Consider the following 56,627-nt stretch of genomic DNA (forward strand, 5'->3'; position numbering starts at 1 on the left):
GGTATGGAATCCCGCTACGTTCTGCACACACCTTTGATGTGGCTAGATAAGGCCGAAACATGGGAACTGGCAGAAGAACTTGGCGGACATCCTCTTGTTGAACTTATTAATAAAGAAAGCCACACCTGTTATTTAGGAGAGCGCGGCACATTGCATGCATGGGGGCATGGATGCGGCACCTGCCCTGCTTGTCAGTTGCGTAAATCTGGGTGGGATGACTACGTAGCCCATAAAAAAGGCACACAGACTCATGCCTGATCTTGTTTTTACCCGCCGTTTTTCTATGGGGCATCGGCTCATTCATGGTGCGAGCGAAAGCTGCGCCCTGCCCCACGGCCATAATGAGTTTGTGACTGTACGCTTAAAACCCACATCTTTTGCGCCTCTGGATGGCAAAAGCAATATGCCGGTATCCTTCCAGAAAGCCAAAAGCACGTGGCATCGCTTTGTGGATGAAAAGCTGGATCATGCCTTGCAGCTTGCAGAAGATGATCCGCTGCTGGCGTGGTTTCAAACCAACGAGCCCGCCCGTGCGGCCCGCATTGTCACGACACCGGGAGACCCCACCACAGAATTAATGGTTTGCCTACTTATGGCCAAGATAAACGCCTTTCTGGCAGCAGAAGGCGGCGTTTTGTGGTGTTCTGAACTGAGTATTCAGGAAACACCCACAAATACGGTCTCTTTTTCTGGCAATCCGGCGGAGTTTATCCCTACCCCACGCCCGCCAGAAAATTGTTGGTGGAACCGGGCGGATATGAGCATATCCGACACCGATAGCCCTGTTACCTTTATCTGATAAAACGCAACAAGAGCCTGCCTTATAACAAGCAGGCTCTCTGCGATATCAGGCTTCCTTCAGCCCCAGAACGCTGGTGGTTTTATCAAATAGCTGTGCACACAGTTCCGGATTATCCGCCAGTTTCTGGCCGTAAGATGGGATAATCTGCTTCAGCTTATCTTCCCACTCTGGCAGCTTACTGGCAAAGCACTTCTTCAGCACTGTCAGCATGATTGGGGCTGCGGTAGATGCCCCCGGAGAAGCCCCCAGAAGTGCGGCCACAGATCCATCTGCGCTGGAAATAACTTCCGTACCAAATTGCAGAACACCACCTTTTTTGGCGTCTTTCTTGATAATCTGCACACGCTGGCCGGCTACAACCAGTTCCCAATCCTTGGCTTGGGCATCGGGAATAAAGTCACGCAGCGCCTTTATCCGATCATTGTGAGACTGCATGACCTGTTCGATCAGATACTTGGTGAGCGGCCAGTTATCACGAGCGACCGCCAGCATGGCGCTGATATTGCCCGCCCGGATGGAACGCGGCAGATCCATCAGAGAACCATTTTTCAGGAACCGGGTGGAAAAGCCCGCATATGGGCCAAACAGCAGTGCTGGTGTGCCATCTATCATGCGTGTATCCAAATGCGGAACAGACATGGGCGGCGCGCCAACAGAAGCCTTGCCGTAAATTTTGGCATGGTGCTGGGCAATAATATCCGGGTTGGTACAACGCAGGAACTGGCCACTCACCGGAAAACCGCCAACACCGCGAGATTCTGGAATACCCGTTTTCTGCAACAGCGGCAGGGCTCCGCCACCCCCGCCAATAAAGACAAACCGCGCCTTAACCTCACGCTCGGTATTCAGGCGCGTGTCTTGCACCTTGATAACCCAGCGGCCATCTGAACCCCGGCGAATATCATGCACATCATGCTTTGTATGCAGTGTGCAAGCCGGGGTGCTTACCAGATAGGTAAACAGTAAGCGCGTTAATGCACCAAAGTTTACATCCGTACCACGCAGGCTGCGGGTAACGGCCAAATTCTGCCCTGCGGGCCGATTACGCATAATGAGTGGTGCCCACTGCGCAATCTGCGCCTGATCCTGCGTAAACTCCATGCCGGAAAACAGCGGATGCGCACTCAGCGCCTTGTAACGCGCTTGCAGGAAGGACACGTTTTTATCCCCCCATACAAAGCTCATATGCGGCACGGGGGTTAGGAAATCTCGCGCAGAAGCCAGAATGTTCTGCTCAACCAGATATGTCCAGAACTGGCGAGAAACCTGAAACTGCTCGTTTACGTTAATGGCTTTGCTAATATCAACGCTGCCATCGGCCTGCTGTGGTGTGTAGTTTAGCTCACACAAGGCGGAATGGCCTGTGCCAGCATTATTCCAGGCGTTGGAGCTTTCTTCCGCCACGCTATCCAGGCGTTCAAAAATACTGATGCTCCAGTCCGGCTGAAGCTGCCGCAGCAGGGTTCCCAGCGTGGCGCTCATGACGCCCCCACCGATCAGGACGACATCAACAGAAGAAGCGGTATCGGTCGTGGTGGAACTCATCGTGGTCTCCGCATTGTCAGCCGTATTTGCCTTTTGCACCTTACATGCTGGCAGGGCTGGATCCATACCTGCACATGCTCCCAACTTCTTTTGCATGCAAGAAAGAAGTATGCGCGCGCGGCAGGCCTTTAACTGAAAAGCATTATAGGCACATCGTTCCGCTCTCGCCTGCTCATCTCTGCGAGAGCATGGCAGCTTTTCCTGAACCATTCCCCCAGAAAGGCGTTTGGGCTGCTAACCGTTAGAATGGTTTTCTAGCATGCACACATAAATGGAAGGGTTTTTACATGAGCATTATCAAATACGGCACAGCCCATTGGGAAGGCGCTATTAAGGAAGGCAAAGGCACAATTTCTACCGAAAGCGGCGCCTTAAAAGATCAACCTTACGGCTTTAATACCCGGTTTGAAGGCAAACCCGGCTCCAACCCAGAAGAGCTTTTAGGCGCTGCCCATGCGGCCTGCTTTTCCATGGCTTTTTCGCTTATTTTAGGTGAAGCAGGGCTTACCGCCTCTGCCATTGATACACGGGCAGATGTCAGCTTGAACAAAAAGGATGGCGGGTTTGAAATAGATAAAGTTAACCTCACCCTTAAGGCGCGTATTCCGGGCGCCACGGCTGATCAGTTTGAAAAACTGGCCACAAAAGCTAAGGAAGGTTGCCCGGTTTCCAAACTGTTCAAAGGGGCCTCCATTACCTTGGAAGCCACTTTGCTGGACTAAAGGTAAGGTAGGCTTTTTAGCCCATCTGTGCCCGATGGCGCATAAGGTGGTCTGCCAACACGCAGGCCATCATGGCTTCCCCCACAGGCACGGCACGAATACCCACGCATGGATCATGCCGCCCTTTGGTGATCACTTCCGTTTCCTTGCCATCGGTGGTGATGGAAGGAACAGGCGTGAGCATAGAACTGGTGGGCTTAACAGCAAAACGCGCCACAATAGGCTGACCGCTGGAAATACCCCCCAAAATGCCGCCTGCATGGTTAGCACCAAAAATCAGCTTGCCATCTCGGATATATAATGGGTCTGCATTTTCCTGCCCGGTGAGGGATGCCGAAGCAAATCCATCGCCAATTTCTACACCTTTTACGGCGTTGATGCTCATAAGAGCAGCAGCCAGATCTGAATCCAGCTTGCCATAAACAGGGGCCCCCAAACCGGCAGGCACGCCTTCGGCTACAACTTCAATTACGGCACCAATAGAAGAACCCGCCTTACGAATGCCCGTAAGATATTCTTCCCATTCCGCCACCACACCGGCATCGGGGCAGAAAAAAGGGTTACGGTTTACCTCTTCCCAATCCCACCGCGTGCGGTCGATATCATGTGGGCCAAGCTGCACCAAAGCCGCGCGAATACGCACGCCTTCGCCCAGAATCTTACGCGCCACCGCACCAGCCGCCACACGGCAAGCCGTTTCACGCGCAGAGGAACGCCCGCCCCCACGATAATCACGAATGCCGTATTTAAGATCATACGTCAGATCAGCATGGCCGGGGCGATATGTGCGGGCAATATCACCATAATCGCGCGAGCGCTGATCTGTATTTTCGATCATCAAAGAGATAGGCGTGCCTGTTGTCTGCCCTTCGAACACGCCAGACAGAATACGCACCTGATCCGGCTCTTTACGCTGTGTGGTAAAGGCGGATTGCCCCGGCTTGCGCTTATCCAAAAACGGCTGAATATCCGCTTCTGTTAACGCCAGACGTGGCGGGCACCCATCTACAACACAGCCAATGGCTGGGCCGTGGCTTTCACCCCATGTGGTCACACGAAAAAGCTGTCCGAAGGTATTGTAAGACACGGTGCGCCCTCAGTCCCCAGCTACAGAAATATCAGGGGCAGTTGGGTTTTTCATGCCCACAACATGGTAACCGCAATCCACATGGTGCACTTCACCCGTTACGCCGGATGAAAGATCAGACACCATATACAGGCCAGCGCCACCCACTTCTTCCAACGCCACATTGCGTTCCAGCGGAGAGTTGTACTGGTTCCACTTCAGAATGTAGCGGAAATCCCCAATGCCATTGGCAGCAAGGGTTTTGATCGGGCCAGCAGAAATGGCGTTTACACGGATACCATCACGCCCCAGATCTGTTGCCATATAACGCACCGAGGCTTCCAGCGCAGCTTTTGCAACACCCATAACGTTATAATGCGGCATGACACGTTCTGCACCCAGATAGCTCAGGGTAAGCAAAGAACCGCCATTTTTCATCAGCTTGGAGGCGCGCTGCGCAACCGCCGTAAAGGAATAGCAGGAAATATCCAGCGCCTTCAAAAACGCTTCACGCGGGGTATCAACATACCGCCCACGCAGGAACTGCTTGTCTGCCCAGCCAATGGCGTGCACCACAAAGTCCAGTTCACCCCATTCTTTTTCAATGGTGGCAAAAGTAGCATCAATGGCGGCGTCATCTGTCACATCGCAGGGCAGAACCAGGCTGGAGCCTACGCTTTCTGCCAGAGGCTGCACGCGCTTGCCCAGAGCTTCGCCCTGATACGTAAATGCAAGCTCCCCACCCTGTGCCGCAACGGCGGAGGCAATGCCCCATGCAATGGAACGATCATTAGCGACACCCATTACCAGACCCTTCTTGCCCTTCATGAGCGTTCCCTGAGCAGGCAATGTGGCGTTGGGAGAAGACATGCGTGACCTCAACCTATTTCTGTTGTTCAAATATCCGAATGTTAGCTGGTTGGTCGCATACACACGCTATTGAAACAAGAGCAAAGCGACACGCATGCTTCAAACCCGGTGAACGTAGGAGTATGATAACAGGCACAAAGCTGCAATGCCGTAGCTTTACGTAAACGAACACGAATTGAGTCCGAGCATGACGGAAACCTCACCTTCTCCCGCGGCCCTCCCATTAGACAGTCAGCCTTTGATTGATCTGACAGCCAACCCGTTTACGCTGTTTGAGACATGGATGAAGGAGGCGGAAAAGACAGAGGTGAACGACCCCAACGCCATGGTGCTGGCCACCGCCACGCGAGATGGTAGACCATCGGCCCGCATTGTGCTGTTAAAAGGGGCAGACCATCGGGGGTTTGTTTTTTATACCAACATGCACAGCCGCAAAGGGCGTGAGCTGGAAGAAAACCCGCACGTCGCCCTGCTGTTCCATTGGAAAAGCCAGCGCCGCCAGATTCGGATTGAAGGGGCTGTTGCCCCTGTGACACCGGAAGAAGCCGATGCATATTTTGCGAGTCGGAGCCGTGTTTCCCGCCTTGGCGCCGTGGCCTCGGATCAATCCCGCCCGCTGGCAAACCGTGCCATCTTTGAAGAACGCCTCAAACAGGTGGAAGAAACATACCCGCAAGACCCAATCCCTCGTCCGGCTAACTGGTCTGGCTATCGGGTAAACCCAGAATATTTTGAGTTCTGGCAGGAACGGCGCTTCCGTTTGCATGATCGCGCTGTATGGGCACGCAATGGAAACGATTGGGATGTCACGCGTTTATATCCGTAAGCGCACAGCCACTTGAAACACATTATTTTAAAAGACAGCGGAGAAAAATAAGAATGAAAGACGTTCGTAAAATTCTGCTGCCGCTTCCCAGCACCTCTAATGCTGAAGCCGCACTTATCCGAGGCTACAACTTTGCCCGCCGCTTTGGCGCGCATTTGGCTGTACTGCACATTCGCCCAGATGGGCGAGAAATGGCGCCATTGGCTGGTGAAGGCCTTTCCGGCGCTATGGTGGAAGATCTGATGCGCTCTGCCGAGCATGAAGGCGCACGCCATGCGCATGAAGTGCATGCTCTGTTTGAACGCTTTGTGGCCGCGCATCCAGATATTCAGGTTGTGCCCCCACGCGGCCCCTTCCCTATGGATGCACCAACAATCAGCTTCAACATCATGCGCGGTGCGGAAAGTGAAATTGTGCCTGCACAGGCTCGCTTGTCTGACTTTACACTCGTGCCGCACCCGGATTCCGGTGATGCTGTCTCCTCTTCCGAAACCCTGCATGCCGTTCTGTTTGATAGCGGACGCCCAGTGGTAATTGCCCCACGCACACCGCCCAAAGGGCTTATTAAACGCGTTTGCATTGCCTGGAACGGCACGGCAGAAGCCTCATCCGCGCTACGCGGTGCTTTGGCATGGGCGCTTACGGCAGAGGCTGTACGTGTGCTGCATTGTGGAGATTATCAGCGCCGTGGCCCCACTGCGCGGGACGTAGTGGATTATCTAGCCATCCACGGCATTACGGCTGATTGTGTGGAATTCCCGCCCGTGGACCGCGATGTAGGCAAAGGGCTGGAAGCCGCGTGTAAGGACTTTGATGCAGACATGCTGGCAATGGGCGCTTACTCCCACTCCCGTCTGCGCCAGCTTATTCTGGGCGGTGTAACCCGTTATACGCTGGAACATGCAGACATTACGGTACTGATGAGCCGCTAAGACCCAAACACAAAACAGAGGGTTTTGCTTACACAGGCAAGCCCTCTGGTGCCTTTATTTCAGGGATCAGCCACTTCAAACACAGCGCCATCCCATGCGGGCTCTACACCTGCGGGAAGATGATCCTGCATCCACTGCCAATCCATATCCGGGCCCATATGGGTGAGTATCATGCGGCGTGGGTTGAAAGCTTGCTGCCATTCCAACACCCGCTCCAACCAAGCATGTGCACTATGAGGCTGCCGTTGGAAGCAATCCACCATCCACGTATCCACCCCACGCAGAATGTCTAGAGATGCTTCGGGAAACTCCACAACATCCGTGCTGTAAACAAAACCGCCACAACGCACGCCTGTTGACCCAACACGCCCGTGTACCTGATTGAAAAAAGTAAACTCCGTGCCGCTTATGGTAATAGGTTGCCCCATTTCTACCGGGCGCGCCTGCACCACAGCACGGAAGAAGTTTGGAGGTGTCCACGGTTTGAACACATAATCAAACCGCCGCTGAATATCTTCTAGCGTTTCCGCTGCACCGTAAGCATGTAGCGGCTTTTGAATTACGCGATTAATGGCGCGCACTTCATCCAGCCCAGAAATATGGTCTGCATGGGCATGGGTAAAGATAATGGACTGAAAATCCTTAATGCCATTTGCCAGAAGCTGGGCGCGCAAATCTGGCCCTGTATCCACCAATACGCCAGCACCGTTTTTTAACCGCAGTAAAATAGAAGAACGGGTGCGGGTATTCCGAGGCTCCTTCGGGTTACACGCGCCCCAGATTCCATGGCCATCGGCCCCGCCCACCATAGGCACACCGGCGGACCCACCACACCCCAGAACTGTAACTTTCATACCCGCTTACTCCGCTTTTTCTCGGCAACCATCACACGGCTTTGCGGAATAACCGGTAAAAATTTTCTGTAGTCATGCGGGTGAAATCAGGCAGTTCCATACCACGTTCCTGCGCAATCCGGGCTGCCGTGTGCCCCACAAAAGCAGGCTGATTGCGCTTACCCCGCTTTGGCACGGGCGCGAGATAGGGAGAATCCGTTTCCACCACAATGCGGTCTGCCGGAATATCCCGCGCAACGGCCCGTATCTCATCACATTTCGGAAATGTGGCGATACCGGAAAAACTAACATATCCGCCCAGATCGACCACGCGCTGCGCCAGCTCTGGGCCTGAGGCAAAACAATGCAACAAAATGGGAAAAGCCCCTTTTGCATGTTCTTCCTCTAAGATACTGGCCACATCCTCGTCTGCCTGACGGGCATGGATGATAACCGGCACATTCAGTTCCCGCGCAGCGCGAATATGCTGGCGAAAATACTCATGCTGGAGCGGGCGCACATCTTCCTTGCCGTGGAAGTAATCCAGCCCGGTTTCACCAATGCCTATCACTTCGGGCACATCTGCAATAGCCACAATATCCGCAACGGTAGGAAGAGGTTCTTCCTCCACATGGTCCGGATGTGTGCCAACGGTGCACCATACGCGCATGCCTGGCGTATCCAGCTTGGCCAGCGCCTTTTGTTCTGGCGCACGGGCCAAGCGAGTACCAATAGTGACCATACCACCCAAGCCCGCATCCTTAGCGGCCTCAAGCAGTTCTGGCATTTCCTCGACTGAGAAATGATCAAGATGACAGTGAGAATCTATCAACCCTGCCAGCTTTGTACTGTCCTCTGTCATCATTATGCCTGTTCTGGCTCAACATAACGGGGGAAAATGCCCTGTGGTGCCGGAAGCTGACGCCCACCGGGCAACGGTGTTTCCAGCGCGGCAAAGCTGCGTTCTTCTGCCGTAACAGCAAGCTGGTCCAACATGCGTTCCATGCTCTGCGGCATGAACGGCTGGAGCATGGTGGCAATACCGCGCAGGGCATCTACCAACACACGCAACACGTCCTTCATGCGTTCTGGGTCTGTCTTGCGCAACGCCCACGGGGCCTGATGGTCGATATACGCGTTGCAGGCGCGGATCACCTTCCACACATCTTCCAGCGCATCTGTAAGCGCACACCGCTCGATCTGAGATTTCAGCAGATCGGGCAGCACCATCACCTGCCCTAGCAGATGGGTATCTTCTTCCGTTAGCGTACGGCGTTCTGGCAGAACACCACCGCAGTTACGCGCTACAAGGGAAAGCGTACGCTGGGCCAGATTGCCCAGATCATTCGCCAATTCCACATTATTGCGCATAATCAGCGCCTTGCGGGAAAGATCACTATCCCCGCCAAAAGGCACTTCGCGCAGCAGGAAGAAGCGCACAGCATCTAGCCCGAATTCTTTAACCAGATCACGCGGATCCACCACATTGCCCAGAGATTTGCTCATCTTCTGGCCTTCAATGGTCCACCAGCCGTTGGCAAACACCTTGCGTGGCAGCTCAATACCAGCAGCCATAAGGAAGGCAGGCCAATAAACGGCATGGAAGCGTGCAATATCCTTGCCAACCAGGTGCAGATTGGCAGGCCAGAACGCCATACGCGGGGCAGAGGTATCCGGATAGCCCAGCGCGCTCAGATAATTGGCGAGCGCATCAAACCACACATACATAACGTGCTTATCATCACCCGGAACAGGAATGCCCCACTTAAAGCTGGTACGGCTGATGGAAAGATCACGCAGGCCCTGCTTAACAAAGCTTACAATCTCATTCCGCGCACCATGAGGGCCCAGAAAATCCGGATTATTTTCATACAGATCCAACAGCCGATCCTGATATTCAGACAGCTTGAAGAAGTAAGAGGGTTCCTTCACCCATTCTACCGGTGCGCCTGTGGGAGCAACTTTTTTGCCATCCGGGCCGGGCACCAGTTCATCTTCACCGTAGAAGCATTCATCACGCAGAGCATACCAGCCCTCATACGCGCCCAGGTAAATGGCCCCGTTATCCGCCACTTTTTTCCACAATGCCTGCGTGCTGGTAATATGGCGCGGCTCTGTCGTGCGGATGAAATCATCATACGAGATGTTCATGGCATCGGCCATATTGCGGAAATCGGCCGAAACCTTATCCGCAAAGCTTTTGGCATCTATGCCATTGGCCTGTGCAGCCTGCTCTACCTTCTGGCCGTGCTCATCCGTGCCTGTCAGAAAGAAGACCTCATCCCCTGCCAGACGATGAAAGCGGGCCATCACATCCGCAGCAATAGACGTGTAAGCGTGGCCAATATGGGGCGCTCCGTTCACGTAATAGATGGGCGTAGTTACATAGAAACGACGGGTCATTCTCGGCTCGCAATCGTCATAGCTTCAAGCAGGGCTTCCTGTTTATCCAGATTAAAGCGTTCCGTCTCGGTGTGCTTGCGCATGGTGGCTTCCCACGCATTGGCCAAGGCCACACATTGCGGGTTTCCCTGCCGCGCCGCCTGACGAGCTTGCATCTGGAGTGTGTCTGATAACAGGCTGAAAAACAGACTGAAACCATAATCCCTGCGTAAAATGGTTTCTGCAACCTCATAGCTGCGTAATGGCGTAATGCCCTGCACCACTTCGTGCACAAGGCTGGCAATTTCACCACCCTTATCTGCCAGCAACGCCAGAGCACGCCCCGGCGCACCATGGGCTTCTGCCATAACGCGCTGTATTTCTGTATCCGAAGCTTCTGGAGCCTGCGCATGCAGCACGACAGACATATCTGCCGCAGCCAGCGGTGCGAGTTCCAGTTTACGGCACCGGCTACGAATAGTGGGCAAAAGCCGCCCTGGAGCGGAACAGGTTAACAACAATACCGTAGCTGGCGGCGGTTCTTCCAGAATTTTCAGCACAGCATTGGCTGCGCTACGGTTCATCCATTCCGCGCCATCTACAATGACAACACGCCACCCACCTTCTGCCGCCGTACGCCGCAAAAAGGAGTTAATAGGCCGCACATCATCCGCTACAATCTCGCTGCGGTATTTCTGGCGTTTTTCATCAAACCCGCGGGCAACAACCAGCAAATCTGCATGCGTGGCGGCAGAAACACGGCGCCCAGCGGGGCTTAGTTCATCCTCCCCGCCCAGCAATATACGCGCCAGCCGGAACGCAAATGTGGCCTTACCAATACCCGGTGGGCCTGTAATCAACCACGCATGGGGCAAGCGCCCACCCTGCATGGCCTGCCGAAATGCCTGCAAAGCGGCCTGATGCCCACGCAACTGCAAAGATGCCAGACGTGGCTCCTGCACGTTCTCAGCCCTCGGCATGGGCCAGACGGGTCTGGATATCTTTCAGAATCTGAGCGTTTACCTGCTCTGCTGAATAAACGGAGGTATCCACCACTACCACCCGTTGCGGTTCTGCCTGAGCAATATGCGCAAACCCATCTGCCAAACGCGCATGAAAAGCCTCATCCGCCTGCTCATACCTGTCTGTTGGCGCACCACGCGCTGCCAAACGTTGGCGGGAAACGGCGCGCGGCGCTTGCAACAGAAAGGTTATATCTGGCTGCAAACCAAGCTGCTTTTGCAGTATTGCAATCAGGCTTAAAATAGCCGGGTCACCATTGGCGCGCCCGTATCCCTGATACGCCAAAGTGGAATCGGTAAAGCGATCACACAGCACAATCTGCCCAGCCTTAAGAGCGGGCAGAATAACCTGATCAACGTGATCATACCGTGCGGCAAAATGTGTCAGAATTTCCGCCCGGGCAGAAAGCGGATTTTTACCAAACAACAAAAGCTGGCGCAGATCTTCCGCACCGGCAGAACCACCCGGTTCACGCGTGGCCAAAACCTTCTGGCCTTGCGCTTCCAGCTTTTCCTTCAAAAGCCGCAGCTGGGTGGATTTTCCCACCCCTTCTGCGCCTTCCAGCGTTATAAACATGCCACAAGCCATGAATCAGAGGTGCAGCCGACGTGCAGCCCGCCCCAAAAAGCTGAGTGCAGGCACGCTCTGCCCGGCTTGCACCGGAATACTGGCCTGCCGCCCACCGGGCAAAGACACTGTAAGTTGGCCTACAACCTGCCCGGCCTGCACTGGCGCAATAATCGGGCCATTGTAGTCCAACGCCAGATGTGTGCCATTGCGCCAGCCATGTGGCAGCAAAATCTTGAAATCCTGCGCAGCCACCAGCGGCACTGTCTGGGTTACACCCATCCATACAGGAGCCTGTTCCAGCACATCGCCTTTGCTGACAATTTGCGCGGTTTCAAAATTGGCGAAAGCCCAGCCCATCAGACGTTCAGCTTCCCGCCCACGTGCTGCGGATGAAGGCAGCCCGTTCACAGCCAGCACAACACGCCGCCCTTCGCGCTCAGAAGAAGCGCATAGGCCAAACCCACCTGCATCTGTGTGGCCGGTTTTTAAACCATCGGCCAAACCTTTAACCACCAGAGAGTTCCGGTTTTCCTGCCTGATTTTGTTAAACAGGAACTCTTTTTCCGAGAAGAAATGATAATATTCCGGAAAATCATGAATCAAACGCAGCGCCAGATAGGCCACATCTCGCGCAGACATGTAATGATTTTCTGCGGGCCAGCCAGTTGCGTTCATGAAGTGCGAATTGGTGAGCCCCAGTTTGGTGGCTGTGTCGTTCATCAACGCAACAAACTGTTCTTCCGAGCCGGAAATGCCTTCTGCAATCACAATACAGGCATCGTTACCGGACTGGATAACCATGCCCTGAATAAGATCCTGCACGCTTACGCTTTGCCCCAAGGGCACAAACATGCGTGAACCCTGCATACGCCATGCGCGTTCACTCACAGGCAGCATCTGATCCAGCTTCAGGCGGCCAGATTTGAGCATGCCAAATGTAACATACGCCGTCATCATCTTGGTCAGGGATGATGGGGGCATGCGCTCATCTGCATTTTTCTCAAGCAGTGTAGCACCGCTATTGTAATCCAGAATGCAGGCCCAGCGTGCCTGTGTATCCACCGGCCCCACGGGCGTAGTGGCGGGTGTATCCGCCCCCGGCACAGCAGGCTGGGCCGCCGCAGGTGTTGCACCTTTGGCCGCCGCGCCGTGGTGGCGAGGCCGTGCCATGGCATCAAGCGCATAGGCACCAGAGAAAAGGGCAGCGCCCCCTGCGAGTAAGAACCGTCGAGTCTGCAACATTTTTCCCTATTCGACGACGATATGAGATCCGGTTAAACCAGTAGCAAGTGCTCGCTTAAGGGCGGCATCTGCTTCGCTTATAGTCGTAAAAGGCCCGTAGCGCACAGCCCACATTGTGCCATGCCCCAAAAACACAGGCCGAACGCTGGCACCTTGTGCCGCCGCCTGCCGCATGGCGGCCAAGCGAGATGTAAAATCCATGGTTTCCACCCACAGCATGCTGGACACAGGCGCGCCCTGCATAACAGTGGCTGGCAGATCTACCAGCACTACCTTGCCCGGCGCAGGCGTTTCCTGCGTGGTGTTATCTGCCAGAACTGTAAGGCCCTGCCTATCCACTGCCGCGTTACCTAATGCTGTTTGCTGCACTTTTTCCAGCGGGGCTGCACTAATCTGCAACATGGGGCCACCGGGCAGTACTTCGGCAAACTGCCTGCTGGCCATTTCATCTTCCACCACCTGCACACGCGCAGGCTCCTTGCCCACACCCAGCAAATCTGCGGCTCGCGGGGAAAGACCGATCATACGCCCCGGATCATTCGGGCCACGATCATTCAAGCGGATCACAATTTGCCGCCCGTTATCCAGATTGGTCACCCGCACCACGGCGGGTAGTTGCAAGGTTTGATGGCTACCTGTCATGCTGGCGGCGCCCCAGACCTCACCATCTGCTGTCAGGTGGCCTTCTGCCTGTGGGGGTTCCCTTACAGCCAAGCCTGTGCCTTGCCACGCAAAGTCTTCCCGCGGGTAAAACCACTTGTTGCCTGCCTGCCATGCCGGCCCAACTGTATAATGCAGATCCTGCGGTGCCACAGGCTGCTGGCGCGAACAGGCCAGCACCGCCAGGCACCCTACAAGGGCGAGTTTTTTCACGTTATTGCATCACCAAGAAGCCCTACACCCAGCGCGTAGAAATCGGAGGGGTTGTAGCGGCGGATCACGTTGAAATTATGATAGACGATAAAGGCTTCGCCCCCCACCCCATCTGGGCGGATAATAGCGCCTTCCTGCACAGCACTTGAAAACTGCCCTGCACGTGGCCGCACGCCCTGCTGCGCCCACCATGAAATAGGGTGCACAGCCGTACGGCCAATTTGTGCCTGCGTTATGGTGTCAGGCAGTAAGACTTCCTCTCCCCACGGCTGTCCGGGCAGCCAATGGCACTTGGCCAAATAATTGGCGATAGAGGCAAAAACATCGGCTTCATTATGCCAGATATCGCGCCGCCCACCTTCTGGGTAGCTGGCTGCATAACGCAGATAGGCGCTTGGCATAAACTGTGGCTGCCCCATAGCGCCTGCATAGCTGCCCAGCATACCTGCGGGCGTGATGTCCCCTTGGCCCAGAATGCTCAGCGCCTTCATCAATTCGGAGCGGAAAAAAGCCGAACGCCTACCATCGTAAGCCAGAGTCGCTAAAGCATCGATCACATGGAATGTGCCCATGCGTGTGCCGTAAGCAGATTCCAGCCCCCAAATACCCGCAATAGCGCCTTTATTAACGCCATATGTGGAACTGATACGGTTGAGCAGCGCTGTACGTTGGCTAACAGCAGCAAGCCCATCGGAAATTTTCTTTTCCGTCAGAACCCGATCTTTATATTGCGCCCATGTCAGGGTGAATTCTGGCTGATGCCGGTCTGCCTTAAGCACTTTGGCATTCGGTTGGGTGGTAAGAGCCAGCGCCTGATCCACCACAGAAGCAGAAATACCCTGCCCTATGGCCTCTCGCCGCACGCCAGCCAGAAAGGTGGCATAACTGGAAGATGCAGCAGAGTGCGGAGTAGTAGCCGCAGTTGTGCGGGCCAATACAGGTGTGGCGAACAGAGCAGAAGCCCCACCAACAAGAAGTTTTCTTCGTAGCATTAAGGCTTCACGCTTCTGATCTGTGTAACATTCAATGTCATAGAATATAGTGGAATAAGGCCTTTGTCAGGCCATCTTATTTATTCCTTCTTTTTGGTTCCGAACACGCAGCTCCATACCTGTCTCCGCCCCTTGACAATACTGTCACAAAAGAGCCTGTTGGAGCCCTGCTCACACCCTTAAAACCTTCAAGACCGTGCTGTTCTGGCCGGAGAGAGATTACCTTCTTTGCTGGATCAGTTTCTGGAACTTACCGCCGCTTACCCTCTTGCGCAGGTTATTATTGTTATTCTGGCCACGTTTGTGCTGGAAGATGCCGCCACGGTTATTACGGCCATTCAGGTTAACCTTCACACTCTTTCCCCCATTACAGCACTTGTTGCGTTATATATTGGCATTGTAACGGGCGATGTAGGGCTTTACGGGTTGGGCTACCTAGCCGCACGCTGGAAACCTGCCCAAAAGTGGGTGAACACATCACAGATGGAAAACCAAAAAGTCTGGCTTTCCAAAAACCTGTTCTGGGTTGTATTTGTCAGCCGCTTTATTCCGGGCACCCGGTTGCCGCTTTACACGGCAAGCGGTTTTTTTAACGCGGGCTTGCCTATATTTACTGCCGCCACATTTCTGGCCACGCTTATCTGGACAACTGCGCTTTTTGCGCTTTCGCTCCATGTTGGTGGGTTTATTCTGGATCATCTTGGCGCTTGGCGCTGGGCTGGCTTGGCTGGATTTGTGCTGGTTATTTTCTTTATGGGCCGTTTGATTGCCCGAGCACAGAAACAGAAGACATGACAACACAGGCCGAAAAACAGCCTTCTCCTCTCTCCCTTTTTGAATTCTGGCCTGGTTGGGTTTTTTACACGCCCGTTGTGGCTTACTGGATTCTGCTTGGCATACGCTATGGGGATGTGACCCTACCCACAGCCGCCAACCCGCGTATTGAAACAGGTGGCCTGTGCGGTGAAAGCAAAAGCAGCATTCTGGATATGGCAGGCAATTATGCCAAACGCTGGATTGCACCTTACGTAACGCTACCAACCGGCACGCATGATCTTGCCCGCGCCCACGCTGCCATGCAGGCCAAAGGGCTCACGCTGCCCGTAGTGGTTAAGCCCGATATTGGATGTAATGGCACCGGTGTAAAACTGGTGCGCACGGAAGATGAGCTGAAAGCAGCCCTCGCCTCCTTCCCGCGCAAGATCCGGCTGGTGATACAAAAACTCATTACATGGAAGCACGAAGCCGGGCTGTTTTATATTCGTCATCCTGACAGCCCTATGGGGGAAATTTCATCCCTCACTTACAAAGATATTCCGGCCCTGCGCGGAAATGGGCGCGATACCGTGCTGCAACTGCTGCAAAAAGATAGCCGCACCAGCAAAGTGCTACACATCTACACGCCACGCCTAACACACTGTCTGCACGAAGTTTTGCCAGATGGGGATGAACTGGAACTGGTATTCGCAGGCAACCATTGCAAAGGGGCCATTTTCCGCAACGGCAAGGCAGACATTACGCCAGAACTCACCCGACAGATTGACGCCATCATGCAGGATATTCCCGATTTTCACTTCGGACGTATTGATGTAAAATTCCGCTCTGCCGAAGCACTGCGTGAAGGCAAGGATTTTGAAATTATCGAAATCAATGGCGTAGGTTCAGAAGCTATACACATCTGGGATTCCCGCACAACGCTGCGCGAAGCCTATGCAGCCCAGTTCCACCATTACCGGGAAAGTTTCCGTATTGGCGCCAAAAAGAAAAAGGCTGGCTGGTCCCCCACCAATTTGTGGGAAGGTGTGCGCCTCTGGCAGCGCCAGAAGCGGCTTTTGGCATCCTATCCGTTGAACGACTGAATTATTTGGCTTTTTCGCGCTGTTCCCGCCCCAGGCGGGAATGGACGTGACCATAAAACCGATAGCTGGCCCACCCTATACCGGCATAAGTGAGCAGAAGCAGCAGAGGTATAGGGTCCCCTTTATACAGGGCCAGCATCATATCTACACAAAGGGGCGCCACCATAACTGCGCAAAAGAAAATCCCTAAAAGCGGCACATAGCCCAGCCAGATACCGCGTACGGTAAAGCCGCCCCACGGCACACTAAAACGACGCGGAATTTCGGGGGCCTTATTGCGCACCCAGATAACGGTAAAACACACAATGCCAAACGCTACAGCCGTGCCAAGGCTAACCAGATCACCAATAATATCAATCGGCAACGTGGCAGTTGCCAGCGCTACGCCAAGCCCCAGCACAATGCTGCCGATCCACGGTGTTTGAAAGCGCGGATGCAGCTTACTGAACATCGACATTAGCAAGCCATCTTCCGCCATGGCAAAAAAGATGCGGCTTTGGGCATATAACAGCCCCATCAACACGGAACACAGGCCGATAACGGCCCCCAGCTTTACAAACAAAGCCAGCCACGGCTGATGCATGGCGTTAACAGCTATTGCCAGCGGGTCTGCTACATCCAGCGTCTGCCACGGCACCACACCAATCAACACGGCAGCCACAATCATGTAAACAACCGTGCAGATAATGAGCGAAAGCACGATACCAACAGGCACATCCCGCCGAGGGTTTTGGGCTTCTCCCGCTGCGGTAGAAACAGCCTCAAACCCTACATATGCAAAAAAAATAACCGATGCTGCGCGGAAAATACCGGGGAAGCCAAAGCGGAAGCCTCCTTCATACTTCGGAATAAAGGGAGACCAGTAAGACGGATGCACCTCCCACACGCCCAGCACCACAAAGAGCGCCAGAACGCCCACTTTGAGAAAAACAATGAGCGCATTGATTTTGAAGGATTCCCGCACGCCCAAAACCAGCAACAAAGAAACGGCCAGAATAGAGAAAGCGCCCACCGCATCTATCCGCCACCCCGCAGCAACATGGCGGGATGCCCCTTCAAACGCGACTTGCAGCGTAGTGGTGGACAGCGCTGATGGCACATGCACGCCAAAATCTTGCAAAAGGCTGACCGCATAACCTGAAAAACCAGCAGCCACACCTGCGCAGGAAATACCGTATTCCAACAAAAGCAGCCACCCAACACCCCATGCCCAACGCTCCCCCATGGAAACATAGGCATACGTATAGGCAGAGCCTGAAACCGGCATGGAAGATGCCAGCTCACCATAAGAAAGGGCCGTAAAAAGGCAGGCAACCCCCGCCACAATAAAGGACAAAAGGATGGACGGCCCCGCATAGTTGGCGGCTGCCGTGCCTGTCATAACATAAATACCCGCGCCAATAGTGGAGCCCACGCCCAGCATGGTAAGCTGCAAAGGCCCCAGTGTTCTGCTTAGGCGTTGGGTGCTGTTTTCCTTTTCAATGCGCTGTAAAGATTTGCGCCGCGGCGAACCAGAAATATCTCCCATCAGACTATTTCTGGTTCAGTGCATAAAATGGAACAGAATGGTCGCAATACCGCCTACGCCCATGCAGTACCAAGCGAAGGGAGAAAGCGCCCATCTGTCGTGATCACGGAAATACCGCATCAGAAAAGCGGTGCTGAACAATGCCGTCAGGCCAGATACAAGAGCTGCCACCACGGCAATGCGCATCTGCCCCGGCTGTAGCTCCAGATGCCGCATTTTGAAGGCTTCACGCACCGTAGCGGCCAGAATAACGGGTTGCGCCATCAAAAAGGAAAAGCGTGCTGCCGTATCATGGTGCAGCCCCCGCAACAAACCACCACAAATGGTTGCACCAGAGCGAGAAAGCCCAGGAAAGAATGCAAGGCACTGGAACAGGCCAATAATGACCGCATCGCGCGATGTCATGCTGGCAACAGAATTAACGTTTTTCCGCACCACACTGCTGCGCAGCCGTTCTACCACCAGCAAAAGCAAACCATTTAAAAACAAGAAAATGGCAGCGGATGAGGCTGAGCCAAACAAATTGCGCAAGAAGTGCTCAAACAGGCCACCCACCACAACAGCGGGAATGGTGGCTACAATGAGCAGCCACAGAATATGCAGGCTTTCCATTTGCATGCGCTGGCCGCAACTGCCACTGGCCCCTCTGAATATGGCCAGCCAGTCTTTCCAGAAGAAAACTAGCAGCGCCACAGAAGTACCCAGATGCAGCATAACCAGAAACGGCAGAAATGCCGGGTCATGCAGATCGTACGACCAATGGAACAACGCCGGAAGGATAACAGCATGTCCAAGGCTACTTACGGGAAAGAGTTCTGTTGCTCCCTGAAGAAGAGCGATAATGATAGCCTGAAGAAACGACATATGCAGTTACAACCCACGCTGGCACAACTTTGCTGCCTGTCCTTGCACCATGCGCCACCATGCTGCAAGGATTCATGCTAATCTTATGCCACAACATTATTATTCGGGATGAAAACACACCTATGAGCAAGCAAAACCGTGCAGGCGCATGTCTTTTTAGCGGAGCAGTTCTGGCAGCCACGCTGGGTTTTGCTTTTTATGCACATGGCACTCAGAAATCTCCGGGCACAAATAACTACGCTCTCTCTGCCCGCTTTGTCTCGGCCAACGGGCTGGAACGTGGCGCAGATGTAGATATTGCCGGGGTAAAAGTGGGCCGCGTTTCATCCATCGTACTAGACCCAGCCACTCAGATGGCTTTTGTACACTTTACACTGGATGGCGCACTGCACTTGCCACAGGACAGCACGCTCACAATCAGCAGTGCCACGCTTTCATCTGAAAACGCTTTGATGATTGAACCCGGCACATCCTCCACCATAGCACCACCCAATGGAATGCTGACACATACGCTGGAGCCCACAAGCCTTGAGCAACAGGTCAGCAATTACATTTTTGGCGCCGGAAATCTGGGGCAGTAAGCTCTTATATTCTCTTATCTGATTATTTTTATAACAAAATACGCCAAACCGGGTTGACGGCATCCCGGAGAATCAGGTAGATGAGCGCCATCACATGATGGCGGCGTAGCTCAGTGGTAGAGCAGGGGAATCATAATCCCTTGGTCGGAGGTTCAAATCCTTCCGCCGCTACCAATTCCCTGAAAAATCAACACACTAAACCCACCACATCAAGCCAAGAACTTGCTGTGTTATTTTTGTGTTGCGCGCGTTTTATGGCTGCCTAAACACCTTACACGCAAACACAATTTATACCCCGCCCACCCCGCTCCAGATATCAGAAGCAGGGCAGCAAGGTATCAGAAGTTTTTTAGCCTCCGGAAAGTTCAGGCTGAGGTTCGGATTCTTCCTGAATATCAGGTTGAGGGGCATTTTCCTGCCGGTCTTCGCCATCTTCATTGGTCTGCGCAACGGCACGCTGCTGGCGGGCGGCAAGGCGTTCGGCGCGCTCTTGCTGGCTTTGCTGCGCAGCCTGCGCCATGGCGTTCATGATACGGAAGTAATGTTCGGCATGCTGGAAGTAACCTTCTGCTGCCACGCGGTCTCCGCTGCCTGTGGAATCACGACCAAGCTGGAGATATTTTTCAAAAAGCTGCTGGGCTGTGCCACGTACGCGCACATCCGGGCCATGACTATCAAAAACATGATTCCTGTTCATCGGAATCTGTCCATTCAGTTGTCGGGAACTCCCATTGCTCCCGTTGGAACGATGGTGTCTTGTCCGCATCCGTTTTACGTTCATGGGTTTATCACAGCGCTTTCCTGTTCAGGGCACTTTGGCATAAAGAAACAGTCCTGTATTAAAAAGGTATGCTTCCTGAGTGAAGGCCGAATTGTTTTTTCGGAATGGGCTTTATGTAAGGCAACACATAAATTGTTGCCAAATGAAAGGCCCCCTTGCTGCTTTAATTTCTGATGCAGTGATTTTAGGTTTTTACATCTGCTACAGAAGCAAGTTTGGGTAGTGTAGCAACCCAAGCCTATAAAGCCAAGTTATTTTTCACGCCTGTTTTTCTAGCACCACAGCGCGGGCAATACCTGCCAGATCTGCTTTTACATCTACCACGCGCAAGGCATTGGTAGCTGCCAAGGCGCGTAAAGCCTCTTCCTGCCCTATGCCAATTTCCAGCACAGCCAACCCGCCATCTGCCAACAAAAATGGCAGACGCCCGCAAAGATAGCGGTACGCGTTTAACCCATCACTCCCACCATCCAGTGCGCGCACAGGCTCATGCTCGCGCACTTCCCGCATAAGGTCTGCCAGATCTGAAGTCGGAATATAGGGAGGGTTGCTCAGCACCACATCAAACCGCGCATTTGGAGCCAACGCGGCATCCCACTCCGCCGCTATAAACAATGCGTGATCCTGCATGCCACAACGCTGGGCATTCGCATGCGCCAACATGGCGGCTTGTGGGTTGATATCCACCCCTACCCCACGCGCTTTAGGGTATTCCGCCAAAGCAGCCAGCAGCAAACAGCCCGTACCAGTACCTAAATCCAGAATATTCTGCACGGATGCCTGATCCGGTCGATATTCCAGAAGGCTTGTAATAAGTGTTTCTGTATCTCCGCGCGGCACCAAACTTGCTGGAGATACTGCCAAATCCAAGCTCCAAAACCCTTTACTGCCTGTAATATAGGCAAAAGGTTCGTGTGCAGCGCGACGTTTTACGTAAGAAAAAAAGGGCTCACTGGGCACATTCTCTGTTGGAGAGCGGGCTAGCAGTTGCTCTGGTGTAAGGGAAAGCGCATGAATAAGTAGTAATCGCGCTTCCCGCCGCGGGCCTTCAATACCGGCCTGTGCCAAAAGTTGTGTACCCTCACGCAACAGTTGCGCTATTGGCTGGCAGGGAATTGTTTTTTCTGCTGTACTCACACGCGCAACCTTGATGGATTGATCTGGTTAGACATCAATGCCCCAATTTTTCCGCCGTATCCAGAACACAACTTTTTGCCTGCTTGGCCTTATGGCCGCATTGCCCCTTTCTTACGCCTATGCGGGCGAATTTACGGTAACAGACGGCAAGGCAGATACGGAAATTTCTGAAGTTTCACGCATCTATCTGGATGGCAAACTTGTAAGCGTGATCCGGCTGGATGATAAAAATCAGGAAAAAACGGTTAAAGTCACCACCCCTATGGGGCGGTTAGACCACACCTATACCTTATGCGGTGAAATCACCATCCGCTCTCCCGAAGGACGGGTAGAAACTCATGAGGTAGATAGTGATGGCACGCTCCACAACCCCGATGGGCACCATTTTTATGCCTTGGGGTCTGATAACTTTACTGAATTCTTTCTAACTGATCCAAACGCGCCAGAAGCAGCGGAGCATCACCCCGGCCATTCTGGCGTGTGTGCAGCACCTATCAGTTAAAAACCTTCAGCCGCCAGCAGAGCCGCCTGTTCTTCCTGCGTAAGGGCATCTACAAACTCATCCAGTTCCCCCAACATGACACGATCAATTTTATAGAGTGTCAGGTTGATACGATGATCCGTGACACGCCCCTGCGGGAAGTTATAGGTGCGAATACGCTCTGATCTATCCCCCGTACCTACCTGAGAGCGCCTATCTGCCGCACGGTTGGCATGGGCCTGCGCTCTTTCACGCTCATACAAACGTGCTCGTAGGATTTTCATGGCCTTGGCGCGGTTTTTATGCTGGCTTTTTTCTTCCTGCATAGAAACCACAATGCCGCTGGGCATATGGGTAAGGCGTACGGCACTTTCCGTCTTATTCACATGCTGCCCACCAGCCCCAGAGGCTCGAAACACATCTACCCTCAGATCTGTTTCGTTAACCTCTACATCAACATCTTCGGCTTCTGGCAGCACAGCCACCGTAACTGTGGAGGTATGGATACGGCCCTGACTTTCCGTAGCGGGCACGCGTTGCACCCGATGCACACCGGATTCATACTTCAACCGCGCAAACACGCCTTTGCCGTTAATTTCGGCAATACCTTCGCGCAGGCCGCCTAACTCGCTTTCGTCATAATCCATAACGGTAAAGCGCCAGCCGTTTAGGTCTGCATAACGGCGGTACATGTCAAACAGTTCGGCCGCGAACAGAGCGGCTTCATCGCCCCCAGCCGCAGGCCGCACTTCCAGAATAGCACTGCGGGCGTCTGCCACATCTTTTGGTAACAAAGACAGACGCACATCTTTTTGCAGATGTGGAAGTTGCTCACGCAGCTCAGCCAGCTCTGCTTCTGCCAGTTCCTTCATTTCTGGATCTGCTAAAAGCTGCTCAGCTTGCCGGATACCGTCTTCCACCCCGCGCAGGGCGTTGATACGCGCCACAACGGGTTCGATTTCAGCATATTCTCGTGATGCCTGCGTAAAGGCTTCACCATTTAGCCCGCTTGCTAGCTGCGCTTCCAACTCCAGAGCGCGGCTGACAATCTGGTCTAGTCGTTCGTCAAACTTCATGCTGCAAATACGTCTTGCGCTTTGGAAAGCAACGTATCACGAGAGACTTCCTGTTCGGCCCCTGTTTCCATATTTTTTACACGAAACAGACCCTTGGCCAGTTCATCTTCCCCAAGGAAAAGCACATGGCTGGCGTTCTGCTTGCCTGCACGTTCCATACGCTTACGCAGTGAACCCTTGTAGCCAATTTCTGTTCTTACACCCTGCCCGCGCAAACCCTGCAAAATCTGCACAACTGCGCTTTCATCAGGCGCGCCAACAGGTACCAACACAACAGAGCGCGGCGCCGCAGGCACTTGTTCTAGCAGCATAGACAGGCGCTCAATACCTGCAGCCCAGCCAATAGCGGGCACTTCTGGCCCACCCATCTGTTTTACCAAACCATCATACCGGCCACCAGCCAGCACTGTGCCCTGAGAACCCAGACGATTGGTGACGAACTCAAACGTGGTGTGGTTGTAGTAATCCAGCCCACGCACAATGCTGGGGTTTACAGTGTAGGCAATGCCGAACACATCCAGCTTATTGCGCAAATCATCCCAAAACGTACGGGCTTCTGGTGTTAGAAACTCTGCCATCATGGGCGCATCAGCCACCAGAACCTTATCACCTGCATCCTTGCTATCCAGAATGCGCAGCGGGTTCTTTTCCAAACGGGTTAGACTGTCTTCAGACAATTTATCCTTATGGGCCGAAAAATACGCTACCAAAGCATCTCGCCATGCATCACGGCTGGCAGCATCACCCAGCGTATTCAGTTCCAGCGTCACGTAATCTGCAATGCCCAACGCCTTGAGCACTTCGTACCCCATGGCAATGGCTTCTGCATCTGCCAGGGGTTCGGCTGCCCCCAGAAGCTCTGCACCAATTTGGTGAAACTGGCGATATCGCCCTTTCTGGGGCCGTTCATGCCGGAACATGGGGCCTGCATAAAATACTTTCTGCGGCAGGGACTGCGTAAGCGCATTGGTAACCAAGGCCCGGCAAATGGCTGCCGTACCTTCTGGCCGCAATGTTAGGCTTTCACCATCCCGATCACTAAAGGAATACATTTCTTTAGAAACAACATCGGACGTATCCCCCAAAGAGCGAGAGAAAACCCGTGTATCTTCAAAAATCGGGGTTGCCCATTCATCAAACCCGTAAACACCTGCAATCCGGCGCGCTGTGTCTACCACATGCGCATGACGGCGCTGGTCTTCTCCAATAAGGTCGTGCGTTCCTCTTACGGGCTGAATGCTGCTCACGAATATATATTCCCACACCACGGCACCCGTCACCTTGGCTGGCGTGGTGTTTTTTGCTGTTTAAAATGGCACGTCTGCCCCTGCCCGCGCCTTTTGGCGCAAAGCAGAGGAAGAAAGTTGAATGCTTAGTTGGCAGATGCCATGTCTGGCAGTTCCTGCGCTTTACCTTCCTGCTTTTCCTTGGCTTCTTCTGCCTGAATAGCAGCAACGCGCTCTTCTACCAATTCCACAACATGTTCGATCATGTCTGCCGCAGGCACGGTATGATCCTGCTTGCCACCGGCATACACCATGTGGCGGCCAGAGCCACCGCCGGTTACACCCAGATCGGTCAGCAGGGCTTCACCCGGGCCGTTCACCACACACCCGATAATGGACAGGGTAAGTGGGGTTTTAATATGTGCCAGCCGATCTTCCAGCGTCTGCACCGTTTCCACCACGTTAAAGCCCTGACGCGCGCAGGACGGGCAGGAAATAATCTTAACACCACGGTGGCGTAGGCCGAGGGACTTAAGAATATCCCAACCCACCAGCACTTCTTCTTCCGGCGCAGCGGAAAGAGAAACACGCATGGTATCACCCACACCGGCCCACAGCAGGTTGCCCAGACCAATAGAGGATTTTACGGTGCCAGCACGCTTGCTGCCTGCTTCTGTAATGCCAATGTGCAGCGGGTAATCGCAGGCATCTGCCAGTTGCTGATACGCGGCCACCGCCATGAACACATCTGATGCCTTCACGCTGATCTTGAATTCACGGAAATCATGATCTTCCAGAATTTTAGCGTGTTCCAGAGCGCTTTCCACCAGCGCATCTGGGTTAGGCTCACCATATTTTTCAAGCAGATGCTTTTCCAGTGATCCGGCATTCACACCAATACGGATGGAACAGCCGTAATCCTTAGCGGCCTTAACCACTTCACGCACACGCTCGGCGCTGCCGATGTTGCCTGGGTTGATACGCAGGCAGGCAGCACCTGCCTTTGCAGCTTCAATAGCGCGTTTGTAGTGGAAGTGAATATCGGCCACGATAGGCACGTTCACTTCCTTTACAATTTCTTCCAGCGCCTTGGTGCTTTCCTCATCCGGGCAGGACACACGCACAATATCCACACCCGCCATTTCTGCACGACGAATCTGCTCGATTGTTGCCTGTGCATCAGTCGTGAGGGTGTTGGTCATGGTCTGGACGGAAATCGGCGCATCACCACCGACGGCTACCTTGCCGACATGGATCTGCCGAGATTTCCGACGCTCGATATGCTGGTAAGGCCGGTAGCCGCTCATTTTACATCCTTTTGTCGAAAACGACAGTTGAGGGAAGCTGCCGTGTTCGGCCACACGGCGTTCTCCATTGCGTTTGGTGTTTTCCTGCCAAAATCAGGGCCATTTGGCTACACATAATACGCGCGAGGGTGCCATTCTAGTGTGAACCCATGCCCTGAAGCTGGCGCGCATTCAAATCATCAGCGCTTGGTTCTGCTTGCACAGGCGCGGCCCGATGGCGTGTGCGAGGTGCAGTTTCCTTGGGCTTAAGCGCCTGTTCCGAGGCTGCCAGATCTGTCTGCGCATCTGTTGGTATCTCTGATACCGTATTGGGCGTAGGGGCTGCAACATCTGCATGCATCGGCGGTGTGGCAACGTTATTTTGCACGGCAGGTGCGGCCAATATACCATCACGCACACTTTGCGGTGTTAGCAGCATTTTGCGGCGTACAGCACCGTTGCGCCCTAAAGGCGCTGTCAGCACATCCCCCATACGCAAAACAATGCCACCCGCATTGCCCACGGTCAGGCTATAGGGGCCACCCTCCACCGGCACATTCCATTCCTCATCGGGTTGTAAAATGTGATCGTAAACAACCTTGCCGTTGGCATCCTTTACCTGCACCCAACTGGCAGCAAGCGCCTTCAACACGATCTGATTATCAGCAACCGCCTTAGAAGGAGCCGCTGGCGTTGCAGCAGGTAGCATTTGCGCGTTGGGCTGTTGGGGATTTTGTGCAGATGTTGCACCAATATCACCAACTGGCTGCGTTGCTTCCGATGCTACGGTACCTTCAGGCAAAGCATTCCCCGCACCTTGCGCGTTCGATGCTGGTTCAGAGCCTGATGGCTTAGGCTGTGCAAAGGGGGGCAAAGGTGCTGGAACAGCACTTTTATCCGGCAAAATGGAAGCCACTTGCGGAGAAGGCGCATTATGCGTCTGCTCACCAGGCAGAAGGCTTGCCACTGGCGGCACACGCTCCGGAGCAGGTGGCGTGTGCCCTGTAAAGTAATACCATCCTATATAGCTGGCCAGAATAACAGCAAGCCCAAGAGAAATGGACACAGCCGGAGGAATACGCCGATCTGGCGGCGGATCTGGAAACACAAGTTCTGGCTGCCGAATGGCGTTACGCGCTTCCTGCCTGTAACGCTCCACCATAGGGTTTGGATCAAACCCCAAAGCCTGCGCATAGGCCCGTAAAAAACCAAGCGTATATACTTCCGCCGGAAGCACATCCGCTTTTCCGGTTTCCAGCGCATCCAGATATGCATCTCGGATGCGCAGATACGCGGCAACATCATCCAAGGACCAGCCAAGCTGTTCGCGGCGTTTGCGCAGTGCGCCCCCTACCCCGTATGTACCAATATCGGGGAGCGGAGGCAGAGCAGCCGGCTGCTCCTGTTCAGAACTTGGGGCGTTTTCAGCCATCAGCATCCATGCGGCGTTGTTGACGGATCAGCGCTATCACGGCCTGATCTATCAGGTCAGCAATAATCTGGGCCACCGGCTGCACAGATTTTACCATGCCAACAGATTGCCCGGCCATAACAGAGCCTTCTTCTACATCTCCATCAATAACCGCGCGCCGCAAGGCACCCGCCCAGAAATGTTCGATTTCCAGTTGCGCATCTTCACGCGTAAGATCACCCGCCTGAAAGCGGCGGATAACATCGGCCTGATGCGCTACAAATTTACGCCCGCCCTCATTGCTGATGGCCCGCACCGGAATAACCGGAAAGCGTTCATCAAGCTGAACCGAGGTCGTAGCATCACGCGCATTGGCCCGCACAAAAGCTTTTTTAAAGTTTTCGTGGGCAATGCTTTCCTCTGCCGCAGCAAAACGTGTACCAAACTGGCCACCAGCAGCGCCCTGCTCCAAATAGGAAACAAGCGCATCACCACGGCCAAGGCCGCCAGCCACAAAAACCGGCACGTTCTGGATATGCGGCAGAATTTCCTGCGCCAGCACAGTCAGGGAAACGGGGCCGATATGGCCACCTGCTTCTGCACCTTCAATAACCAGCGCATCCACACCCATCTTGATCAGCCGCTTGGCCAACACCAATGCAGGGGCAAAGCCAATAACCTTGGCGCCGCCATCCTTGGCGGCCTTAATGGCGGCGCTGGGCGGAATACCACCTGCCAGCACAATATGGCCCACCTTGGCATCCAGACACACCTGCACCAGCTCATCCAACTGAGGGTGCATGGTAATCAGGTTTACGCCAAAAGGGCGATCTGTCAGTGCACGGGTGGCGGCAATTTCCTCAGCCAGACGGGCTGGTTCCATAGCACCACAGGCAATCACACCAAACCCACCTGCATTGGAAATGGCGGATACAAGGTGGCGTTCACTCACCCAAGACATTGCCCCAGCCAAAATGGCGTAAGGCGTACCCAGAAAATCCGTCCCCCTTTGCCACAACTTATCCAACCGCGTGCGGGCGCGCTGCCATTCTTCAGACGTTGGAGCGGGATTCAAGCTGCTTGCAATATCAGACATCATCAAGACCATAGGCCGTGTGCAGCGCACGCACTGCCAGTTCGGCATATTCTGCGGCTACCAGCACGGAAACCTTGATTTCGCTGGTAGATATGGCCTGAATGTTGATGGAGCGTTCAGATAGCGTGCGGAACATGGTGCTGGCAACACCTGCATGAGAACGCATGCCACTGCCCACCACACTCACCTTTACGATATCCGGGTCTGTTTGCAGTTCTTCATACTGCACAGCGCCGCGCACGCTTTCCAGAATGCTGATAGCGCGTGGCAGATCGGTCTTGCTGGTGGTGAAGGTCATGTTTGTGGTGCCATCTGCGCCGGTGCTCTGCACAATCATGTCCACATTCACATTGGCTTCGCTCAATGGGCCAAAAATTGCCGCCGCAATGCCCGGACGGTCAGGAATACGCCGAACCGACAGTTTGGCTTCATCACGGGAGTAGGCAATGCCGGTGACCAGTTTCTTTTCCACGATTTCGTCCTCATCCACCACCATAGAGCCGGGAAGGTGACCTTCCGTAACTGCGGGGCCATCTTCAAAGCTGGAAAGCACCTGCACACGCACACGCTCGCGCATGGCAAGGCCTACACTGCGTGTTTGCAGCACCTTGGCGCCAACAGATGCCAGCTCCAGCATTTCTTCGTACGTAATTTTGTCCAGCTTGCGCGCCTTGGGCACGATTCTGGGGTCTGTGGTGTAAATACCGTCCACATCCGTGTAGATATCGCACCGATCCGCCTTAATGGCAGCGGCAAGCGCCACGGCAGATGTATCTGAGCCACCGCGCCCCAGCGTGGTTACGCGGCCATCTGGCCCAACACCCTGAAAGCCGGCCACAACCGGCACCATACCATCGGCCATGCTGCCCAGCAGACGCGCGCCATCTATCGAATCGAGGCTGGCCTTGCCGTGCAGGGAATCCGTAAGAATGGGCACCTGCCACCCGGCAAAGGAGCGCGAAGGCACGCCAAGCTTTTGCAAGGCAATGGCCAGCAAACCACTGGTTACCTGCTCACCCGTTGCCACAACGGCATCGTATTCGCGCGCATCATACAAAGGAGAAAGAGACTGACAGAACCCAACCAGCCGGTTGGTTTCTCCTGCCATGGCTGAAACAACCGCCAGCACATCGCAGCCTGCGTCTTTCTGTTTTTTGACGCGCTCGGCCACGGCTCTGATACGGTCAAGATCCCCCACGGATGTCCCGCCGAATTTCATGACGATCCGGGGTGCGGAACCGGACATAGCTTTATTCTCCACCAAACAGGCCGTAAAACGCATTGCACCAGCCCTTCCCGCCACCTGCATAGCGGAAAAGACGCATGGGAACGGTTGCGCTGCTTCACAAGCCGCGTCACATACCTCTCCCGGCCCCCTTTCGTCCAGCGGGGAGACCAGCAGGAAAGGAATTTGTTGTATGCACGCCACCCGAGAGGAAGCGCCTTCCTCTGTTTCTTCCGAGGAAATTGCCCGCTTTAGTGCTCTGGCAGACAAGTGGTGGGATCCAACAGGCCCCATGCGCCCCCTGCATGCCATGAACGGCCTGCGGATTGAATGGGCCAGCCGCCACCTGCCCCTGCGTGGCCGCAAATCACGCAAGCCGCATGTGCTGGATATTGGCTGTGGCGCGGGGCTGGCTAGTGAAGCCCTGGCAAAAGCCGGATATAACGTATTGGGGCTGGATGCATCGGCCAATGGTATTGCCGCTGCACAGGCGCATCTGGAAGCCAACCCGCTTCCTGCCGGTTCTGGCACGCTCCATTATCGCCAAGGCAGCGCGGAAGAACTGGTGGCCGAACACGCCAAGTTTGATGCTGTAATGGCTTTAGAAATTATAGAGCATGTGACTGATCCTGAAGCATTTATGGTTATGCTGGCTCAGCTTGTAGATGCCAATGGCACAATCATTGTTTCTACCATGAACCGCACCCTGCGCTCCTTGGCTGTCGGCAAGATTGGGGCGGAATATTTGCTGCGCCTGCTACCTGTTGGCACACACGAATGGCGCAAGTTTATCCAGCCTTCCGAACTGGGGCGCTATGCCCGCGCCGCTGGCCTGCGGATGGTTGCCATTTCTGGCATGGCCCCCGGCATTGGCAGCTGGAAAGAAACGCAGGACTTGGGCATTAACTACATCGCCGCCTTCAAAAAAGACTGATATAGAATTTACTTTTAATATCAGTGTGTTTCTGACGCTTTCTTACACAGCATGTTAAGCAGGAAGCGTCAGAAACTCAAAGCAGGTTGGGCTGCCAATGGGTGTAAAATCCCACGTAAAGCCAATCTTGCCGGTGGTTTTATCCACCCGGAAAGATGTGATGGAATCACTCCGCTGGTTGGCCACGTATAAATAGCTGCCAGTAGGATCAAATTTGAGCGCCCGCCCGTAATCGGCATGCGTCCAGATTTCATCCACCAATGTTAGGCCACCATCCTGCGCCACCTGAAACACAGCTAGAGAATCGCCCAAGCGGTTAGAGACGTAAAGAAAATGCTCATCGGGTGAGAACAGAATGCCCGCAGCCAGCGTGCTCCCCCGGAAGTGTGCGGTTAAGCTACTTACGGCCTGTTGCGGTGCAATATCTCCTGTTTTGGCATCAAAATTTGCCACCACAACTTTGGAATCCTGTTCGCACAGAATGTACAGCCGCGCGCCATCCGCAGAAAACTGAAAATGCCGCGGGGCGGAACCCGCTGTCATGGTGGTAAACGGCTTTTTGGCCGGGAACAGACGCCCCGTATCCAGATTGATCCTATACACATACATTCTATCCAACCCGGCATCTGCCACCGCCACAAAGCGGCCGGATGGGTCTGCATGGATCATATGTGGGTGAGAGCCTGAGTGGTCACTTATTGCAAAGTTACCCGGCGGATTATCCGAAGCCCGATCTGGCATACGTGGGCCAGTATTGTGGATGAGAGTTGTCATCGGCCCCAAGGAACCATCTTTTTGCACACGCAACAGTGCAAAGTTCCCACCCGTATAGTTGGCTACCATAACGTATTTACCAGAGGGATGGACGCTCAGATGCGCCGGATCTGCCCCACCAGAAGAAACGGTATTCAGCTTTGTTAACGCGCCTGTGCCATGATCTACCGAAAAAGCCGTGACGGCTCCGGTGTTTTTTCCTTCAAAATCATTGATTTCGTTAACGGCGTAAAGAAAACGCTTATCCGGAGAAAATGCGATAAAAGAAGGGCTGGCAACATCTGTAAATGTATTCAGATGGTTGAGAGAACCTGTTTTACGGTTCATTTCAAAAACCGTAATGCCATCCCCATTGCCACCCGGCGGCCCGTGCTGCGTATAGCCGCCTACATAACATAAAATACGCTCTGGCGGTGGTGGCGTTGCGGCATCCTGTGTATCGGTTACAGGCGTGTTATCGTCCGCCCGCACATAGGCGCTTCCCAAAAAACCACACGCCAGACCACCCAGCCCGAAAGCACGACGCGAAAACGAGCCGCTCATAATCCTGTTTTTCTCCTTAATGCGCGTATGCTCAGGGCATCTTGCAGACAGGCCCCATTGGCGGGCCGGAATACCGTGTCCATGTCTGGGTTTCACCAAAAATGGGCAGGCCTAGATAACCGCGCAGTTTCAGCACACCAGACTGGGGAGACCAGATCCGAGCGTCATACTTATGGCCACTATCGGGATCCAGAATATTCCCTTCCCACTTGTTTTTTTCATCTTTCAGCGGACGAAAATCCGTTAGCATCAAGAGGTTACACTCGGTTTTTCCATCATGCCCCTTGGGAACATCCGTGCCATCGTAGCGTAAGCCAATCAATCGGCCACAAACAGTTTCCCCACATTTTTCTATCTTAAAAACGCCGTCATGGTCTTGGCTCAGCCAGTAACCCATCAGGCTGCTTTCATCCCCCAAGGCAACAGAATCTGCCATAGCAGGCTGAGAAATTGCAGGAAGCAGCGCGGCAGATATGCCTAATACGGACGAAAGAAAAAAAGCCCTAATTCCGGTTTGAGCGCCGCGCGCCATGAAGTTTTTCATGCTCTCTTTCTCCTTCGCCCAGCCCTGTTGCCAACATATAATTTTTACGTAACCGGCTGGTTTGCCCTGTTAATTTGGGCACCGTAACCCCTGCCTGCCACCCCCAACACTGTTCCGACAACCCAGAAAAATTAGCTGTCGGTCTTGCGTACCCACGGAAGCGGCAGCACATCAACCCCTTCATCTTCCAGCATTTCGCGCTCTGATGCCGTCATATCTCCATAGATACTGCGTTCTGGCGCTTCTCCATGATGAATACGCAGGGCTTCATCCGCAAAATTGGAACCCACGTTTTCGCAGTTTTCTTCCACCGCGGCTCTGATCTGGCGCAAAGCGCTTATCAGATTATCTGGCACTACGGGTTCTGACTGTTGCTGCGCAGGTGGCACTTCGGGTTGTTGTGGCATTGCTTCGGGTTTGGAAGGTTCCATTTGTTTCGGATGCGAGCGGCCCTTTACAATAGCGGGTGCCATAAGGGCCTGCTCTACCTTAGCCGTGCCACAAATGGCGCAGCTCAACAGGTTTTCCTGCTTCAGGCGTGCAAAAGCGGTGCTATCCCGATACCAGCCTTCAAACGTATGCCCATTTGCACAACAGAGCTGATAACAGATCATCCGCTTTTACCTCCTACCTTTCAGTTTTCACCCAAGCCCAGAGCTGCATCCAGCTTGCCTTGGCGCTCTAGTGACATCAGATCATCACATCCGCCCAAGCACCGATCTCCTACAAAAACCTGCGGTACAGTTGTGCTGCCACCAGAACGGCGGATGGCATCTTCACGTGCCTGCGTGCCACGAGGGGCGTTAATTTCCTTGAACGGCACCTTTTTGCGTTCCAGCAATGTAACGGCCCGCATGCAAAAAGGGCATCCCGGCTGCGTGTAAATTTCGATTTCAGGCATAAACATTTTCCTTCTGTGTTTTGGTAAGTCCGGTTTTTACACCGCACATCTATTCTGGAAGGTTTATATCAACTTCTGGCCGCGCAGGCACCAGCCCCGCCACTAAAAGACTGACATCCAGCACCCCGGCCTGCCTTAATGCCTGCACACAGGCCGTAGCTGTAGCGCCTGTTGTGAGCATATCATCCACCAACACAACAGAACGTCCGTGCAGTTTTTGCTGCCATTTGGGCCTAAATGTAATGGCGCTTTGCATTTCCTGCTGCCGTTCCTTGCGGGAAAATCCAGCTAATTTTGTTGTGGCGCGCGTACGCATAAGGACATCAGGCTGCACCTGTAAATGCTTTACGCGCGCCACTTCAGCCGCCAGCAGTGCCGCCTGATTGTAACGACGCCGGAGCAACCGCCACCTATGCACAGGCACGGGCACCAGCAACACATCTGGCCGCAGAATATCTTGCCCTATCTGCATCATACGTTGCGCCAGAAACCGAGCGTTTTCTGTTCTATCTGCATATTTTAGCTGTAAAATTAGATCTCTGGCGGCCGCCGTATAAACAAAAGCCGCCCGCGCATGTTGCCATGCAGGATGATGCTGCTCACACGCAGCGCACAACCCCGTATGCCCCAAACTTTCCTGCGAGGGCTGAGGCGCTGCACAAGCATCACAAAATGGGCGGCTAATTGATTGTAGGCGACCAAAGCAGGAAACGCAGCTTGCCCCCTGCTGCGCCACGTCTGCCCCACACAATATGCAACTTGGCGGATACAAAATATCCAACAAAACCGCGCCCAGTTTGCGTATTTTCACTTGCATTTCATGGGTTCACACAAAATTTCCCGGCCTCTATCCTTGGCAAACCGCAGGGAAGCACGCACATGTTCTAAAATGGATGTGCCCGTAATTTTTGATCGCAAAGCTGTAAGGCTGCACCGTGAACGTGCAGCCCGCACCCAGCACGCCACTGCCCCCATATTGGAAGCGGCAGCAGATATTCTGCTGGATCGGCTGGATGATGTCATGCGTTCATTTTCCAGCGCACTGGATATTGGGGGCCGGGGCATTATCTGCCAAGGGCTGAAACGCAGAAATATTCCAACCATTACCTGCGATCTTTCAGAAGCACAGGCACGTTGCGCATCCACCCCAAGCCTTTGCGCTGATGAAGAACGCCTCCCCTTTGCCCCCAGCAGTTTTGATCTGGTGATTGCCAGCCTGTCCCTCCATTGGGTGAATGATCTGCCGGGTTTATTCCACCAAATCCGCTCTATTCTGCGGCCTGATGGGCTCTTTTTGGCCAGTATTCCCATTTTACCTACGTTGCGACCTTTGCGGCAGGCGTTGGAAATGGCTGAACTGGCATTAAGCGATGGTGTTTCACCCCGCGTATCACCCTTACCCACGCAACAAAGCTGTGTCTCGTTACTTCAGCGGGCCGGGTTTGCGTTGCCAGTGGTGGATACAGAAACGCTGGAACTGCGTTACCGCTCCTTACGGGCATTGATGGCAGATTTACGCGCTGCGGGAGAAACCAATGCGCTTGCCCTACGCTCTCGCATCATTCCGCCACGCTTACTGTTTCCTGCCGCTGCGTATGAACTAGAGGATGAAAAAGCAGAAAGCTTCTGCATGCCATTGCATATGGCAATACTTGCTGCGTGGTCTCCCTCTGGCAATCAGCCGCAACCGCTTACACCGGGGCAATTTACACATTCGTTGCATGATGTGCTGCAACAGCAGCCCCATCCTTTAACCAAACCATAAGCAAACAGGTTTCTACCCGCCCGTAACGCTCATATGCCGTTGGGGGCCAGAAACATCAGCTTCCGATGCGCCAAGCAGGAAATCATGCCCTTTAGGTTTACGGGCGATAGCATCCTGAATAGCTTTTTCCAGTGCGACATCATTGGCGCCAGCCCGCATCAGACTGCGCAAATCTGCGCCATCCTCCTGCCCCAAGCAGGTATAAAGCCGACCTGTGCAGGACAACCGCACCCGGTTGCATGTTGCACAAAAATTATGGCTCATCGGGGTAATCAACCCCAACCTTCTGCCGGTTTCTCCCACTTGCAAGTAACGGGCCGGGCCGCCGGTAACATCCGGAATGGACGTAAGCGTCCAACGCTTGGATAAATCAGCTTTTACATCCAGCAATGGCAAATAGCGAGATGTGCGATCTTCCCCCGTATCTCCCATTGGCATGGTTTCAATCAGGCACAAATCTGCGCCTATTTCCCCACACCATGCCAGCAGCGTATCAAATTCATCATCATTCACACCGGCCATAGCAACGGTGTTGATACGCAGCGCCAGCCCGACATCTCGCGCTGCACGTATGCCTTCTAATGTAGCCGCCAATTTGCCCCGGCGGGTTATTTGCGCAAACCGGGCTTCATCCAATGTATCCAAACTTACATTCACACGCCGCACACCTGCATCAAACAAGGTTTGCGCATACTGGGCCAAGTGGCTGCCATTGGTTGTAAGAGTGAGCTCTTCCAACTGGCCCCGATTATCTGAATGCTTGAGCCATGTGCCCAGTTCCTGAAAAAACGGGCCAATATCACGGCGCACCAAAGGTTCTCCGCCTGTTATACGCAGGCGGCGCACACCGTGCCGCACAAACACACGGCATAGGCGCAACAGTTCATCGTAATCCAGAACATCTGAGCGCGGCAGAAATGTCATGCGTTCGGCCATGCAGTATGTGCACCGCATGTCGCACCGGTCTGTTACCGATACACGCAGGTAAGAAATCCGCCGCCCGGCAGGGTCCGTTAAAGAGGACAACATTGGTTCTCTATATCAGAAACCAACCCCACATAAAACGACAGTTTGAAGGTTGGTCACGGAAAAACACATTGCTTAGATAGCAAAGCGGGCAGCCCTGAAAGAACTGCCCGCTTTACATAACAACCTATACTAAAAACCTAGTGGCCAGAACTGTTGCCTGAAAAATCAGGGCGCGGCAGAGCAGAAAGCTCAAGTTGCTTCACCACAGCCTCCTTCAGACGCTCCAGACATGCTTCCGTCCGACCTTCTGCACGCGCAACCAGAACAGCCTGCGTATTGGAAGCTCGCAGCAGCCACCAGCCATCTGGAGTGTTTACGCGCACACCATCAATTTCGGAAATATCCGCACCTTGCTTACGCAGGCGTGCAGCGACTTCCTCCATCACCTTGAACTTGCGATGATCATCACACTCAAAACGCACTTCCGGAGTGGATGTGGTTTTGGGCAGAAACTCACGGAACACAGAAAGTGGTTCATCCATACGGGCAACAATATCCAGCACGCGCACACCGGCGTACAAGGCATCATCAAAGCCGTACCATTTATCTGCAAAGAAAATATGGCCAGACATTTCACCTGCCAGAGGTGAGCCCGTTTCCGCCATTTTGGATTTGATAAGCGAATGGCCGGTACGCCACATCAATGGCTTGCCACCAGCGCTTGCCACTTCATCAAACAGCACCTGGCTGGCCTTAACATCGGCAATAATGGTGGCCCCTGAATGAGCCTTCAGCACATCACGCGCCAGCAGAATAAGCAGTTGATCCCCCCACAGAATTCCGCCTGTGTTGTCCACCACGCCAATGCGGTCTGCATCACCATCAAATGCGATACCCAGATCAGCCTTATTTGCGCGCACAGTGGCAATAAGCTGTTCCAGATTTTTAACAACCGTTGGATCAGGATGATGCACGGGAAAAGTACCGTCAATTTTAGCGTTTAGCACAATGTGCTCGCCCGGCAGCTTTTTTACCAACATTTCCAGAACTTCACCGGCGGAGCTATTGCCGTTATCCCAGACAACTTTCAGCTTGCGCGGGCCGCCAACATAATCTTTTACAAGGCGCTCTACATATTCTTCACGAATATCTACATCGCCTACGGTGCCTTTTTCTTCTGGCACCACATCACCTTTGGCCGACAGATCACCCAGTTCCCGTATCTGGGCACCGAAGAATGGCTTGCCAGCCAAAGTTATTTTAAAGCCGTTGTGATCAGGCGGATTATGACTGCCTGTTACCATAACGGCGCCATCGGCCTTAAGAATAACAGACCCATAATACAACATGGGTGTGGGGCCTCGCCCCACACGCACCACATCCAGCCCGCATGCTACGGCACCGCGCACCAGCGCTTCTTCCAATAAAGGAGAAGACAGGCGACCATCATAGCCCACAACCAATGTTTTGCCGCCACTGCGGCGCACAACACTGCCAAAAGTGCGGCCAATGGCAAACGCATCATCGGTTGAAAGGGTTTTACCGACAATTCCGCGAATATCGTATTCACGCAGGCTGGTAGCTTCAAACCTATGTGTAAAAGACATTAGGCTCTATCTGTGTATTTTTTCAAAAACGCCTTTACGCCATCAGCGAGATCCGGTCGTTCCAGAGCAAAAGCAACCTGCGCTTCAAGGAAGCCAAGCTTATTGCCGCAATCAAAGCGGGTGCCTTCATACCGCAGGCCGTGGAAAGGCACCTGCCCAATGGTTTTTGCCATGGCATCTGTCAACTGCACTTCACCGCCAGCGCCTTTTTCCAGCTTAGCAAGATACGGCATAACTTCTGGGGTCAGCACATAGCGGCCAATGATGGACAAGTTGGAAGGCGCGTCTTCTGGCTTTGGTTTTTCAACCAAACCTTTTACTTCCACAAGGTGGCCATCATCCTTGCCGGTATCCAGAATACCGTAACGGTTTGTTTGTTCACGCGGTACTTCTGTAACCGCTACAACGCTACCGCCTGTTTCATTATACGCATCGGCCAACTGCTTTAGGCAGCCTTTGCCGGGTGCGGCCTGCACAACATCATCGGGCAGCAGGATAGCAAACGGGTCATCCCCAATAAAGGAGCGTGCACACCAGATAGCATGCCCAAGGCCCAGCGGTTCTTGCTGACGCACGGCAATAAGAGAACCTGCCTCAATAGAGCTGGGCTCCAATGCTTTCAGGCAGTCAAGCTTATGGCGCTCTCTCAGCGTATCTTCCAGCTCATAAGCAATATCGAAGTAATCAATAAGAGAGTCCTTACCACGGCCTGTAATCAGGCAGAACTCTTCAATCCCGGCTTCACGCGCTTCATCAATCGCATACTGGATCAGCGGCCTGTCAACAACAGGCAGCATTTCCTTTGGCATGGCCTTGGTTGCGGGCAGAAAGCGCGTTCCCAATCCCGCAACAGGCAGGACTGCTTTACGTAAAGGCTTGGGTTTGGACACGAATACAACACCTTAAAAAACGGGTTAAACCTCAACCACTAGAACCACCCTGCCCGCAGGAACCCCCTGCCAACAACACGGCTCTGAAGAATGCAGAAAAACCCACCCAACGCGCAAAAACGCGTGTGCGTGTTTTAGGCCACACTCTACATGGCTTTTATTTTACACATCTAAAACCATGCGCCTATTCTAAAAACCGGAAAAGAGAGGCGTGAATATGACAATTCATGCACAAAAATGCAGAATTATACTCTGGCAGAACAGCTATGCACCCAACAGACAGAAAACTCTGCTGTATTTTATTGCTCTGATTTAATTTTGTTTTTGAAGAAATGTGGTGCGGCCGAGAAGACTCGAACTTCCACGGGGTATTCCCCCACAAGCACCTCAAGCTTGCGCGTCTACCATTCCGCCACGGCCGCACGTGACAATCGGCACCAGAAGAGCGATACCGTTGGTGAACAGCCCTATAGCCGAAGCAGGAACGTGCGGCAATGACAAAAGAACAGATTTTATGGGAAATCAGTAAAAAACTGGTTCCATACCCTCAGGCACTCAGCCGCATGGAAAGCATGGCCCGCAGCATACGTGCGGGAGAAACCGCAGAACGCGTGTGGTTGCTGGAACATCCACCGCTTTACACTTCAGGCACATCCGCCAAAGCAGAAGACCTTTTTAACCCTGCAAACTACCCCACGTATCACGCAGGCCGCGGCGGGCAATGGACATATCATGGCCCCGGGCAAAGGACTGCTTATGTGATGCTGGATCTACAACACCCCCACGGCCCCGTGCCGGGGAGAGACCTGCGGGCTTATGTGCATGCGCTGGAATCGTGGGTAATTGGCGCATTGGCTCATTTTGGCATTCATGGTGAAGTGCGCGAAGGCCGCGTGGGCGTATGGGTAACAGACCCCAAAACCGGGAATGAGGAAAAAATTGCCGCTATTGGGGTTCGTGTTTCCCGCTGGGTAAGCTGGCATGGCGTTGCCATTAACCTAGACCCCAACATGGCGGATTTTGAGGGCATTGTGCCCTGCGGGATCAGAGAATTTGGCGTAACCAGCTTTCGCAGGCTAGGACTTTCCACCACCATGCAGGAGCTGGATCACGCGCTGGCCCAATCCTGGGCCAACACATTTGGCAGCGTACCTTCCGCCTTGCAGGAAGTGGCCGTTACACAGGATCCAGACTGATGGAAATAACATGCCTGCGTTCATCCACAATCTGGATGGAGGAGAGCGCAAGCCTGTTTGCCACATCATGAAAAACCAGCGTGACCAACCCCTGTGAAGGATTATCCGTGCGTGTGAGCGAAAGCTGCAACACGCCGGGTTGTTTTTGCACGTTGGTAACAGTCACCTCACCAGACAACACAACAGGGTTGCCCATAAGCAACCCCAGCGGGTTATGGGCCAGACCAATACGGGTTTGAGAGCCCTGCTGGGCATCGGTAAACACAGCATGATGGCCAGAAGCCCGAAGCTCCATTTCATGCGGTGCCGTATAGTGCATGTATAACGATCCGGGCTTATAGGTAATTAACCCACCCCCACGGCTGCCATTGGCCCATGTTTGAAGAAACGGGGTGTTTTCCAGATCCACAGTACGGAAATAATTTTCTACGCGCGCAACATCGGCATTTTTTACGCCAGATGTACCCTGCATGGCCTGTCCCGCGCAGGCTGCCAACGCCAGAGGGGCCAGCAAGGCAAATGCGCGTCGGTTTAATTTTAAGCCTTTGCGCATTATGCCACCTTCTCGGATTCCTGCGGTGTACGCAGGGTAAGAGCCAGCGCATGCAAACCGCTGGAAAATTCCGGGGCTAAAGCTTCATGCACCATGCGGGAGCGATTCACGCGGTTCACGCCTTCAAAAGCAGCAGAAACCATAAGCACCCGAAAATGCGTTTCCGTGGCGCCTGCCTCTGGACCGCGGACCATGGCTTTATGATGTGCGTGGCGGTGGCTTTCATCCTCAATTTCCAACACAATGGGGTTGAATGTTTTTTCCAGAACATTACGAACCCGCTGCATACGCACACCTTCTGCCTTGGAAAGAGCCGAAGAATCTGAAAGACTGGTCATATCCCTGTTTACCTCTTGCTACAGATGCTTTTGCACCGCACATAACGCTAAATGATTAAACGTAGGAACACCCGCCCCCGCGCGTTCGATCCTGATCCTGATGCACCAGCACGTTGCTGTGACATGCCGAGCTGTCAGGAACAGGCTGGTTACCGTGCCCCTCGCTCGCGCGATGCGCTGAACCAGTATTACTGGTTCTGCCTCAACCATGTTCGGGAATATAATGCGCGGTGGGATTATTATAAAGGCATGAGCCCTGGCCAGATTGAAGCGCATCTGCGCGCAGATATCGGGTGGGACCGACCAACATGGGCTTTTGGCCAAAGCGCCAAAGGTGCAAAGCGCGCTACACCCAATGAAGAGGATATTCTAGACCCGCTGGATATTCTGGGCCAGAACCGCCGCTCCCGTGCGGAGCGCGCACGGGCGCAGGCTTATCAGGAGCGCACATCCGCCCCTGCGGCATTGCGGGAACCTTTGGCAATTCTGGGGCTTTCTTGGCCTGTCAGTATGGAAGAAGCCAAAAGCCATTACCGGGCATTGGCGCGCAAACACCATCCGGACACCAATAACGGAGACCGGAATGCCGAAGAACGGCTTAAAAAAATCAATGTTGCCTTCACGATTGTGAAGACCCATCTCTTAACCGAAAGCCTCGAAAAAGCGCTGTAATGATGTATGCTGCATTTTAAGGCATCATATATTTTCGGTTGCTTTGCCTTTTTTCTTTCCTGTCAGACAAAGAGCGCAGACATATAGCCATGACGGATATTTCCAGCCAGTCCAACGCTTCCGAACTCCCGCCCATTTCAGCCATTTCTGTACCAGATATGGAAGTAAGTGTGCGTGATGTGTTCGGCCTTGATTCTGACATGAAGGTGCCTGCCTTTTCCATTCGCACAGAACATGTGCCAGAAGTGGATAAAGCTTATCTGTTCGACCACGATACCACGCTGGCCATTCTGGCAGGCTTTGCCTTCAACCGCCGCGTGATGGTGCAGGGCTTCCATGGCACCGGCAAATCCTCCCACATTGAACAGATTGCCGCACGCCTGAACTGGCCGTGCATTCGCATCAATCTGGACAGCCACATTTCGCGCATTGATCTGATTGGCAAGGACGCCATTGTGGTGAAGGACGGCCAGCAGATTACCGAATTTCAGGAAGGCCTGCTGCCGTGGTGCCTTCAGCGCCCCTGCGCACTGGTGTTTGATGAATACGATGCAGGCCGCGCTGATGTGATGTTTGTGATCCAGCGCGTGCTGGAAGTAGAAGGCAAACTGACCCTTCTAGACCAAAACCGCGTGATCTCCCCCAACCCGTTCTTCCGCCTGTTTGCCACGGCCAACACCGTTGGGCTGGGTGATACAACCGGGCTGTATCACGGCACGCAGCAGATCAACCAAGCCCAGATGGATAGGTGGAATATTGTCACCTCCCTAAACTATCTGCCGCACCAGCAGGAAGTGGGTATTGTATGCGCGCGTCTGGGCATTGCAGAAGATGACAAAGCCACACGTGATAAAATTGATAACATGGTGGCGCTAGCAGCCCTCACCCGCTCCGGCTTTATGGCGGGAGACCTCTCCACCGTTATGTCTCCACGTGGGGTTATTGCCTGGGCGGAAAATGACCGCATCTTCAAAGATGTGGCCTTTGCCTTCCGCGTCACCTTCCTGAACAAGTGTGATGAAGCCGAACGCGGCATGGTAGCGGAATATTATCAGCGCTGCTTCAATGCCAGCCCGCTGCCCGGCCGCACTGCCTGAATCGGATTTCTTCATGGCTGATCGCACCAAAGGCCCGTCTGCTCCCAATACACCGTCTCTCTCTCGGGAGCAGGCGGAAAAACGGGCAGACACTTTCAAACAGGCCACATCTGCCGCTTTACGCGCCATAGGCGGACAAAAAGAGGCAGATGTTTCCTTCCACAGTGGCAACATGCCGCTGGCCCCGATCAGCCTTGGGGAAAAAGTGCGGCTCCAATCTCCCTCTCTCAATCTGAGTGAGGAAGAAAGGAAGCGCATTCGTGGCGCAGCAGATGCACAGGCGCTGCGCCTGAAACACCATGACTTTGCCCTGCACGCTGCCCGCCAACCAGCCGAAACGCAGGCGCGTGATGTGTATGATGCGCTGGAGCAAGCTAGAATCGAATCTGTAGGCGCGCGCCACATGAAAGGCGTGGCGGCCAACCTGCGGCATCGGCTTGAACAAGATATACGTGTATCCGGGCTAGATCGGATGACAGAGGCCTCTCAGCTTTCCCCTGTGGTTGGGCTGGAACTGCTGGCGCGTGAAAAACTGACAGGCCAACCAGTTCCTGAACCTGCGCAGGCCATTTTAGAAAAATGGAAGCAGACGCTGCCACCCAACGCGTTAAGCGCCTTGGATGAAATGGCAAAGCACCAGACGGATCAGGCCGCATATGCACGCGCCAGCCGTCAACTTATGGCTGCCTGCGCCCTGACAGAAGATGACACGGCATCTGAAGACATGGATGCCAACAACGATTCTTCCCAAGCTGCCGATTCGCAAGATGATTCAAACCCACCACCTCCAGATCAGGAAGAAAATACATCTCCTCAACAGGAGGAGCAGGAAGAGGAAATCTCTCAACCTCAACTGATGGCAGGCAGTAGCGAATCTTCTTCAGAATTTGCAGAAGAAGAACGTGATGCCAGCATGGGAGAAGGTACGGGGGAAGCCGCAGGCCCCGGCCGCCAGCCGGAAAATGAACCCGGCCTGACAGCCAGAGGCTACCACCCCTACACCACCCAGTTTGATGAAGAAATTCGCGCAGAAGAACTGTGTGATCCAGAAGAACTCTCTCGCCTGCGGCACCAGCTTGATCTGCAATTAGCCACCTTGCATGGTGTGGTATCTCGGCTTGCCAACCGGCTCCAGCGCCGTTTGATGGCGCAGCAAACCCGCTCTTGGTCTTTCGATCTGGAAGAAGGCATTCTGGATGCAGGCCGCCTGTCCCGCATTGTGGTCAACCCCATGCTCTCCCTATCCTATAAGCAGGAAAAGGATACGGAATTCCGCGATACGGTTGTAACCCTGCTGATTGATAATTCCGGCTCCATGCGCGGACGGCCTATTTCTGTTGCCGCATCGTGCGGGGATATTCTGGCCCGCACGCTGGAACGCTGCGGCGTAAAAGTGGAAATTCTGGGCTTTACCACTCGCGCATGGAAAGGTGGCCAAAGCCGGGAACTCTGGTTGCAAAACGGCAAGCCGCCTGAACCGGGCCGCCTGAATGATTTGCGCCACATTATCTATAAATCAGCAGATATGCCGTGGCGGCGTGCGCGCACCAATCTGGGCCTGATGCTGCGTGAAGGCCTGCTAAAAGAAAACATAGATGGTGAAGCCCTGCTTTGGGCATGGAATCGCATTAAAAACCGGCAGGAAGCCCGTAAGATTTTGATGGTGATTTCAGATGGCGCACCGGTGGATGACAGCACACTTTCCGTCAATCCGGCGTCCTATTTGGAAGACCACCTGCGCGCTGTTATCGATATGATCGAAAACCGTAGCCCGGTGGAACTCACTGCCATTGGTATTGGGCACGATGTTACCCGCTATTACCAAAAAGCCGTTACCATTACAGATGCGGAGGAACTGGGGGGAACTATGCTCCAGTCCCTTTCCGCTCTGTTTGAAGAAAAACGCCGGCCGCGCAAACGCGCACGTTAAGGAAGAACGCGCCGCCTGCCCGGCTTTGGTTTAGGCCAGCGGGCGGCCCAAACGGGCTTGCGCCAGATCTACCAAGCCAGCCAGCATGATATCTGCATCTTCCTTGGTAGTGCGGTGGTTTACAATAGCCGCACGAATAGCCAACTTGCCGTAAATGCGCGTGGTAGATGGCGCGGCAATGCCACTTTCCTGAAGATCCTTCACCAGTTCCACATTAAGCGTATCCAGATCATCCACATCAGGCACATCCACCCGAAAACACACAATATTCAGTGTTACCGGAGCCAGCAACGTAAGGCCGGGCGTATCCGCCACGCGGGATGCCAGATACTGCGCCACCGTGCAGGATTGCGCCACCACATTGCCCAGCCCTTGGGTGCCAAACCCCGCCAGCGTGAACCATACCTTAAGCGCACGAAAGCCGCGTGAAAGATCTGGCCCCAAATCACAAAACCACGGGGCATCCGCCGCCAACCCACGATCCTCGCGTGAGAGATAGGCTAAGGACTGTGCAAAGGTTGCCGCTTGCCGCCCCTGTTCACGCACCAACACGCAGCCTGCATCGTAAGGTACCTGTGCCCATTTATGAAAATCGAAGGCAAGGCTATCGGCTCGCTCCAGCCCCTTGAGTAATGGCGCATAGTCTGGCGCCAACTGCGCCAACGCCCCAAATGCGCCATCTACATGAAACCAGAGCTTTTCGGCCTTTGCGTAATCTGCCAGATCGTCCAGCGGGTCCACACTCCCGGTATCTACAGTGCCTGCCGTGCCGACAACCAGAAAAGGCTCGTATCCATCTGCCCTATCCTGCGCCACCATGCGGCGTAGCGCCTGCATATCCATACGGAATGCGGCATCTACTGGCACGCGGCGCAGGGCCTTCATGCCCAATCCGGCCATATCAAATGCCCGGGCTACACAACCATGTGCCGTTTGTGCGGCGTATCCTACCAGCTTACGGCCTGCCACACCTTGCTCGCGCAAATCCGTACCATCTGGCACTGCGCGGCTGGCCGTAAGAATGGCAATAAAATTGGCCATGGAAGAACCGGTTACCAACACACCGCTGGTAGTATCCGGAAAGCCGAACATTTCCGCTGCCCAGCGGATAACCATGCGTTCCACTTCTACTGGTGCATGGTTGCGCCCACCCAGATTGGCATTTAGGCCCGCAGCCAACATTTCTGCCAGCATGCCCTGCGCCGTGCCGCCGCCATGCACCCACCCCATAAAACGTGGGTGCCGATTACCGACAGCATAAGGCTGAACTGTATTGGCAAACTGCTCATACAGCCCTTCAAGCGCCTGTGCGCTTTGGGGTAAAGAAGCCTGCTTAAAATTCTGCCGCAATGTATCTGGCATAGGCTGCCACACGGGGCCTTTTGCCACGTTTTTTATGGACTCAAGCATGTCGTCCAACATGCGGTGGCCTAGTGTGCGCAATTCTTCCCAGTTTTCTGGATCTAACCCGGCCACTTCTGTTTTCTCCAATATCCGTATTCAGGATGCGTGACGTATCTCTGGCTTTTGCTCATGCTGTTCTGCCTGCTGTGTCATACGGGCAAAACGGCGGGCCAGAACAGCGCACACAAAAAGCTGGATCTGGTGATACATCATAAGTGGGAGAACAATCATCCCCACCGATGCAGGCGGGAACAGCACGTTGGCCATAGGCACCCCAGATGCCAGCGTTTTTTTGGAGCCACAGAACACCACTGCAATTTCATCTTTAAGTGGCAGGCCAAAAGCACGACCGGCAAAAATGGTAATACCCAGCACAACAAACAGCAACACAGCATCCACCAGCGCAATCACGCCCATTTCTGTTACCGGTAGCTTGTGCCACAGCCCTTGCATAACGGCATCACTGAACGCTGCATACACCACCACCAGCACAGAGCCTCGGTCTGAAAAAGACAGAAGTTTTTTATTGCGGTGCGCCCACGGGCCAAGCCACGGTTGCAACACCTGCCCCAAAATAAACGGCAGCAAAAGCTGGTAAACAATATCCAGCGGGTTACCGGCCGCGCCCCCATGCTTGCTCAGAATCAGCCCCACCAAAACGGGCGTAATAAAAATACCCAGAACATTGGAGGCCGTGGCCGCACACACCGCCGCAGGCACATTGCCCCCGCCAATGGATGTAAAGGCAATGGAAGACTGTACCGTAGAAGGCAGGCAGCACAAAAACAGCACGCCCATCCAGATTTCAGGCTGCATCAGGTTGGGCAGCAGCGCATGGCCCAATAGCCCCAGCAGAGGGAACAACACAAAGGTGCAGCACAAAATAAGCAGGTGCAGCTTCCACGCAACCAAGCCATCCACCACAGCTTTGCGAGAAAGCCTTGCTCCTTGCAAAAAAAACATTAGGGCAATCAGGCTAATGGAAAGCCACCTAAAAACCGGCACAGCTACCCCATGACAGGGAAAGAACGTTGCCAGCAGCACAGCACTGACCAACCCCATTAAAAAAGGGTCCATTTTCAAAAACCGCACGCGCCTGCCCTTTCGTTTTTCTTTCTGGCTTCTTTCTGGTTGCCTGCCTGTTTTACTTACGGCACCCTTTGGTTGAAATGAAGCAGTATACTTTCCTGTCCCTCTCCGTTCTCGGTGCTGTGAGCATTTATGCCACAGTTACTGCGGCTCCGGCTTTTGCGGCCCCTCCTTCTGGCTGCGCGGTGGTTTCCCGCGCTTCTGGGCAGGAAACGGCGCAAGGCGTTACCTACCAGAATCTGGTGTTACGCACGCCAGACGGTGGCACAACCTTTAAGGCTGGCCACTTAACCCTGCATGGTTCTGGCGAAACGCCTGAAGCCACGCATGATCTGGCAGATGCGGCCTCTCTGCTCCTGATGTCCGCCATGACGGGGCATCACAATGCCGCGTGCACAGATTGGCTGAACACACAGGGCAAACGCGTGTTGGCAGGCCTGCAGGCCGGTAAAAGCTATGATCTAACATGGCAAAACGCCACGCTGGCGCACGGGGCTGCACAGGTAACTGTTAATACCGCGCGCTATCAGATGCAGGGCGGCAGTGCGACGGCTTCGGCATCATTGGGGATGGATGGAGTAAGCTTCCATAACGTTGCCAATCAGGATCTGCTACCCACAGCAGCCCATGCCACGTTCTCGCTTCCTGCTGCGGAAGTGCCCGCCCTTATGAGCGCCATTGGTGGCCGCAGTGCCAGCGCTCCGGCTGTGCATGCCACCATTTCCAGCTTTGATGCCACACAGGGTGAGGCTTCTTTGCACGGCAATGGTGTGGCAACGCTGACAGGCAATGTGAACAACACATCAGCCTCTGGGCATCTGGAAATTACCAATCTGGAAACACTTATTGATAAGGCCCGCACCGCCAAACAGATGAAGCTGGCCGCAGGCATGGTTGTGGCCCGTTTGGTCAGCCACAAACATGGTGAACAGAATACGTGGGATACAAAATGGGAAAGCGGCGTACTCACCGTAAATGGCTTCCCCATTCCGCTTAAATAAGCAAACGCGCCGGAGGGGATGCTTTTAAACCCCTCCGGCTCTCTGGGTCTTGTTAGGCCATTTCCATTACTTTTTCGCACATACCAGCCAGATCTTTCAAAACACGCCGGGCCAGATCTATGCGCTGCACGTTCGTCAGTTCGCGCACAACCGCCATTTTATGGTCTGGGCGTAGGCGGACTGTGCCATCCTTCCATTTCCCCATCCACTGCACCAACCCTGCCGGGTTGCGGAAGGTGTTGTTACGGAATTGCAGTACCATGCCTTTAGGGCCAGCCTCTACACGCTCTACCCCGGCCTGACGGCACAGGCGCTTAAGCTCTACAATATCCAGAAGGTTTTTTACCTCCGGCGGCAGAGAACCAAAGCGATCTATCAGCTCGGCTTCCATGGCTTCCAGTTCCGCATCGGATGCCAGCGCGCTGATGCGGCGGTAGAGCCCAAGTCGGACGGGCAGATCGGTTACATATTCATCTGGGATCAATACGGGCAGACCCATGACAATATTGGGCGTCCAATCCCGATCTTCTGCGGCACGACGATTTTTATCTGAGCGCAGGTCGGCCACAGCATCTTCCAGCATCTGCTGGTACAGTTCGATCCCCACTTCACGCACATGGCCGGATTGTTGATCACCCAACAAATTACCCGCGCCACGCAAATCCAGATCGTGCGAGGCCAGCGTAAAGCCAGCACCCAGCGTATCCAGCGTTTGCATTACTTCCAGCCGCTTTTCCGCAGAAGCTGAAAGCACATGTGTTTGAGGCCATGTAAGGTAAGCATAACCTCGTTGCTTGCCACGCCCCACACGCCCGCGCAGCTGGTAAAGCTGCCCAAGGCCAAACATGTCCGCCCTATGGATAATCAGCGTATTCACTGCGGGCATATCCAGCCCACTTTCCACAATATTGGTGGAGAGCAGAATATCGTATTTGCCGTCTGAAAACTCGGTCATCACCCGTTCCAGTTCGGTGGCGGAAAGGCGGCCATGTGCCTGTATCAGCCTGGCATCGGGCACAATAGCCGTAAGCCGTTCGGCCAGCCTGTCCAGATCCTCAATACGCGGGGCCACGCAGAAAATCTGCCCACCACGGAAGCGTTCGCGCTGGATGGCCTCCCTTATCACCACGCTATCAAACGGCATGATGAAAGTGCGCACCGCCAGCCTGTCTGTTGGTGGGGTGGCAATCAGGCTCATTTCCCTCACGCCGGAAAGCGAGAGTTGGAGCGTACGCGGCAAAGGTGTGGCGGAAAGTGTAAGCACATGCACATCTTCACGCAGGGCTTTCAGCTTTTCCTTATGAGACACGCCAAAGTGCTGTTCTTCATCAATAATCAGCAGTTCGAGCGAGGCAAACTGAACCGTTTTGGCCAGCAGTGCATGCGTACCAATAACAATGTTCACGCTTCCATCTGCAATGCCCTTACGCACTGCTGTTGCTTCCTTACCCGTTACCATGCGGGAAAGTTGCGCCACCTTGATGGGAAAGCCCTCAAACCGTGCGGCAAAGGTGCGATAATGCTGCCGCGCCAACAAAGTGGTGGGCACCACAACAGCCACCTGCCCGCCAGACATGGCCGCCACAAACGCCGCGCGCAATGCTACCTCGGTTTTACCAAAGCCGACATCACCACACACCAGCCGATCCATTGGTCGGCCGGAGGACATATCTTCCAGCACATCAGCAATAGCGCGTGCCTGATCATCCGTTTCTACAAATGGGAAGCGGGCACAGAACTCATCCCACTGCCCCTCCGGCGGAACCAGTTCTGGCGCTTCCTTCAACGCCCGCATGGCGGCGGTTCTGATAAGCTCACCCGCCATATCGCGGATGCGCTTTTTCATTTGCGATTTACGGTTCTGCCATGCCGTGCCGCCCAGCTTATCCAGCGCAACACCAGCTTGGTCTGATCCAAAGCGGCTAAGCAGTTCAATGTTCTCTACAGGCAGGTAGAGTTTCTGTCCGCCATCATACAGCAGGCGCAAGCAATCATGCGGGGCTACGCCTACACTTACTGTTTCCAGACCATCGTAACGGCCTATCCCGTAATCCTGATGCACCACCAGATCACCGGCTGAAAGTTCACTGGCTTCGGCAATCAGTTCATCAGCACGACGGCGACGGCGCGGTGGACGACCAATACGTTCACCTAACAGATCCTGTTCAGAAACAAACGCCAGATCATCCGCAACAAAGCCGCGTTCCAAACCAAGGGTCAGCAAACCAACCGGGCCGGGTTTGGCTTTGTGGGCCTGCTCCCATGTCTCATATGTTTGGGTGGGTACGCCGTGCTCTCGCAGTAATGTGGCAATGCGCTCGCGCGAGCCTTTGGTCCATGCGGCTACAAAAGCGCGGCGCTTAACCTGCGCCCATTCCTTTACCTGATCCCCCAAGAGCGTAAACACCTGCTCACGCTGGGCACCGGGTACAATTTTGGAAAACATCTTGCCCGGACGGCCACCTACATCCACACCTCCGGCGCCCTCGGGTTGTGCATAGGGGCTAAATGCCACCACAGGCACACGAGCCAAGCTGGCATCCCACCCTTTTTCATCCAGATAGAGCAAATGCGGAGGCAGCGGACGGTAAGGTATTTCCCCTTCCCGCACAGGTTGGCGGCGGGCCTGATAGTGATCTTCTATCATTTCCAACCGGGCTTTAAGCACATCCTCTGCCTGATGTTCGAGTGAAACAGCCACATCGGGTAGATAATCGAACAGCGTTTCTAAATGATCATGGAACAAAGGCAGCCAGTGCTCGATGCCCGGATGCCTGCGCCCGTCTGAAATATGTTCATAAAGTGGGTCAGACGTTGCTGCGGGGCCAAAGGCATCACGCCAGCCAGTGCGGAAGCGTGAAATGCTTTCCTTATCCAATGAGAATTCGGAAACAGGGCAAAGTGTCAGCCCATCGCGCTTAGCGGTAGAACGCTGGGAACCGGGATCAAACGCCCGGATGTTCTCAACTTCATCGCCAAACAGATCAAGCCGCAGGGGTTCACCCGCCCCGGCGGGGTACAAATCAAAAATACCGCCACGGGTTGCAAACTCCCCGGCTTCCATCACGGTATCCGTGCGGGTGTAACCATTGGCGATCAGCAACTCGATCAGAAAGCCCTGATCCAGACTTTCCCCCGTGCGAATAGAAAGGGATTGCCCCTCAAACGTTTTACGTGGGGCAACACGTTGCACCACGGCGTTCACCGTAGCCAGCACAAGCCGTGGGCGACCTTTTGCGGGTTCCAGCAAGCGCGTAAGGGTGGAAACACGCTCAGCCACAATGGAAGGGTTGGGAGAAACCCTGTCATACGGCAGGCAATCCCATGCGGGAAAACGCAGCACTTCCACATCAGGCGCGACAAAGGCCAGCATATCATTCAGGCGGGCCATAGCGGCATCATTTCGCGCAATATGCAGCACGGGGCCTTTATGATCCCGCGCACGGCGGCCCAGCAAAAGGGCATCATACCCTTCTGGCACGCCCCATACGGTTGCTATCCGCTTTTGTGCGCCTGTTTGTGCTGTCATCCTGGTATCCGCCTGTTCTGCTTAAATACGCAAACCCCGCAAGCCGCCAGCATGCCTGTGCCGGAGCCTGAAGGGTTTATACTAACCGCCGCGCCTGATACGGCTATCTTCCACCATACGGCGTAACATGGGGGTGGCTTTCTCTTCCGGCAATGGCAGGCGGCCAAACAGCCAGTCTGTTAGTTCCGGATCTGGCATTTCCAGAATGTTTTCCATGTCCGTCAGTTCTTCTGCCGTCATGGTATCTGCATTGGCTTCTACAAAGCCGCCAATCAGAATATCTGTTTCAAACGTGCCCCGATGGTTGGCACGGAACTTCAGCCGCCGCCTGCGGGCAGCCAGATTATCTTCCGCCACGCCAGATGCGCTGGAGGAAGATGAGGGAGAAACTGTAAAATTGTCTTGCATGGCGCTGGTATCCTATACCGTTGCTAAACCTGTCTGTCAGCCTGCCAAACAGAGGCTTGTGTATCGCTTGTGTCCAGTCCCCTTTCCTTCACATCCTCTTCGGCTACAGGGCAAGATGGCAATTCTGCCCTAGCCCCATTACTGGCCCCGCTTGAAAGCCTGCCCGGCATTAGCACCGCACGTGCCAAGCTGCTGGGCCGCATTGCGGGCGGGCGCAGGGTGATAGACCTGCTGTTCTGCCTGCCCGAAAGCATTACAGACCGCAGGCTGCGCCCCACATTGGCGCAACTCAGGCCCGATACAATCGCAACCGTTACAGGCGTGGTGCAGGATATTCGCAGCCCCGCCCCACGCACCCGCCAACCGTGGCGCGTGATGATTGATGATGCCACCAGTGTACTGGAAGTTGCCTTCTTTTCCCCTTGGCAGGCCAAGCAGGTTGTAAAGGGAGAAAGTATTGCCCTTTCTGGCAAGGTTGAACGTTTTGGTGATAAACTCACCATCACGTCCCCCGATTATCTGGTGCCTGCAAACCAGATAGAGCGCATTCCGCTGCTAGACCCCGTTTGGCCCCTTACGGCTGGATTGTTTACCGGGCAGGTGCGCATGGCTATGGCCGCCGCTCTGCGCCTTTTGCCGCCTACCCTGCCTGAATGGCACGATAAAGCGCTTATCATGCAAAAAAACTGGCCCGATTTTGCCACAGCTCTAAGCTGGATGCACTTTCCAGACACCATTCCAGATAGCGCACAAGGTGATACATGGCACGGCAGCCGCACGCGTGCGCAGGCTCGCTTAGCGTGTGATGAACTGCTGGCAGACCAATTAGCCATGCGCATTGCCCAGCAGGCATCCCGCGCCCGGCCCGGCCGGAGCCTGAATGGTGATGGCACCTTACAAAAGCAGGCACTCGCCAGCTTTGGGCATGAGCTTACTTACGGCCAAAAACACGTTCTGCGCGAGATTGAAGCCGATATGGCTACTCCGCACTGTATGAGCCGCCTTTTGCAGGGTGATGTGGGTGCGGGCAAAACGCTTGTGGCTCTTATGGCTATGCTGCGTGCAGTAGAAGCTGGCACCCAAGCCGCCCTTATGGCCCCTACGGAAATTTTGGCCCGCCAGCATGCGGCTACGTTCCGGCGCCTCTCCCCCGTGCCGGTGGCGTTTTTATCCAGCTCTGTCAAAGGCAAGGCGCGCAAACAAACCTTGCAGGATATAGCAGATGGCACTGCCAAGCTGGTGGTCGGCACCCACGCACTTGTGCAGGACGGTGTAAAATTTGCTGATCTAGGTCTGGCCGTTATTGATGAGCAGCACCGCTTTGGGGTCGATCAACGTCTGGCCTTGGTAGAAAAAGGCCATGAGACCGATATGCTGGTAATGACAGCAACCCCTATCCCCCGCACGCTGTTGCTTACCCGGTTTGGGGAAATGCAGATCAGCCGGTTGGAAGGCAAACCCGCAGGCCGCAAGCCTGTGCGCACATCCCTGCACAGCCTTGGTAATTTTGAAGATGTGCTGGCAGGCATTGGTCGCGCTCTAGATAAAGGCGCACAGATTTTTTGGGTATGCCCGCTGGTTTCTGAAAGTGAAGCCATGGATCTGGCCGCTGCCGAGGCCCGCCATGCAGCTTTGGTTGAACGGTTTGGAGATAAAATTGGGCTGGCACATGGGCAGCAAGATGCCAACGTGCGCGAAGAAGTGCTGCAAGCCTTTTCCAATGGTGAAACCCGCATGCTCGTGGCCACCACCGTCATTGAAGTCGGTGTGGATGTGCCTTCCGCCACCATTATGGTGATCGAACATGCAGAACGCTTTGGCTTGGCGCAGTTACACCAGCTCCGTGGCCGCGTGGGACGTGGGGCGGATGCCTCCTTCTGCCTTATGCTGCATGATGAAGGCTTGGGCCTTACGGCGCGCCGTCGGCTTTCCTGCCTGAAGGAAACAGAAGACGGCTTTCTTATTGCAGATGAGGATTTCCGCCTGCGCGGCGGAGGGGAGGCAACAGGCCGCCGCCAATCCGGCCTGCCTGATTACCGTATGGCACCGGAAATGCTGGTGGATATGCTGTTAGACACCGCACATGAGGAAGCCACGGAGATTCTACCAGATGGACCACCCACCAGCACACCAGAAAAGAACTTGCGAGTAGCAGCCCGTATTTTGCTGGCGCTGTTTAATAAAACCGATGCCGCACGCATTTTTAGCGGCGGCTAAACGGGTGTGCTTTAGCCCTCTACGGCAGCCAGCCACGCCTTAACCTGCCCTTCTGGGTCTGGCTGGCGAATAAAGGCCGATACAGCAGAAACGCTATCGGCCCCGGCTTCAATACACGCCCAAGCACGTTCCAGCGTAATACCACCTATGGCAACCAGTGGCAGGTTGCCAATCAGCTTTCGCCATTCTGTCAGCTTCAACGGGCCTTGGGGGCCGAATGCCATTTTTTTCAGCTTGGTTTCCCAAATAGGACCAAGGGCCACGTAATCCGGGTTACAACCCAGAGCGCGATCTAGCTCTTCGTGGCAATGGGTGCTGATGCCAAGGCGAATACCGCCTTTACGAATAGCGGCCAGATCTGCCGTATCCAGATCTTCCTGCCCCAGATGAATATAATCTATGCCTTCATCCAGCGCGATCTGCCAATAATCGTTCAGCACAAGGCAAACACCGTGCTGCTTGGCATACGCATGCCCTTGGCGAATTTCTGCCCTTAGCGCATCTTCATCCATGTCTTTCAGGCGAAGCTGAATAAAGCGTGCGCCTGCACCCCCCAGCCTGTCCACCCATATGGCGCTATCAACAACGGGATAAATCTTTTGGGGCAGAGCTGTCATGCCAGCATGGCCTTTCCTGCAACGGGAGTAGAAGGAACAGCCATATCGCGCTCTTCCATCGGGTCTGCAATACGGGCCAGTTCCCCGGCCTCTACTGCCAGACGAAACGCACGGGCCATATAAACGGGATCTCCCGCCTTGGCCACGGCAGTATTTATCAGCACGGCATCATAACCAAGCTCCAGCGCCTGCGCAGCGTGTGAGGGTACGCCAATGCCAGCATCCACCACCAACGGTACGCCGGGAAAATGCGCCCGCATGGCCCGCAGGCCAAACACGTTGTTCAACCCCTTGCCAGAACCAATAGGAGCGCCCCACGGCATCAGCACCTCACACCCTACGGCCAGCAGCTTTTCCGCCACTACCAAATCTTCCGTGGTGTAGGGAAATACCTTGAAGCCATCTTCCGTAAGAATACGGGCGGCCTCTACAAGCCCGAACACATCTGGCTGGAGCGTATCCAGCTCGCCAATCACTTCCAGCTTGATCCAATCCGTGCCGAACACTTCCCGCGCCATATGCGCAGTGGTGACGGCTTCTTTAACCGTATGGCAGCCCGCCGTGTTTGGCAGCACAGGCACCTTGAGTTCCTGAATAAGAGACCAGAATGCCTGTCCAGCCCGCTCCCCCGCAGATTCGCGGCGGAGAGAAACGGTCACAACGCCCGGCTGTGCCGCCAGCACGGCATCGCGCAAAATTTCAGGAGATGGATACTGCGCTGTACCCAGCATAAGTGGCGAGACAACATCCTGCCCGTAAAATGAAACAGCCATGCCCTTAGCCCCCTTGCATAGGAGCGACAATTTCAATTTGCGCACCCTCTTGCAGCTGTGTTCCCTCTCGCGTGGCCTTGGGCACAAACCGACCATTCAGCGCCGTAGCAATGCGTGCGCCGCTATAGCCAAGCTCATCTATCAGGGCCGCCAGTGTTTTGGCGGATACTTCGTGCGCTGTATCGTTAACCACAACTTTCATCGGGCGTTGCTCCTTAGGCTTGTGCGCCAAATATCAAATCCGCCGCCTCCCGCGCCCGAGCGGGAGAAAGCAGAAAACCATGCCGGTACATACCGTTGATATAAATGCGTTTTCCATCCTGCACCACGCGCGGCATGTTATCTAGGTAAGATGGCCGTAAGCCTGTGCCCATTTCCAGAATTTCTGCCTCGGCAAATCCGGGGTGGAGGGTCCATGCCGCGTTCAGCAGTTCCATCATGGAACGTACTGTCATGCTACCTGCATTTTCGCTTTCAATCATGGTGGCACCTACCATGAACACATGGTCAGCCCTTGGCACAATGTAAACAGGTATACGGGGGTGCAACATGCGCACAGGGCGATGCAGCGTTACATCCGGGCAACGCAACAGCAGCATTTCACCCCGCACACCTCGCAGGCCCTCTAGCTTGTTACGCGCAGCCAAGCCGGTGCAATCCACCACCCAGTCAAACGCAGCTTCATTCGGGCTTATTTCGCCAAACTCGGCACGGCCACTCAATTGCTCCAGCCGCGCCAGAAGGGCCTTTAAGGCTTTACGCGGATCTACATGCCCTTCATCGGGAAAAAACAGTCCTTTATGGAAACGGCCTGCCAGATCTGGCTCAAGCTGGGTAATTTCTACCGTACCTACAGTCTGAAAATGTGATGTGCGGCGGCCAAAGCGGGCAATTTCACCCACATCTCGCGCAGGCGCTAACACAAGGCTGCCCTCACGCGTAACATCGGGCACGTGCTCCGCCCACCAATCTACCGAATCGATAGATTGGGCTGTTACTTCCTCTGGCGCAGATTCGGCCTCGCACCATGGGGCAAGCATACCGCCTGCCATCCATGAGGCCCCGGCTCCCACGCGGCCTCCGCTGTCATACAGGGTAACATCTCCACCCCGTTCGGCCAGAGCTACGGCGGCTGTCATACCCGCCACACCGGCCCCTTTTACCAGAATGCGCGGTTTGCCGTTCATACTCTCTACCTTGCCTCCGTTACTGGCGATGTGCTGCTACAACTTGGTGTTATAACACGCCTCAAACCCTGCTTCTGCAAGAGGTTATGCCGCTTTAATGTTCAGAATGCGCGCACAAGCAGCACCATCAACAGGCAACATTCCGTTACCGCCGTGGCAATCCAGCGCATGCCCATGTAACCGGGCGGCAACCATCCACGTTGCCATGCCCCACGCTCTGCCAATGCCACCAGCGGGAAAAGCACAGCCAAAATTATCACCCCGGCAAGCGGCACCCATGCATACGCCAGATAAGCAGCAATCCATCCGGCAAAGGCAGGCACAACCCCCAAGACCAAACGCAAATTATCTGCTCTGTCTGCCCCGCTGGTTAAAATGGCGCGATCAAGCTCCAGCGCCAGACCCCAATGCACGGCTCCAATAAAGGACAGACACACCGCCCCGTAAATGACCAACGCCA

The 56,627-nt window shown here is 54.3% G+C and carries 57 protein-coding genes and 2 tRNA genes (2 of these 59 only partly in view); 18 read left to right on the top strand and 41 right to left on the bottom strand.

The window, feature by feature from the left end; translation table 11 throughout:
• Positions 1–258, top strand: partial view of a 7-cyano-7-deazaguanine synthase QueC gene (queC, locus tag FKW19_RS06955; protein WP_089178921.1) — the end only. It extends 483 nt beyond the left edge of the window; 258 of the gene's 741 nt are visible here — the last part of the coding sequence; the start codon falls outside the window, past its left edge; the stop codon is at positions 256–258.
• Positions 251–799, top strand: coding sequence for a 6-carboxytetrahydropterin synthase (locus FKW19_RS06960; RefSeq protein ID WP_089178920.1), 549 nt, complete (start codon positions 251–253; stop codon positions 797–799). The genes queC and FKW19_RS06960 overlap by 8 nt, the downstream gene beginning before the upstream one ends.
• 48 nt (positions 800–847) lie before the next feature.
• Here the strand turns inward: FKW19_RS06960 and FKW19_RS06965 are convergent, their stop codons facing one another.
• Positions 848–2,347, bottom strand: coding sequence for a malate:quinone oxidoreductase (locus FKW19_RS06965; RefSeq protein ID WP_089179912.1), 1,500 nt, complete (start codon positions 2,345–2,347; stop codon positions 848–850).
• 287 nt (positions 2,348–2,634) lie between these two features.
• Here FKW19_RS06965 and FKW19_RS06970 point away from each other — a divergent pair, with 287 nt between their 5' ends.
• A complete protein-coding gene (locus tag FKW19_RS06970) occupies positions 2,635–3,069 on the top strand; it encodes an OsmC family protein (RefSeq protein ID WP_006115227.1) in 435 nt (144 codons plus the stop codon).
• 16 nt (positions 3,070–3,085) lie between these two features.
• Here the strand turns inward: FKW19_RS06970 and aroC are convergent, their stop codons facing one another.
• Together aroC and fabI are read right to left on the bottom strand one after the other, a co-directional pair.
• Entirely contained in the window at positions 3,086–4,156 is a 1,071-nt protein-coding gene (gene aroC / locus FKW19_RS06975) for a chorismate synthase (protein ID WP_089178919.1), read from the bottom strand.
• Positions 4,157–4,165: 9 nt separating this feature from the next.
• Positions 4,166–5,005 (bottom strand): enoyl-ACP reductase FabI, encoded by an 840-nt coding sequence (gene fabI / locus FKW19_RS06980; RefSeq protein ID WP_035351437.1) that lies wholly within the window; start codon positions 5,003–5,005, stop codon positions 4,166–4,168.
• 187 nt (positions 5,006–5,192) lie between these two features.
• Here fabI and pdxH point away from each other — a divergent pair, with 187 nt between their 5' ends.
• Both pdxH and FKW19_RS06990 read left to right on the top strand, forming a co-directional pair.
• Positions 5,193–5,831: a pyridoxamine 5'-phosphate oxidase gene (gene pdxH, locus FKW19_RS06985; protein WP_089178918.1), complete on the top strand. Its 639-nt coding sequence runs from the start codon at positions 5,193–5,195 to the stop codon at positions 5,829–5,831.
• Between the two features lie 53 nt (positions 5,832–5,884).
• The gene (locus tag FKW19_RS06990) at positions 5,885–6,763 is read left to right on the top strand and encodes a universal stress protein (RefSeq protein ID WP_063353970.1); all 879 of its coding nucleotides are present in this window, start codon (positions 5,885–5,887) and stop codon (positions 6,761–6,763) included.
• A 59-nt stretch (positions 6,764–6,822) separates the two neighbouring features.
• On the opposite strand, the gene FKW19_RS06995 is transcribed toward FKW19_RS06990, so the two are convergent.
• Genes FKW19_RS06995 through FKW19_RS07030 form a run of 8 tightly spaced genes read right to left on the bottom strand, consistent with a single transcriptional unit; the run spans position 6,823 to position 14,678 of the window.
• On the bottom strand, positions 6,823–7,617 hold the full coding sequence (locus FKW19_RS06995) for an MBL fold metallo-hydrolase (protein ID WP_089178917.1): 795 nt from the start codon (positions 7,615–7,617) through the stop codon (positions 6,823–6,825).
• Positions 7,618–7,648: 31 nt separating this feature from the next.
• Positions 7,649–8,461 carry a TatD family hydrolase gene (locus tag FKW19_RS07000; RefSeq protein WP_089178916.1) on the bottom strand — a complete coding sequence of 271 codons (813 nt, stop codon included), beginning with the start codon at positions 8,459–8,461 and terminating at the stop codon, positions 7,649–7,651.
• On the bottom strand, positions 8,461–9,999 hold the full coding sequence (metG, locus tag FKW19_RS07005; RefSeq protein ID WP_089178915.1) for a methionine--tRNA ligase: 1,539 nt from the start codon (positions 9,997–9,999) through the stop codon (positions 8,461–8,463). The genes FKW19_RS07000 and metG overlap by 1 nt, the downstream gene beginning before the upstream one ends.
• Positions 9,996–10,940: a DNA polymerase III subunit delta' gene (locus FKW19_RS07010; protein ID WP_089179911.1), complete on the bottom strand. Its 945-nt coding sequence runs from the start codon at positions 10,938–10,940 to the stop codon at positions 9,996–9,998. Before FKW19_RS07010 ends, metG begins: the two co-directional genes overlap by 4 nt.
• Before the next feature lie 4 nt (positions 10,941–10,944).
• Positions 10,945–11,589 carry a dTMP kinase gene (gene tmk / locus FKW19_RS07015; RefSeq protein WP_035351444.1) on the bottom strand — a complete coding sequence of 215 codons (645 nt, stop codon included), beginning with the start codon at positions 11,587–11,589 and terminating at the stop codon, positions 10,945–10,947.
• A 3-nt stretch (positions 11,590–11,592) separates the two neighbouring features.
• On the bottom strand, positions 11,593–12,813 hold the full coding sequence (locus tag FKW19_RS07020; protein ID WP_006115218.1) for a D-alanyl-D-alanine carboxypeptidase family protein: 1,221 nt from the start codon (positions 12,811–12,813) through the stop codon (positions 11,593–11,595).
• A gap of 6 nt (positions 12,814–12,819) precedes the next feature.
• Positions 12,820–13,686: a septal ring lytic transglycosylase RlpA family protein gene (locus FKW19_RS07025; RefSeq protein WP_089178914.1), complete on the bottom strand. Its 867-nt coding sequence runs from the start codon at positions 13,684–13,686 to the stop codon at positions 12,820–12,822.
• Entirely contained in the window at positions 13,683–14,678 is a 996-nt protein-coding gene (locus FKW19_RS07030; RefSeq protein WP_089178913.1) for a lytic transglycosylase domain-containing protein, read from the bottom strand. Before FKW19_RS07030 ends, FKW19_RS07025 begins: the two co-directional genes overlap by 4 nt.
• Before the next feature lie 228 nt (positions 14,679–14,906).
• Between FKW19_RS07030 and FKW19_RS07035 the strand changes: the two genes are divergently transcribed.
• Both FKW19_RS07035 and FKW19_RS07040 read left to right on the top strand, forming a co-directional pair.
• Positions 14,907–15,473, top strand: a complete 567-nt coding sequence (locus FKW19_RS07035; protein ID WP_006115215.1) for a DedA family protein — start codon at positions 14,907–14,909, stop codon at positions 15,471–15,473.
• Entirely contained in the window at positions 15,470–16,537 is a 1,068-nt protein-coding gene (locus FKW19_RS07040) for an ATP-grasp domain-containing protein (protein ID WP_006115214.1), read from the top strand. Before FKW19_RS07035 ends, FKW19_RS07040 begins: the two co-directional genes overlap by 4 nt.
• A gap of 1 nt (position 16,538) precedes the next feature.
• Here the strand turns inward: FKW19_RS07040 and FKW19_RS07045 are convergent, their stop codons facing one another.
• Positions 16,539–18,065 (bottom strand): amino acid permease, encoded by a 1,527-nt coding sequence (locus FKW19_RS07045; protein WP_089178912.1) that lies wholly within the window; start codon positions 18,063–18,065, stop codon positions 16,539–16,541.
• A gap of 15 nt (positions 18,066–18,080) precedes the next feature.
• Positions 18,081–18,929: an undecaprenyl-diphosphate phosphatase gene (locus FKW19_RS07050; protein WP_089178911.1), complete on the bottom strand. Its 849-nt coding sequence runs from the start codon at positions 18,927–18,929 to the stop codon at positions 18,081–18,083.
• 59 nt (positions 18,930–18,988) lie between these two features.
• Here FKW19_RS07050 and FKW19_RS07055 point away from each other — a divergent pair, with 59 nt between their 5' ends.
• Positions 18,989–19,510, top strand: coding sequence for an MlaD family protein (locus FKW19_RS07055; protein ID WP_193561072.1), 522 nt, complete (start codon positions 18,989–18,991; stop codon positions 19,508–19,510).
• A gap of 99 nt (positions 19,511–19,609) precedes the next feature.
• Positions 19,610–19,684 (top strand) — tRNA-Met (locus FKW19_RS07060).
• A 175-nt stretch (positions 19,685–19,859) separates the two neighbouring features.
• Here the strand turns inward: FKW19_RS07060 and FKW19_RS07065 are convergent.
• Both FKW19_RS07065 and prmC read right to left on the bottom strand, forming a co-directional pair.
• On the bottom strand, positions 19,860–20,291 hold the full coding sequence (locus FKW19_RS07065) for a DUF4167 domain-containing protein (RefSeq protein WP_089178909.1): 432 nt from the start codon (positions 20,289–20,291) through the stop codon (positions 19,860–19,862).
• A 258-nt stretch (positions 20,292–20,549) separates the two neighbouring features.
• Positions 20,550–21,428: a peptide chain release factor N(5)-glutamine methyltransferase gene (gene prmC, locus FKW19_RS07075; RefSeq protein ID WP_089178908.1), complete on the bottom strand. Its 879-nt coding sequence runs from the start codon at positions 21,426–21,428 to the stop codon at positions 20,550–20,552.
• A 37-nt stretch (positions 21,429–21,465) separates the two neighbouring features.
• Here prmC and FKW19_RS07080 point away from each other — a divergent pair, with 37 nt between their 5' ends.
• Positions 21,466–21,930: a hypothetical protein gene (locus FKW19_RS07080; protein ID WP_006115208.1), complete on the top strand. Its 465-nt coding sequence runs from the start codon at positions 21,466–21,468 to the stop codon at positions 21,928–21,930.
• On the opposite strand, the gene prfA is transcribed toward FKW19_RS07080, so the two are convergent.
• The 6 genes from prfA to FKW19_RS07110 form a co-directional block, all read right to left on the bottom strand.
• On the bottom strand, positions 21,927–22,985 hold the full coding sequence (gene prfA, locus FKW19_RS07085; RefSeq protein WP_063353956.1) for a peptide chain release factor 1: 1,059 nt from the start codon (positions 22,983–22,985) through the stop codon (positions 21,927–21,929). The genes FKW19_RS07080 and prfA overlap by 4 nt on opposite strands.
• Positions 22,982–24,232, bottom strand: a complete 1,251-nt coding sequence (gene hisS / locus FKW19_RS07090) for a histidine--tRNA ligase (RefSeq protein ID WP_162870715.1) — start codon at positions 24,230–24,232, stop codon at positions 22,982–22,984. The genes prfA and hisS overlap by 4 nt, the downstream gene beginning before the upstream one ends.
• Before the next feature lie 125 nt (positions 24,233–24,357).
• On the bottom strand, positions 24,358–25,518 hold the full coding sequence (gene ispG / locus FKW19_RS07095; protein WP_003623480.1) for a flavodoxin-dependent (E)-4-hydroxy-3-methylbut-2-enyl-diphosphate synthase: 1,161 nt from the start codon (positions 25,516–25,518) through the stop codon (positions 24,358–24,360).
• Positions 25,519–25,654: 136 nt separating this feature from the next.
• Entirely contained in the window at positions 25,655–26,929 is a 1,275-nt protein-coding gene (locus FKW19_RS07100; protein ID WP_193561071.1) for a RodZ domain-containing protein, read from the bottom strand.
• The gene (locus tag FKW19_RS07105) at positions 26,922–28,004 is read right to left on the bottom strand and encodes a nitronate monooxygenase family protein (RefSeq protein WP_170315280.1); all 1,083 of its coding nucleotides are present in this window, start codon (positions 28,002–28,004) and stop codon (positions 26,922–26,924) included. Before FKW19_RS07105 ends, FKW19_RS07100 begins: the two co-directional genes overlap by 8 nt.
• On the bottom strand, positions 27,997–29,250 hold the full coding sequence (locus tag FKW19_RS07110; protein ID WP_150150532.1) for an aspartate kinase: 1,254 nt from the start codon (positions 29,248–29,250) through the stop codon (positions 27,997–27,999). The genes FKW19_RS07105 and FKW19_RS07110 overlap by 8 nt, the downstream gene beginning before the upstream one ends.
• 172 nt (positions 29,251–29,422) lie before the next feature.
• Between FKW19_RS07110 and ubiG the strand changes: the two genes are divergently transcribed.
• On the top strand, positions 29,423–30,163 hold the full coding sequence (ubiG, locus tag FKW19_RS07115; RefSeq protein ID WP_006115201.1) for a bifunctional 2-polyprenyl-6-hydroxyphenol methylase/3-demethylubiquinol 3-O-methyltransferase UbiG: 741 nt from the start codon (positions 29,423–29,425) through the stop codon (positions 30,161–30,163).
• 54 nt (positions 30,164–30,217) lie between these two features.
• On the opposite strand, the gene FKW19_RS07120 is transcribed toward ubiG, so the two are convergent.
• From FKW19_RS07120 to FKW19_RS07140, 5 genes are all read right to left on the bottom strand, one after another.
• Entirely contained in the window at positions 30,218–31,480 is a 1,263-nt protein-coding gene (locus FKW19_RS07120; protein WP_089178905.1) for a lactonase family protein, read from the bottom strand.
• 31 nt (positions 31,481–31,511) lie between these two features.
• Positions 31,512–32,024 (bottom strand): DUF2147 domain-containing protein, encoded by a 513-nt coding sequence (locus FKW19_RS07125; protein WP_006115199.1) that lies wholly within the window; start codon positions 32,022–32,024, stop codon positions 31,512–31,514.
• 131 nt (positions 32,025–32,155) lie between these two features.
• On the bottom strand, positions 32,156–32,638 hold the full coding sequence (locus FKW19_RS07130) for a DUF1178 family protein (RefSeq protein ID WP_089178904.1): 483 nt from the start codon (positions 32,636–32,638) through the stop codon (positions 32,156–32,158).
• Between the two features lie 20 nt (positions 32,639–32,658).
• Positions 32,659–32,925, bottom strand: coding sequence for a glutaredoxin 3 (gene grxC, locus FKW19_RS07135; RefSeq protein WP_035351735.1), 267 nt, complete (start codon positions 32,923–32,925; stop codon positions 32,659–32,661).
• Positions 32,926–32,974: 49 nt separating this feature from the next.
• The gene (locus FKW19_RS07140; RefSeq protein ID WP_089178903.1) at positions 32,975–33,742 is read right to left on the bottom strand and encodes a ComF family protein; all 768 of its coding nucleotides are present in this window, start codon (positions 33,740–33,742) and stop codon (positions 32,975–32,977) included.
• Positions 33,743–33,814: 72 nt separating this feature from the next.
• Here FKW19_RS07140 and FKW19_RS07145 point away from each other — a divergent pair, with 72 nt between their 5' ends.
• Entirely contained in the window at positions 33,815–34,690 is an 876-nt protein-coding gene (locus tag FKW19_RS07145) for a methyltransferase domain-containing protein (RefSeq protein WP_089179910.1), read from the top strand.
• A 12-nt stretch (positions 34,691–34,702) separates the two neighbouring features.
• Here the strand turns inward: FKW19_RS07145 and moaA are convergent, their stop codons facing one another.
• The 4 genes from moaA to FKW19_RS07165 form a co-directional block, all read right to left on the bottom strand.
• Complete coding sequence (moaA, locus tag FKW19_RS07150; protein ID WP_089178902.1) at positions 34,703–35,719, bottom strand: GTP 3',8-cyclase MoaA; 1,017 nt, start codon at positions 35,717–35,719, stop codon at positions 34,703–34,705.
• 137 nt (positions 35,720–35,856) lie between these two features.
• Positions 35,857–37,266 carry a phosphoglucomutase/phosphomannomutase PgmG gene (pgmG, locus tag FKW19_RS07155; protein ID WP_089178901.1) on the bottom strand — a complete coding sequence of 470 codons (1,410 nt, stop codon included), beginning with the start codon at positions 37,264–37,266 and terminating at the stop codon, positions 35,857–35,859.
• Entirely contained in the window at positions 37,266–38,156 is an 891-nt protein-coding gene (gene galU / locus FKW19_RS07160; protein WP_006115192.1) for a UTP--glucose-1-phosphate uridylyltransferase GalU, read from the bottom strand. Before galU ends, pgmG begins: the two co-directional genes overlap by 1 nt.
• Positions 38,157–38,491: 335 nt before the next feature.
• Positions 38,492–38,578: transfer RNA gene (locus FKW19_RS07165), tRNA-Leu, on the bottom strand.
• Positions 38,579–38,650: 72 nt separating this feature from the next.
• Between FKW19_RS07165 and lipB the strand changes: the two genes are divergently transcribed.
• On the top strand, positions 38,651–39,352 hold the full coding sequence (gene lipB, locus FKW19_RS07170) for a lipoyl(octanoyl) transferase LipB (protein ID WP_089178900.1): 702 nt from the start codon (positions 38,651–38,653) through the stop codon (positions 39,350–39,352).
• Here lipB and FKW19_RS07175 read toward each other — a convergent pair.
• Positions 39,333–39,905 carry an outer-membrane lipoprotein carrier protein LolA gene (locus FKW19_RS07175; RefSeq protein WP_063353946.1) on the bottom strand — a complete coding sequence of 191 codons (573 nt, stop codon included), beginning with the start codon at positions 39,903–39,905 and terminating at the stop codon, positions 39,333–39,335. The genes lipB and FKW19_RS07175 overlap by 20 nt on opposite strands.
• The gene (locus FKW19_RS07180; protein WP_006115189.1) at positions 39,905–40,243 is read right to left on the bottom strand and encodes a BolA family transcriptional regulator; all 339 of its coding nucleotides are present in this window, start codon (positions 40,241–40,243) and stop codon (positions 39,905–39,907) included. The genes FKW19_RS07175 and FKW19_RS07180 overlap by 1 nt, the downstream gene beginning before the upstream one ends.
• 51 nt (positions 40,244–40,294) lie before the next feature.
• Between FKW19_RS07180 and FKW19_RS07185 the strand changes: the two genes are divergently transcribed.
• From FKW19_RS07185 to cobT, 3 genes are all read left to right on the top strand, one after another.
• Complete coding sequence (locus tag FKW19_RS07185) at positions 40,295–40,915, top strand: J domain-containing protein (protein WP_006115188.1); 621 nt, start codon at positions 40,295–40,297, stop codon at positions 40,913–40,915.
• A gap of 89 nt (positions 40,916–41,004) precedes the next feature.
• Entirely contained in the window at positions 41,005–42,012 is a 1,008-nt protein-coding gene (gene cobS, locus FKW19_RS07190; protein ID WP_063353944.1) for a cobaltochelatase subunit CobS, read from the top strand.
• Between the two features lie 13 nt (positions 42,013–42,025).
• Positions 42,026–43,942 (top strand): cobaltochelatase subunit CobT, encoded by a 1,917-nt coding sequence (cobT, locus tag FKW19_RS07195; protein ID WP_089179909.1) that lies wholly within the window; start codon positions 42,026–42,028, stop codon positions 43,940–43,942.
• A gap of 30 nt (positions 43,943–43,972) precedes the next feature.
• Here the strand turns inward: cobT and FKW19_RS07200 are convergent, their stop codons facing one another.
• On the bottom strand, positions 43,973–45,418 hold the full coding sequence (locus FKW19_RS07200; protein ID WP_089179908.1) for a pyridoxal-dependent decarboxylase: 1,446 nt from the start codon (positions 45,416–45,418) through the stop codon (positions 43,973–43,975).
• 24 nt (positions 45,419–45,442) lie between these two features.
• The gene (locus FKW19_RS07205; protein WP_006115184.1) at positions 45,443–46,438 is read right to left on the bottom strand and encodes a bile acid:sodium symporter family protein; all 996 of its coding nucleotides are present in this window, start codon (positions 46,436–46,438) and stop codon (positions 45,443–45,445) included.
• Positions 46,439–46,485: 47 nt separating this feature from the next.
• Here FKW19_RS07205 and FKW19_RS07210 point away from each other — a divergent pair, with 47 nt between their 5' ends.
• Positions 46,486–47,436: a DUF945 family protein gene (locus FKW19_RS07210; RefSeq protein ID WP_063353943.1), complete on the top strand. Its 951-nt coding sequence runs from the start codon at positions 46,486–46,488 to the stop codon at positions 47,434–47,436.
• Between the two features lie 52 nt (positions 47,437–47,488).
• Here the strand turns inward: FKW19_RS07210 and mfd are convergent, their stop codons facing one another.
• Positions 47,489–50,965, bottom strand: coding sequence for a transcription-repair coupling factor (gene mfd, locus FKW19_RS07215; protein ID WP_035351459.1), 3,477 nt, complete (start codon positions 50,963–50,965; stop codon positions 47,489–47,491).
• Positions 50,966–51,046: 81 nt separating this feature from the next.
• On the bottom strand, positions 51,047–51,373 hold the full coding sequence (locus FKW19_RS07220) for a succinate dehydrogenase assembly factor 2 (protein ID WP_063353941.1): 327 nt from the start codon (positions 51,371–51,373) through the stop codon (positions 51,047–51,049).
• A gap of 69 nt (positions 51,374–51,442) precedes the next feature.
• On the opposite strand from FKW19_RS07220, the gene recG reads away from it, so the two are divergent.
• The gene (gene recG, locus FKW19_RS07225) at positions 51,443–53,590 is read left to right on the top strand and encodes an ATP-dependent DNA helicase RecG (protein WP_089178899.1); all 2,148 of its coding nucleotides are present in this window, start codon (positions 51,443–51,445) and stop codon (positions 53,588–53,590) included.
• 11 nt (positions 53,591–53,601) lie between these two features.
• Here the strand turns inward: recG and FKW19_RS07230 are convergent, their stop codons facing one another.
• The 5 genes from FKW19_RS07230 to FKW19_RS07250 form a co-directional block, all read right to left on the bottom strand.
• Positions 53,602–54,207 carry a thiamine phosphate synthase gene (locus tag FKW19_RS07230; RefSeq protein WP_063353939.1) on the bottom strand — a complete coding sequence of 202 codons (606 nt, stop codon included), beginning with the start codon at positions 54,205–54,207 and terminating at the stop codon, positions 53,602–53,604.
• Entirely contained in the window at positions 54,204–54,980 is a 777-nt protein-coding gene (locus FKW19_RS07235) for a thiazole synthase (RefSeq protein ID WP_063353938.1), read from the bottom strand. Before FKW19_RS07235 ends, FKW19_RS07230 begins: the two co-directional genes overlap by 4 nt.
• A 4-nt stretch (positions 54,981–54,984) precedes the next feature.
• A complete protein-coding gene (gene thiS, locus FKW19_RS07240) occupies positions 54,985–55,182 on the bottom strand; it encodes a sulfur carrier protein ThiS (RefSeq protein ID WP_035351465.1) in 198 nt (65 codons plus the stop codon).
• A 13-nt stretch (positions 55,183–55,195) separates the two neighbouring features.
• A complete protein-coding gene (thiO, locus tag FKW19_RS07245) occupies positions 55,196–56,167 on the bottom strand; it encodes a glycine oxidase ThiO (RefSeq protein WP_089178898.1) in 972 nt (323 codons plus the stop codon).
• Positions 56,168–56,268: 101 nt separating this feature from the next.
• Positions 56,269–56,627 carry the 3' portion of a DUF3429 domain-containing protein gene (locus FKW19_RS07250; protein ID WP_063353937.1) on the bottom strand. Its footprint extends 118 nt past the window's final position, so 359 of the gene's 477 nt are visible here — the last part of the coding sequence; the start codon falls outside the window, past its right edge; it ends in the stop codon at positions 56,269–56,271.

It is taken from the genome of Acetobacter sp. DmW_125128, from assembly GCF_008704325.1.
In the GTDB taxonomy this organism is placed as follows: Bacteria; Pseudomonadota; Alphaproteobacteria; order Acetobacterales; family Acetobacteraceae; genus Acetobacter; species Acetobacter oryzifermentans.

What these genes read in the sequence shown, in the direction of transcription:
- FKW19_RS07100 (WP_193561071.1), bottom strand. Translation starts at nt 26,929, where the DNA reads ATGGCTGAAAACGCCCCAAGTTCTGAACAGGAGCAGCCGGCTGCTCTG.
- FKW19_RS06965 (WP_089179912.1), bottom strand. Translation starts at nt 2,347, where the DNA reads ATGAGTTCCACCACGACCGATACCGCTTCTTCTGTTGATGTCGTCCTG.
- FKW19_RS07020 (WP_006115218.1), bottom strand. Translation starts at nt 12,813, where the DNA reads ATGTTGCAGACTCGACGGTTCTTACTCGCAGGGGGCGCTGCCCTTTTC.
- pgmG (WP_089178901.1), bottom strand. Translation starts at nt 37,266, where the DNA reads ATGTCTTTTACACATAGGTTTGAAGCTACCAGCCTGCGTGAATACGAT.
- FKW19_RS07110 (WP_150150532.1), bottom strand. Translation starts at nt 29,250, where the DNA reads ATGTCCGGTTCCGCACCCCGGATCGTCATGAAATTCGGCGGGACATCC.
- FKW19_RS06970 (WP_006115227.1), top strand. Translation starts at nt 2,635, where the DNA reads ATGAGCATTATCAAATACGGCACAGCCCATTGGGAAGGCGCTATTAAG.
- FKW19_RS07140 (WP_089178903.1), bottom strand. Translation starts at nt 33,742, where the DNA reads ATGCAAGTGAAAATACGCAAACTGGGCGCGGTTTTGTTGGATATTTTG.
- FKW19_RS07045 (WP_089178912.1), bottom strand. Translation starts at nt 18,065, where the DNA reads ATGGGAGATATTTCTGGTTCGCCGCGGCGCAAATCTTTACAGCGCATT.
- FKW19_RS06995 (WP_089178917.1), bottom strand. Translation starts at nt 7,617, where the DNA reads ATGAAAGTTACAGTTCTGGGGTGTGGTGGGTCCGCCGGTGTGCCTATG.
- FKW19_RS07040 (WP_006115214.1), top strand. Translation starts at nt 15,470, where the DNA reads ATGACAACACAGGCCGAAAAACAGCCTTCTCCTCTCTCCCTTTTTGAA.
- lipB (WP_089178900.1), top strand. Translation starts at nt 38,651, where the DNA reads ATGACAAAAGAACAGATTTTATGGGAAATCAGTAAAAAACTGGTTCCA.
- FKW19_RS07055 (WP_193561072.1), top strand. Translation starts at nt 18,989, where the DNA reads ATGCTGCAAGGATTCATGCTAATCTTATGCCACAACATTATTATTCGG.
- FKW19_RS06960 (WP_089178920.1), top strand. Translation starts at nt 251, where the DNA reads ATGCCTGATCTTGTTTTTACCCGCCGTTTTTCTATGGGGCATCGGCTC.
- FKW19_RS07030 (WP_089178913.1), bottom strand. Translation starts at nt 14,678, where the DNA reads ATGCTACGAAGAAAACTTCTTGTTGGTGGGGCTTCTGCTCTGTTCGCC.
- FKW19_RS07230 (WP_063353939.1), bottom strand. Translation starts at nt 54,207, where the DNA reads ATGACAGCTCTGCCCCAAAAGATTTATCCCGTTGTTGATAGCGCCATA.
- FKW19_RS07000 (WP_089178916.1), bottom strand. Translation starts at nt 8,461, where the DNA reads ATGATGACAGAGGACAGTACAAAGCTGGCAGGGTTGATAGATTCTCAC.
- thiS (WP_035351465.1), bottom strand. Translation starts at nt 55,182, where the DNA reads ATGAAAGTTGTGGTTAACGATACAGCGCACGAAGTATCCGCCAAAACA.
- mfd (WP_035351459.1), bottom strand. Translation starts at nt 50,965, where the DNA reads ATGACAGCACAAACAGGCGCACAAAAGCGGATAGCAACCGTATGGGGC.
- FKW19_RS07180 (WP_006115189.1), bottom strand. Translation starts at nt 40,243, where the DNA reads ATGACCAGTCTTTCAGATTCTTCGGCTCTTTCCAAGGCAGAAGGTGTG.
- FKW19_RS07120 (WP_089178905.1), bottom strand. Translation starts at nt 31,480, where the DNA reads ATGAGCGGCTCGTTTTCGCGTCGTGCTTTCGGGCTGGGTGGTCTGGCG.
- FKW19_RS07125 (WP_006115199.1), bottom strand. Translation starts at nt 32,024, where the DNA reads ATGAAAAACTTCATGGCGCGCGGCGCTCAAACCGGAATTAGGGCTTTT.
- FKW19_RS06990 (WP_063353970.1), top strand. Translation starts at nt 5,885, where the DNA reads ATGAAAGACGTTCGTAAAATTCTGCTGCCGCTTCCCAGCACCTCTAAT.
- tmk (WP_035351444.1), bottom strand. Translation starts at nt 11,589, where the DNA reads ATGGCTTGTGGCATGTTTATAACGCTGGAAGGCGCAGAAGGGGTGGGA.
- FKW19_RS07105 (WP_170315280.1), bottom strand. Translation starts at nt 28,004, where the DNA reads ATGTCTGATATTGCAAGCAGCTTGAATCCCGCTCCAACGTCTGAAGAA.
- FKW19_RS07130 (WP_089178904.1), bottom strand. Translation starts at nt 32,638, where the DNA reads ATGATCTGTTATCAGCTCTGTTGTGCAAATGGGCATACGTTTGAAGGC.
- pdxH (WP_089178918.1), top strand. Translation starts at nt 5,193, where the DNA reads ATGACGGAAACCTCACCTTCTCCCGCGGCCCTCCCATTAGACAGTCAG.
- FKW19_RS07050 (WP_089178911.1), bottom strand. Translation starts at nt 18,929, where the DNA reads ATGTCGTTTCTTCAGGCTATCATTATCGCTCTTCTTCAGGGAGCAACA.
- metG (WP_089178915.1), bottom strand. Translation starts at nt 9,999, where the DNA reads ATGACCCGTCGTTTCTATGTAACTACGCCCATCTATTACGTGAACGGA.
- FKW19_RS07185 (WP_006115188.1), top strand. Translation starts at nt 40,295, where the DNA reads ATGATTAAACGTAGGAACACCCGCCCCCGCGCGTTCGATCCTGATCCT.
- FKW19_RS07065 (WP_089178909.1), bottom strand. Translation starts at nt 20,291, where the DNA reads ATGAACGTAAAACGGATGCGGACAAGACACCATCGTTCCAACGGGAGC.
- fabI (WP_035351437.1), bottom strand. Translation starts at nt 5,005, where the DNA reads ATGTCTTCTCCCAACGCCACATTGCCTGCTCAGGGAACGCTCATGAAG.
- ubiG (WP_006115201.1), top strand. Translation starts at nt 29,423, where the DNA reads ATGCACGCCACCCGAGAGGAAGCGCCTTCCTCTGTTTCTTCCGAGGAA.
- FKW19_RS07235 (WP_063353938.1), bottom strand. Translation starts at nt 54,980, where the DNA reads ATGGCTGTTTCATTTTACGGGCAGGATGTTGTCTCGCCACTTATGCTG.
- cobS (WP_063353944.1), top strand. Translation starts at nt 41,005, where the DNA reads ATGACGGATATTTCCAGCCAGTCCAACGCTTCCGAACTCCCGCCCATT.
- FKW19_RS07220 (WP_063353941.1), bottom strand. Translation starts at nt 51,373, where the DNA reads ATGCAAGACAATTTTACAGTTTCTCCCTCATCTTCCTCCAGCGCATCT.
- FKW19_RS07175 (WP_063353946.1), bottom strand. Translation starts at nt 39,905, where the DNA reads ATGCGCAAAGGCTTAAAATTAAACCGACGCGCATTTGCCTTGCTGGCC.
- grxC (WP_035351735.1), bottom strand. Translation starts at nt 32,925, where the DNA reads ATGCCTGAAATCGAAATTTACACGCAGCCGGGATGCCCTTTTTGCATG.
- FKW19_RS07080 (WP_006115208.1), top strand. Translation starts at nt 21,466, where the DNA reads ATGCCCCAATTTTTCCGCCGTATCCAGAACACAACTTTTTGCCTGCTT.
- thiO (WP_089178898.1), bottom strand. Translation starts at nt 56,167, where the DNA reads ATGAACGGCAAACCGCGCATTCTGGTAAAAGGGGCCGGTGTGGCGGGT.
- moaA (WP_089178902.1), bottom strand. Translation starts at nt 35,719, where the DNA reads ATGTTGTCCTCTTTAACGGACCCTGCCGGGCGGCGGATTTCTTACCTG.
- cobT (WP_089179909.1), top strand. Translation starts at nt 42,026, where the DNA reads ATGGCTGATCGCACCAAAGGCCCGTCTGCTCCCAATACACCGTCTCTC.
- ispG (WP_003623480.1), bottom strand. Translation starts at nt 25,518, where the DNA reads ATGAGCGGCTACCGGCCTTACCAGCATATCGAGCGTCGGAAATCTCGG.
- prfA (WP_063353956.1), bottom strand. Translation starts at nt 22,985, where the DNA reads ATGAAGTTTGACGAACGACTAGACCAGATTGTCAGCCGCGCTCTGGAG.
- FKW19_RS07145 (WP_089179910.1), top strand. Translation starts at nt 33,815, where the DNA reads ATGGATGTGCCCGTAATTTTTGATCGCAAAGCTGTAAGGCTGCACCGT.